The organism is Limosilactobacillus caviae (assembly GCF_014635905.1).
Lineage (GTDB): Bacteria > Bacillota > Bacilli > Lactobacillales > Lactobacillaceae > Limosilactobacillus > Limosilactobacillus caviae.
This window is the reverse complement of sequence record NZ_BMDS01000001.1, coordinates 115343-173013: the sequence shown is the minus strand read 5'-3', so window position 1 is coordinate 173013 and position 57671 is coordinate 115343. Positions and strand designations below refer to the sequence as shown.

Below are 57671 nucleotides of genomic sequence, written 5' to 3'. Positions count from 1 at the left end.
ATTTGCGGACTGGTCAGCTTAGTCAAGATGAATGGCAGAGTTTATTCATCGCGACTGGAGCGTTGAGTAATGCAAGTATTTATATTGATGATACCCCAGGAATTAAAGTGGCGGAAATCCGTGCACGTTGTCGGCGATTGGCCAAAGAAAAGGGTAATCTAGGACTAATCGTAATTGATTATCTACAGCTAATTGAAGGAAGCAATCCTGATAACCGGCAACAAGAAGTTTCAGAAATTTCTCGACAACTTAAGAAGTTAGCGAAGGAATTGGAAGTCCCTGTAATCGCACTTTCTCAGTTGTCACGGGGAGTTGAACAGCGGCAAGATAAACGACCAGTCCTTTCTGATATTCGTGAATCGGGATCAATTGAACAAGATGCGGATATTGTAAGTTTCCTTTATCGTGATGATTATTATGAGCATGATGAGGACTCAGAGGATAATAATAACCAGGGAAATAATCAAGATGATGATGGTTCTAATGCTAGTGAGGTTGAAGTCATCATTGAGAAGAATCGTAGTGGTCCGCGTGGGACGGTTAAATTACTATTTGCAAAGTCATATAATAAATTCACTTCGATTTCTTATATCCCTGAAGATAATAATTAAAAACTAAATTCTAAGAGGGCATTTCAGTTAAAAACTGAGGTAGCCCTTTTAGTGCGCTTAAGACATTAAAAATGTTTTTATAGAAAATAAACGGTATGATAGTAATTGAGGAGGCGTAAACAATGAACCGTCAAGGCGTAGAGTTAAAATGGCTGCTATTAGGAATGTTTCTTGGAAGTATTGGAAACAGTTTTGTGTGGCCATTAACAACAATTTATATTCACGAACAGTTACACGAGTCGTTAACTGTTTCAGGAATTGTGCTGCTCTTTTATTCGGGAGCAAATGTTGTCGGTAGTTACATTAGTGGGATGCTATTCGACCGAACTAATCCCCGTAAATTAATGATTGGCGGGACATTGCTGGCGACTGTGGTAATGGCCATTATGATCTTTTTTAATGGGTGGCCGATTTATGGAATTTTACTAACTGTAATTGGCTTCTTTAACGGTTGGATTATTACCATGGTTAATTCTTTCGCTACCCGGTCCGGTCGTGACGGCCGCTACGTTTTTAACATGCTGTACTTTGCTAATAACCTGGGGATGGTGATAGGTACGACGATTGTTGGCCCGCTTTACCAGTATGCAAAGGGTAATGTATCTCCCATGTTTTTAATTACAACGATTCTCTACACAATGTTTTCTTTGGTAGTTATCTTCTTCTTTAAGGATAACCACCAAACAGCAGAGAAAACTGATGATGGGGAGGCTGGAGCAGTTGACGTTAAAATTCCACAGGCTAATTTATGGATCAGTTGGATTTTCTTTGTTGCTCTTGTTGTGATTTGGACAATGTATGAGCAATGGGCAAGCAACTTGTCAGTATTTATGACTGATCAAGGAATCTCAATGACAAAATATAGCCTTTTATGGACATTAAACGGGATTTTAATTGTTGTCTTCCAGCTTGGAATTACTTGGCTCAATCGCTGGGTTAACCGACCATATGCTCAAGTATTTATCGGGATGTTTACAATCGGTTTTTCCTTCGTCCTCTTATTACATGCCCATTCGTATAGTTGGTTTGTTGCCGCAATGGTTATTTTGACTATTGGGGAAGCAACTGCTTTACCAACAATGCCTGCGATAGTTAATAGCCTTTCTCCAGTAGCAGTTAAGGGTAAGTATCAAGGGATTTTGAATGCATTCTCATCAATCGGTAAGGCAATTGGACCGCTTTTTGGTGGATTGATGATTGAAGCTACTTCATATCATATTTTGTTCATTATTTGTGCTGTTTCAATTTTTGTAATGGAAATAATAGTATTCCTAGTTGTTAAAATAAAACGTGCAAAAGTGGTTGAATATTAAAGAAGTGATCGAATGTTTTACAATAATTTTGATAATGTACATGGTGAAGATCGCTATGGAATGGTAGGAAAAATAGGAGACCCTTTTAGGGAAGAATGTGAACTAGCAATCTCATGCTATCGTTGCCATGAACAACCGTTAGTAATTGCTGAAAGAAATTGGATGGATACTAATAATGATGACTCACAGCGATATCAAATCGTTGTTGTCTGTGAGCATTGTGGTGCTGTTGATGAGTTTATAGTCAACGATGGCCGTGAACACAAGATTGGCAAATTAAAACATCGTAAATATCGGCCAATGGAAGTTGATATTATGAAGAAGGGAACTGTGGACTAGAATGTTCAAAGTTCTTTTTCTTAGGACTTTTTGAAAAAAGTTTCACAAACATAAAGTAATAATATCCACTACTCTAAGTAAGTGTGTAACAAATCCAATTATAATAACCACTTTCAAATGATTAAGTATTTTTATTTATTTGTGATAACATAAACATTGTAGAGATTGTCAAACATTTTAGGAGATGTTATGTTATGAAAATCAAAGCTGCTATTGTTGATGAAAAAGGTGCAAAGTTTGATATTCGTGACGATGTTGAATTGGCAGAGTTACAACCAGATGATCTTCAAATTCACATGGTTGCAACTGGTATTTGCCATTCCGATGAAGCCTTACGAAAAGGGGATGCCGAAATTGGTTATCCAATTATCCTCGGTCATGAAGGATCAGGAATTGTTGAAAAAGTTGGTTCGGAAGTAAAGAATTTCAAGCCCGGTGACCATGTTGTACTATCATTCTATGGCTGTGGGAATTGTATTAATTGTCTTAAAGGCAAGCCAACAAAATGTTTGAACTATGCCGCAAATAATTTATCCGGAGTTCGGCCAGATGGAAGTGCCCACTTTACAGAAAATGGTCATCAGGTTGACGATATGTTTGATCAATCATCATTTACTACTACTACAATTGTTCGAGAACGAAATGCGGTTAAGGTACCAGAAAGTCTTGATTTACGGAAGCTTGGTCCTCTAGGCTGTGGATATGTAACTGGCTCTGGTACAGTCTTTAATACCTTGAAACCGGAACCAGGTTCTACTATTGCTGTTGTTGGAACCGGAGCAGTTGGTTTAGCAGCAATGATGGCTGGTAAAATTTCAGGATGTACAACGGTAATTGCTATTGATCGTCATGATTCACGACTTAAGTTAGCTAAAGAGTTGGGTGCCACTGACACAATCAATACTGCCAATGAAGATATGGTTAAGAAGATTATGGAATTAACTGATGGCAAGGGTGTTGATTACGCGGTTGATACAACTGGTGCTACTGCTGTGATGGAAGATGCAATCCAAGCATTGGCACAAGGTGGTACATTAGCTCCGATTGCTGTTACTGCTAACCACATTGACGTTGATATATGGAATGACCTTTGTCCAAGTGATCGGACAATCGTGGGCGTTAACATGGGTGATTCAATTCCTCAAGTTGATATTCCACGACTCATTAAGTTCTATCAGTTGGGAATGTTTGACTTTGATAAGACAGAGAAGTTCTATGACTTTGATCAAATTAATGAAGCTAATGCGGACTCTGTATCAGGTAAGACAATTAAGCCTGTACTAATCATTGACAAAGATTATAAGCCTGATAAATATTAAAATGCTGGATTAATTCGATAAAAAGGAAGCAAAAATTATGAGTATGCCACATTATAAGATGTACATTAATGGTAAGTTTGTTGACACGAATTCTGGTAAAGAGATTACGGTTATTAATCCTAATAACGAGGAAACTTTAGGGACAGTACCAAGTGCGACCGTTGAAGAAACACGCGAGGCAATTGATGCAGCCTTTGAAGCTGAGAAATCTTGGCACCAGGTTCCAGCACCAACACGTGGCAGTTATCTTCATAAATTAGCTGATGAGATTCGTAAAGATCCAGAACCATGGATTAAGAACCTTCAAGAAGAACAAGGTAAGATCCGGTCCTTAGCAAAAACAGAAGTATTGTTCACTGCTGATTATTTTGATTATATGGCTGCTGCAGGACGGACATATAAAGGTGAAGTCATTCAGTCTGATAATCGTAATGAAACGATCTTGCTAAAGCGGATGCCGATTGGTGTTATTGCGGGGATTCTTCCTTGGAACTTCCCATTCTTCCTAATTGCGCGGAAGATGGCACCGGCTTTGGTAACAGGAAACACGGTTGTTCTAAAGCCGAGTTCTGATACCCCAATTGGCGCACTAGAGTTTGCAAAGCTATGTGATAAAGTCGGGCTTCCTGCTGGAGTCGTTAATTTTGTTACTGGTCCAGGTTCTGTTGTTGGTAATGAATTATCAAAGAATCCTAAGGTCGGAATGGCTAGTTTAACAGGTTCAGTTAATGCTGGTAAACGAATTATGGCGGCCGCTGCTGAACATATTGGTGAAGTATCACTTGAACTAGGCGGAAATGCTCCCGCAATTGTATGTGACGATGCTGATCTGGATGAAGCGGTCACTGATATTGTTAATTCACGTTATGATAATAATGGACAGCTTTGCAATAATGTTCAACGAGTTTATGTTCAAGAAGATGTTGCAGAAGAGTTTACTCAAAAACTTGTTGATGCTGTTAAGGCAATTACTTACGGTGATACGGTTGAAAATCCTGAAATCGGCATGGGTCCGCTAATTAATCGCAAAGCCCTTGAAGAAGTCGATCGTCAAGTAAAGCAGGCGATTAAAGAAGGCGGAAAAGTACTTGTCGGTGGTAAGCCTGCAGAAGGAAAAGGATTCTTCTACGAACCAACGATTATCAGTAACTGTAAGCAAAAAGATTCAGCTATTCAGGATGAAATCTTTGGACCTGTTCTGCCAATTATGACATTCAAGAACCTTAAAGAAGCAGTTGAGATGTGTAATGATAGTACGATGGGCCTAACATCCGGTATCTTTACGAAGAGTCTTGACCGTGCAGCCTATGCAATTAACGAAATTCAAGCCGGCGAGACATATGTTAACCGAAATTACTTTGAGGCTATGCAAGGTTATCATGCAGGAGTTAAGGAATCAGGTATTGGTGGATCTGATGGAATGCACGGAATTCTTGAATGTACTGATACAAAAGTTGTTTACATTCAGCGGCATCCAGAAAATATCTAATACCTAAGAGAAATAAAAAATACTAGAATTAGCTAAGCTTCTTAACGGCGCTAATTTGATATTTATAAAAGAGCTAGCAATTAGGGAAAACTGTTATTCTTCCCTGATCGTTAGCTCTTTAGAATTTTTTAGGATAATTATCGCTGATTACTTCTTTTTCTGCCAATTGAAAGTCAGTCTGTATAGGAAGTAACCGAGTAGGCAAGTAATGATATCACTAATTGCTTGTGCCCAGATAATCCCGGTATAGCCTGCTAAATGTCGTAATACTTCTAAAACTACCCAATAAATAACCCCTTGACGAGAGATGGACATTAAGAAAGCACCAAAAGCATTACCGATTGATTGAAAGACCGTAGTATAAACCAGTATCAAACCAACTAGCGGGGTTGTAATAATAGTTGCTAATAACATTTCGCTTGCAGCGTTAACGATTACTGGTTGGCGCATAAAGAGACTAATAATTGGCTTGGCAAAAATAATTAAAACGCCCCCAACGACAACTGAGTAAACAATTTGAACAAGAAAATCAAACCGTAGTATTTGATGAAGCCTTGACCATTCCTTTGCACCGTAAGTAAAACCAATCAATGGTTGGGCACCAAAGGCAAAACCAACAATTACTAAAATCAAAACTGAATATACTTTTTGAACGATTCCCATTGCGGCGACCATATCAGCACCGTAGAACGCCAGTGATGAATTAAGCAATGCCATCCCGAAAGTTAAGGCAAAATTGGTAATAGAACCAGGAATTCCAATTGCAATAACTTCTGTAATTGTGTGTAGATTAATTTTAGTTAAGCGCGGATTAAGTGAGACATATCGGGCATAACGAAAAATCATTACTAATAGTACGATGTCAGTAAAAGCATAGCCGATAACATTGGCAAGAGCGACCCCGGTTGTTCCCCATTTGAAAACAAATAAGAAAATAGGGTCCAGAATAATTGCGATCACGGTTCCGGTAATTGCAGCGATCATGGCGTGAGTAGCCAGGCCTTCTGTTCTAATTAAATTTTGTGGCACAATCGAAAATATTACAAAAACAGCCCCCACGCTTAATACTCGATAGAAGTTAGCTGCGTCTGCATAAGTTCCAGCTTTAGCACCTAACATCATCAGAATTGGACGCTCGAAAGCTAATAAAAATACCGTTAATAATATTCCGGTAATGATTGAGCAATATAAACAAAAACTAGTAACCCGTTTTGTTAAATGAACATTCTTTTCACCGAGCAATCGTGAAACTACCGAACTACCGCCTAAACCAAAAATATCGGCAATTGCAAGAAGAAAAGTAAATAACGGAGCACCAATGGTAACCCCAGCGACCATTTTGGGATCACCAGTTTTAGCTACAAATACCGTGTCAGCTAAGTTATAAATCATTGTTGTGATCATTCCGAGCACTACCGGTAATGCGAGCTTAAAGTAAGCTTGCTTAACAGGTGCTTTTAAAAATAAATTTTCCACGTAAAAACTCCTTTTAAACAAAAAAGGGCCATTCGTGAAGGAGGTTGGCTGGTATCTTCACAAGTGACCCTAAATATATAAATTTAACGTAACTATTTTATTGAAATTTGATGAAAAATGCAATGGGAAAAATAACTTTATATTTAATATCGTTCTGAAAGTAACTTTAACTAAAATATAGGAGTTATATATTCTAGTAGTTTACATTAACGAAATTGTAAGAGATTTGCTATGATGGTAGTTGAAAGTAAATTAAAAGCAATGAGGTGAATGCTGATGAAAACTAAAAAGTATCGTTATACCGGAAAAGATTTTGATATAAATAAAGCGCCAACTAAGGTAAAAGATTCTGCTGATGAATTAAAAAAGATTAAAAAGAGGATCAAGAAAAATGTAAAGTCGATTAAGGATGCGCAAAAAATGATGTATGCGCGACGTCACTATGGGGTATTAGTCGTATTTCAAGCGATGGATGCGGCTGGTAAGGATAGTATGATTTCTCATACTTTTGCTGGTGTGAACCCAGTGGGATTTAAGGTAGCTAACTTTAAGCAGCCGACTGGACGTGAATTGCGGCATGATTATCTCTGGCGAATTACTCGTGAATTGCCGATGCGGGGTGATATTGGAATCTTTAACCGTTCGTACTATGAAGATGTTCTGGTTTCGCGCGTTCACCCCGAAATAGTTGTAAATGCTAACTTGCCTGGAATTGATTCTATTGATGATGTAAATAATAAATTCTTTGATAGCCGTTATGAAGATATTCGCCAATATGAGGACTACTTAACTCGTAATGGCTACTTAATCGTAAAGTTCTTCCTTCATGTATCAAAAGAGGAACAAAAGAAACGATTTTTAGCTCGAATTGACACGCCTGAGAAAAATTGGAAGTTCTCTGCGGCTGATATTCGTGAACGCCAATATTGGGATGATTATCAAAAAGCGTATGAAAAGGCAATTAATGCAACAGCTACGAAGAAAAATCCATGGTATGTTATTCCATCTGATGATAAGTGGTACTCACGACTAATTGTATCCGATATTTTAACAAAGAAGATCAATAGTTTGCCGCTCGCATATCCAGAGGTTTCACCAGAACAAGAAATGGGCCTTAAGCAAGCACGTCAAGAATTGATGGATGAAAGTAAATAAATGAAGGGGATGCCATATGACATCCTTTTTTAATGCAAGGATTGTTGTTTTTAACGTTTATATTTAATCCTATAATGATAATAACCCCCGAAAATCGATTTTCGGGGGTTATTATGTTAGACTTTTAATATAATTATTCTAAAAAGAATGTTTTTAGCATTAAGGAAGGTGCGTAATCAATGAAATACCTGCCGTTGTCCAAATATAAGTATTTTATCAAAGATAAGACTAACGATTTAAACGCTGTTGAAAATGAATATCAAAGTCGGTTAAATGGATATACCAGTCAAAGAACAACCCTTTTTCCTTTACTTAATTATCGTGATGGTACTCAGACGAATAAGTATCCTATCTTTTATCTCCCCTTACCAGAAATACAAAACTTGGCAGATCAGCTTAGACGAAATTCTAAGGCAATAAAAAATATTTCTATCACACTTCCTCAAATCGCAATTAATCAATTTCTAAATTCTTTGTTACTTTCTGAGATCTTTTATACTAATGAGATTGAAGGGGTAAAAACGAGTCGTGTTGAAATTAGTACCGTTATTCAAGAAAATAATCAACAGATAGACGGTAGTGATCATGTATCGAAAAAACGGCTTGGTTCAACTATTAAAATGTATCAACGCACACAGTCAGGGAAAAAGGTTGAGATTTATGAACTTCAAGATTTTAGAAAAATATATGATTCTTTATTAAATGGAGAAATTGATAAAGGCCGGTTGCCAAATGGAACAATTTTTCGTGACAAACTTCCTAATAACGAAATCCTTTCTATTGGTGATGGTATCAAGACCGTTCATCAGCCACCAACTACTGAGATTGCAATCCAGACTGCATTAACAGCATTAATTGAATATATGAACAATGATGAGACTCCATCAATTTATAAGGCACTTGTCACTCACTTTTTCTTTGAAAATACCCATCCATTTCTTGACAGCAATGGCCGAATGGGACGATACCTTTTGTCGTCATATATTGCAAATAAGTTTGATCGTTTTACCGGCTTTTCGGTTGCTACTGCGATTCACAACAATGTTCAGCAATACTATAAAGTCTTTAAAGATGCCGATAAAGCCGATAATAGGGCAGACTTAACATTTTTTATTCAGAAACTTCTAGAGATATTGGTAAGTCAGCAAGAAAAGACTATTGATATTTTAAGCCAGTCTCGAGAAAAGCTAAATAATGCTAAACAAATTATTAAGCAGTGGGTAGAGGAACATCATCAATTGTTAAAGGCCACCGCTTTACCTGATAAATTGTATTGTGAAATTTTGTATCTTTTTGCGCAATCGGAATTTTTTACTAATCAGCAAAGCCTAGGGATTAAAGATAATGATATTATTAAAATTTTGAAGAAGAGTAGCCAACGTTATCCAATGACAAAAACCCGGTTAGCAATTAAAGAATTAGAAGAACTTGGAGCAATCAAAATAGTTTCCAAACGTCCTAAGCAGCATATAATTCAGATTTTGATTGAGCAGAAGTGATATGTCTTATCTTAATATTTAAAAAATTACAAAGAAGGACTAGTAGTAAAAAACCACAAGTCCTTCTTTAATTTGATTTAAACATATGTGGATAAAAGAAAAAGTAAATAGCTAATATTGTTGAGAATAATAGCAAGTTAAATTGTTTGCTGATAATACAATAAATTACAGTGATGATCATTACTGCTGTCCATAAATATCCCAAAATAGAATAATGTTGTTCTTTTTCCCGATGTTTTCCAAAAAAATGACTCCTTGAAAAATAAGTATTCCATAATAACAACAAGCAAGATTGGAATTAAGATGTGTGACCAGTAGTTAGTGGAATTGGAGAAGTAAAGGCCGATGAGCAACCAAAATAATCCTCGGATAATGTTGAATGCTTGAGCCGCTTTGTCACGATTTAAATAACTTGTTAGATCTTTATCTTCTCGTAACAGTGAGTCAACTGAAACGTGATATAAGTCGCTAAGAGCAAACAGCATTTTTAAATCGGGGTAGCTTTTATTATTTTCCCATTTAGAAAGTGTTTGTCGCGTAATGTGCAAGTTATCAGCAACTATTTGTTGAGTCAAGGCGAGTCGCTCACGCTGATTTTTAATTTGTTCACCAAAAGACATTTTAATTACTCCTCGTATTCTATAAATATATTTGAATTTTGGTATAAGAATATAGAATTGGTGATTGAAAGTCTAGCAATGATTTGTTGCAATGCTAGTGACTGTGGCTTTTAGACTATTTGCCAATAAATATTAAGTAAACAAAAAAGGCCACCGATAAATCGATGACCTTTTTACAAGATGGGCAGTCAGGGGATCGAACCCTGGACCCACGGATTAAGAGTCCGTTGCTCTGCCAGCTGAGCTAACTGCCCATGTCTTTGACAACATAAATAATAATATCAACTTAAATTGAATTTCGCAAGTACTTTTTGAAATTTATTTATTAATTTTCTAAATTGATATATACTTAGACGCCTAACTGTTATAATTGTTAGTAAAAATTAACCTTAGGAGTGATTTTATGGCATCGAAAAAAGATAAATTTGAGTACATGAATCGTCTGCTACGAACATATATGATTAATATGCATCATTTTTTTACCACTCTTACTCCACAGTTGACGCTTACTCCGCAGCAAGCGCGGACATTATTGTACATTAAGGACCATCCAGGGCTTATTCAACGCGAACTAGGCGACTACTTCCATATCCGAAATGCAAGTATTACAAATATGCTAAAAAATCTTGAACGTGATGGTTATATTGTTCGTCGAAATGATAATGAATCAGCTAGGATTAAACGGATTTTCTTAACTAAAGAAGGAATCGAAAAGACTAGCCAAATAAAGGATGTTTTTGATCAAGCATACCAGCAAATTGTTGAGCAACTCGATGAAGAAACGATTGATGCAGTAATTAAAAGTATGATGAATATCAATAATGAGCTAAAAAGATGATTTAAATTATTGACAGTTAGATATCTACGTGTTTTAATATAAGTCGTCTTAAATAGTTAGATAGTTAATTGTTAGGAGGCTTATACTTTGAAAAGAAATAAATTTAATTTTCGGGAATTCTTTAGCCTAATTAACCAATTACACCCACAATATTTGAAACTGGTAGTGGGGATTCTTTTAGGGTTGGTTTCTACTGGAGCAAATTTATTTGTTCCGCAACTAGCCCAGAAATTGATTAACGATTTTCGGCACATTAGTCCAACACTAGCTACGTTAACAGTTGTTATTTTTATTGCTGGACTAATTACTAGTGCGTTATCAGGAGTATTACTTGGTATTTTTGGCGAAAACGTTGTTGCTAAGTTACGTAAACAATTGTGGCAAAAACTGCTTAAAATGCCGGTAAAATACTTCGACAATGTGAAAACCGGGGAAATAAGCTCACGACTGGTAAATGATACTTCACAGGTTAAGGAGCTTCTTGCTTCAACATTTCCTAATGCAATGACCTCAATTTTACAGTTTCTTGGGGCATTAGTAATTATGTTAGCAATGGATTGGCGAATGACCTTATTAATGTTTGTTGCTGTACCATTGATAATGATAGTAATGATGCCAATAATGAACTACTCACGTAAAATTGGGCGTGTGCGTCAAGATGAGCTTGCTAAATTTGCTAGTGATTCAACTGATGTATTAAGTGAAGTTCGTCTAGTAAAGTCATCAAATGGTGAAGAACATGAGCTCGCTAAAGGAAGCCAGCGAATTGATAACTTGTATGGAATTGGGATGAAAGAAGCGTTGATTAACGCTGCGACCCAACCAATTACAAATATGCTGATGATGTTAATGTTCTTAATCGTGCTTGGTTATGGTGCAATTCGGGTAATGAATGGTCAAATAACGATGGGAGCATTAGTTTCGTTCTTAATGTACCTTTTCCAAATTTTTGGACCAATTATTACAGTTAGTCAGCTCTTTACTAATATGGCTAAGACAAGTGGTGCGACTGAACGGATTCAGCAGATGTTGGCAGAACCAGAAGAATTTGACGAAGATCAGGTTGAAAAAGATATTGAAACTGAACCGTTAAAATTTGAGAATGTTGACTTTTCTTATGAACCGGATAAGCCAATACTGAAGAATATTAATTTTGAGACTAAACCAAATGCGGTTGTCGCGTTTGCAGGACCTTCAGGTGGTGGTAAGACAACGATCTTCTCGTTGATCGAACGGTTCTATCAACCGACCGCCGGAAAGATTCTTATTGGCGATGAAAACGTTGAGAAATTAGACTTAGCCAAATGGCGGGAACAAATCGGTCTCGTTAGTCAGGATGCCGCTGTAATGCCAGGAACGATTCGCGATAACCTTACCTATGGACTACGGCGAACAGTAAGTGACACGGAATTATGGAAAGCATTGAAGATGGCATACGCAGATGGGTTCGTAAATAATATGGCCGATAAACTAGAAACAGAAATTGGTGAGCGCGGGATTAAACTATCTGGTGGTCAAAGGCAACGAATTGCAATTGCACGGGCCTTCCTTCGTGATCCAAAGATTCTGATGCTCGATGAAGCAACCGCAAGTTTGGATGCCGAATCTGAAGCAATGGTTCAAAAGGCTTTAGGTGACTTAATGCAAGGACGGACAACATTAGTAATTGCCCACCGTTTAAGTACAATTGTTGATGCAGATAAAATTTACTTTATTGAAAATGGAACTATTTCAGGTTCTGGAACGCATCAAGAGTTGCTGCAATCAACACCGCTTTATGCTCAATATGTTCATGATCAATTTAAATAAAGACAAACGACCAAAATCAGCTTATTAGCCGATCTTGGTCGTTTTTTGAACAGAATTAAGTTTTCCAACATATACAAAAAGCGACCGAGATAAAATCCCAGTCGCTGTAAACCTCTGATGGGCAGTCAGGGGATCGAACCCTGGACCCACGGATTAAGAGTCCGTTGCTCTGCCAGCTGAGCTAACTGCCCATATTCTTTAACAGAATACTCAATCATTTTAACCTGCTTAATATTAAATGTCAAATATTTTTGGAAAATATTTATGGAACTTTTCCCTGTGCTATAATAGAGGCACTGATATATAGCAGATTTAAAGTATTGAATCAATTAACCCAATGGAGGGAACTATTGATATGGCAAAAAAAATTTTAGTTGTTGATGATGAAAAACCGATCTCTGATATCATCAAATTTAATCTTGAAAAAGAAGGATATGAAGTTGTCGTAGCCTATGATGGTGAAGCTGCGTTAGAGCAAGTTGAAGCAGAAAATCCTGATTTGATTATCCTCGACCTAATGCTTCCTAAGATTGATGGGCTTGAAGTAGCAAAGCGTGTCCGAGCTAAACATACAATGCCGATTATTATGGTAACGGCTAAAGATTCAGAACTAGATAAAGTCCTTGGCCTTGAACTTGGTGCAGACGATTATGTCACTAAGCCATTTTCAAATCGTGAATTAGTAGCCCGTGTTAAGGCAAATTTACGGCGGCAGGCTACCCTTAAGGCACCTGCTGAAGAAGATAATAACACTGATATTCAAATTGGGGACCTGACAATTCATCCAGAAGCATATACGGTTACTAAACGGGGTGAGAACATTAATTTGACACACCGTGAATTTGAATTGCTGCACTATTTGGCACAACATATCGGTCAAGTTATTAATCGTGAACATTTACTTCAAACAGTGTGGGGATATGACTACTTTGGTGATGTGCGAACAGTCGATGTTACTGTTCGACGGCTTCGTGAAAAAATTGAAGATAATCCCAGTCACCCGCAATGGCTAATTACCCGGCGTGGTGTTGGTTACTACCTAGCAAATCCTGATCAGAATTAGAGGCTGAACCATTGTGAACAGCAAATTAAAATTTTATCAATCGATTCGGTTTAAAATCGCTCTCGTATTTGTGTTAATTTTGATGTTAACGCTTGAATGTGTGGGGGCGGTTTTTGTGCGTCAATTGGAACACCAAAACCTTAATACGTTTAAACAAACAATTGAATTGCCATCGTATGTCGATAATTCTTTAGCAGAACAACTGGCCCGTTCAGATACCAAAAAGGCGAATAAGCAGATTAATCAAATCCTTTCTGAAGTTAATAATAATAACATCTCTGAAATTCGGGTTGTTGACAGTAAGAGCGTTGTTCGCGGGACGAGTAACGCGGATAATCGGGGAGCAATTGGTCAAAAGACGACTGATCAAGCAATCAAAGCGACCCTCTTAAATAATCGTTCGCATACCGAAAACTTGTATGATAACTCTAATCATACACGCTATTACGTAAACGTTATCCCGCTGGTTGATAATAGTAATAATAACGTTGTTGGAGCTGTTTATCTTCGTGCTAGCTTAGAGAGTGTTTATTCTAATATTAATAACATTACCTTTGTTTATCTTTCTGCTGCCATGATTACGATTGTCCTTAGTTTGATCTTGGCAATAATAATTTCCCAGGAAATAACGCGGCCGATTGAAGAAATGCGTAAACAAACATTGCGGATTGCCCGTGGTGATTATTCTGGACAGGTAAAAGTTTTAGGAAATGATGAACTAGGACAGTTAGCCGGAGCAGTTAATAATCTATCAGTCCGAGTTGAAGAAGCTCAGGAGTCAACTGATTCAGAACGGCGGCGGTTAGATAGTATCCTATCGCATATGTCAGATGGGGTGCTGGCAACTGACCGCCGCGGAAACGTGACGATCGTTAATAACATGGCGTTACAATTACTTGGCGTTGAAAACGAAGACGATTTAATCGGTAAATCAATTATTGACGTTCTAGATATTCGGCATGATTATACTGTTCGGCAACTTGTAAATAGCGAGCAGCGGGAAATGATCATTGATATGTCCAATTCTGGAAATAATTTGATTTTGAACGCTTATTTCTCACCAATTCAACGTGAATCCGGATTTGTAAGCGGACTGGTTTGTGTGCTTCATGATGTTACTAGTCAGCAAAAAGAAGAACGTGAACGAAAGCAGTTTGTTTCAAATGTTTCTCATGAGTTGCGAACACCATTGACGAGTGTACGTAGTTATGTTGATGCCTTAAGTGATGGTGCTTGGCAGGATAAAGAAATAGCACCGAAATTTCTAAAGGTTGTTCAAGATGAGACTGATCGAATGATTCGGATGATCAATGACCTTTTGAGTTTGTCACGGATGGATGCCGGAACAACAAAGCTTAATCTGGAATACGTTAATATTAATGAGCTTTTTAACTATATTTTGGACCGCTTCGATATGATTATCAAAAAAGAAGAAGATCCAAAAAAGAAGAAGTATACCATCGAACGTTACTTTACTAAAAAGGATTTATGGGTTGAGATTGATACTGATAAATTCACTCAGGTAATTGATAATATCATGAATAACGCCATTAAGTATTCACCAGATGGCGGAGTAATTACTACGCGCTTATTGGAAACGCATAATCATGTTATTTTGAGCATCACTGACCAGGGATTGGGAATCCCCCGCAAAGATCTTGGGCGTATTTTTGACCGTTTCTTCCGGGTTGATAAGGCACGAAGCCGGAAACAAGGTGGAACTGGCCTTGGGTTAGCTATTTCTAAGGAAGTTATCAATATGCTTGGCGGACAAATTTGGGTTGATAGTGTAGAAGGCAAGGGATCGACATTCTATATCTCCTTGCCGTATGTACCTTACGAGGAGGAAGACTGGGATGATGAGGAAACTGAAAAGTAATTGGCAATCAATCGCTTTAACGGTTGTTGTGCTTCTTAGTTTATTCATTTCATGGATTGTTTGGACAAATCCGTTTCCTTATGAAGGGGCGCGACACGAGAGTTATAGTAATAATCAGTCGCAATATACCCCGCAATCAATGGGAGATGTTTACCTACCGACAAAAGCAATTGAGACAAATAAAAAAGGTAGCCAGAATCAGCTCCATAGCCCTAAAGCCAATTTAATTTTAAGTGTAAAACGAGAATTAGAGAGTTGGAAACTAGGACGGACAAATGTTGTTAAGCAGAATAACAGTGACGTTTATTTAAGTTATTTACGTCGTCGAAATTCATTAATGCTGACGTATCCTGATGAAGTTCCCAGTTCTGTATTTAATGAGACATTTTCGCAATCGATTGATACAGACCGGGTAAATCAGATTAATCATATTGTTATTCCTTTAAATGGGCAGCATGAGATTTATTTACTTGGGGATCATCATTATAGTGTGTATCGTGTACGGGTTGAAAAGGGGAACTTTAGCCATATTAGACGCTTATTAACGTCAATGGAGCAGATACCGGTCGACCATAAAATTATTAATGGAGTTGCCGTTATGATGTATCCGCACTCGTTTGAATTACCAGAGTTAGGATATCAGATTACTGCGCAAAACATTGATACGTTAAGCGCTAGTTTGATGAGTACTAATCAGCATACAACGATTACCGCTAATAAAAACGGAAATGAGACGACATATACTGATGGAACTAACCGCCGTTTAATCTATAATCGCCAAAACGGAACTCTTAAGTATGAGAATTATTTAAGCAAGGATGACCGTGAATCAACTAGTCAGATTTTCTCGCATTTCTATAATAAATTGACTGCAATTGGGATGCCGCTTGATAATTTACGGTATGATGAAGTAAGTGAACAAGGTCGGCGATTGAATTATCGAGCATATGTTAATAGTTTCCCGATTTTTAACAGCGATGGATATGGTGAGGTGACTTTAGAGTCAACTAGTAGCGGTAATGAACGATATTGGTTGAGCCTGTATAGCTTACAGGTTCCGCTGCCAATCGATCACCAGATGGTCAAGCTTCCGTCAAGCACTGAAGTTATTAACCAATTACACGCTACTAATCGAATGCGCGATATTAAAGACTTGCGTGTTGGATATATTTGGAAGAGCAACAGTGTTAACAATCATGTGGTTAAATTGGTGCCAACATACTTTATTAAATATCGTGGTCATTGGGTTGAGTACACGGAATTGGAAAAGTAGGAGGGGTAATGAATGAATTTTAAACGTATTCAATGGATATTTATTCTCGCCTTTCTGCTTTTTGATATTTTTGTTGGTAGTTCGTTAATTTTAGAAACTAGGTTTACAGTATCGAATGGTCAACAAAATCGGCAATCTACGGTTCTTAAAGAGATGCGTAATGATTCAATCAATTACGGGAATCTTTCTAACAAGCAGCAAACAGGATATTACATTGCTGGAAAACGCTCAACAGATGGCGGCGTTTTAGAACAAGAATCGGATAAGCTACACAACCAGAATTTTCGATTTACATCTGGAACACTAACGAGTGAATTTGATAAACCGATTAAAGTTTCCGCAGATAATACGGTTCAACGGATTAACCGACTACTAAAGAACAAAAGGATGATTAGCTTAGGTGATCATTATCGTTACAATAAAGAGCTATCTGATAAAAATACTATTGTCTACACCCAGGTTCTTGAAGATAAGCCGTTAATATCAAATGATGGGCAAATTCGCTTTCGGATAAATTCTGATCATGAGGTAACTGGTTATACCCAGACTTATCTACAAGATGTAGAAGTTTTACGTCAGCGGTCAAATACCATCAGTCAACGAAGGGCAATTACTTGGCTATATAAACATAACCAAATACCAAACAACTCCCGAATTCGGTGGGCTACATTAAGTTATTCTAAATTGCTTAATACGACTACGGATGACAAATCAGTATATGTTCCAACGTGGATTGTTGAAATTAAGACTAAAAACTCAGGGGCAATCCAGCAGCTACAAGTTAATGCGTTTAATAGTACGGTAATGAAAGAGACACCAGATAGTGTGAATACTAATTCGTTAAATAATAAGTAATTGAGGAGGAACTTTAAGTGACAGAAACGGATCCATTACGTTATAGTGTACTTGCGAGTGGGAGTACGGGAAATGTAACTTATTTGGAAACGCGTAACCATCGAATCTTAATTGATGCCGGGTTAAGCGGTAAGCGAATTGAGAACTTAATGAAAAAGATTGATCGGTCATTAAAAGACGTCGATGCAATTTTTGTAACGCATGAACACAGTGACCATACGCATGGTGTCGGGGTATTAGCTCGTCGTTATGGCATGGACGTCTATGCCAATGAGGGAACGTGGCAAGCGATGGCTGATAAGGTTGGTAAGATTCCGTTAGAACAAAAGCACGTTATCGCCCCTAATACGGTTAAAGATTTAGGTGACATGGATATTGAAAGTTTTGCCGTATCGCATGATGCAGCTCAACCGCAGTTTTACCAGGTCCACCATAATAACAAAACTTTTTGTATTCTTACAGACACTGGGTATGTATCTGACCGAGTTGAAGGAACAATTCGAAATGCGGATGCCTACGTAATGGAATGCAACCATGATACAGAAATGCTACGGATGGGTCCTTATTCATGGCCGCTAAAGCAACGGATTTTAGGGGATGAAGGGCACCTTTCAAATGAAGAAGGTGCAGATGCATTAATGAGCGTGATTGGTCGACGAACTAAAGAGATCTTTCTCGGTCATCGCAGTCAGCATAATAATATGCGTTCTTTAGCGCACTTAACGGTTGCAAGTTTAATGGAACAGCATGATTTTGGTGTTGACCATGACTTTAAATTACAAGATGCCGAGCCGGAGACTCCTAGTAAATTAATGACGTTATAGGAAAAATACCAAGATATCACGTTTTTTATTAACTTTATTCAAATATTTTTCATATTTAAATTGTAACTTGAAGATAGCAATTCTTTAATCGGAGGGTTGATTGATGAAGAAAATAAAACAGGCTTTTAAAGACCGCTTATGGCTGGGAGTAATCGTTGTTGGGTTACTTGCCGGCCTGATTGGTGGTGGAATTGCATTAGGAATTAACAACTTAGTACAACATCATGAGGAAGTAGCAAGTACTCGGGTTCCAACCGGTTCTAACAAGTCTGGCGGGACAAAGGTTAATAAAAACAAAGCGGACTTGAACGGTGAGGCTTCACAAGCGTATAAGTCAGTTCAAGGTGCTGTTGTTAGTGTTATTAATAAGCAAAAAGTTCAACAGTCAAATGGTACCTTAGGCATTTTTGGTTATGGCAATAGTAGTGCTAATGGCAGCAGTAGCAGCTCTTCAAATGACAATAAGCTAGAAACAGCTAGTGAAGGGTCTGGAGTTATTTATAAAAAGAGCGGTGACTCTGCTTATGTTGTAACAAATAACCACGTTGTAAAAGGTTCAAATGCCCTTCAAGTAATTCTAAGCAATGGTAAAAAAGTTAATGCTGATTTAGTTGGTGCTGACTCGGCAACAGACTTAGCTGTCCTAAAGATTAATGCTAAAAATGTTAAGACAATCGCATCCTTTGGTAACTCTAACTCAATTGTCCCGGGACAAGATGTTCTAGCAATCGGTTCACCAATGGGAAGTGAATATGCCAACACAGTAACTAAAGGGATTATTTCCGCAAAAGATCGGACGTTAAAGGCTGGAACTGATGGAACGTTAACATCGGTTATTCAAACTGATGCAGCTATTAACTCTGGTAATTCCGGTGGCCCATTAATTAACATGGCTGGTCAAGTTATCGGAATTAACTCAATGAAACTTTCCTCAGATACACAGGGATCCTCAGTTGAAGGGATCGGTTTTGCTATCCCAAGTAATGAAGTAGTAACAATTATCAACCAGTTAATTAAGGATGGAAAAATTACCCGTCCATCATTAGGAATTAGCATGGTAGATCTTAGTAATGTAACTTCAGACCAGCAGCAATCAGTCTTGAAACTACCAACTAGCGTAAGCAAAGGGGTAGTAATTATGGATGTAAATAGCGGATCAGTTGCAGATACTGCTGGATTAAAGAAGTATGATGTTATCACAAAACTTGGCGATACTCAGATTACAGATACGGGTTCATTGAAGGCTGCATTATATAAGTACAAGGTTGGTGAAACAGCAAAAGTGACATACTACCATGATGGTCAGGAGCACACGGCTACTTTACACTTAACAAAGAGTGCTGATACAACGTCAACCGATGATTCACAACAAGAGAATAATTAAAATATTAGAGGCTGGGAGAAAACTCTCAGCCTTTTTAGATTAAACTCCACTGATTAAAGAGCGGTATAATATAGATTATTAATATAAAGGATAGTGGGTAAAATGAATAATCCACGGTTTAAATACCCCGATACAAAGGCATATGAATTTGTAGTAAACCGCTTAAAAGAACGTGGTGTAGACTTAAATGAACTAGCTAAAATCGTATATGAAACCCAAAAAGACTTTGAACCAGATTTAACGTTAGAAACATGTCAAAAATTCTTGATCGATACAATGCATAAGCGTGAATTACTAAATAGTGCGATGGTCGCCCTTGAGCTTGATCGACTTACTGAAGAAGGAAAGGTAGACGAACCCTTAGCAAGCATTATAAAAAACGATGCGGGGGTGTTTGGAGTAGACGAGACCCTTGCCTTACAGATTGCTAATATCTATGGGACAATCGGCACAACAAACTTTGGCTACTTCGACAGGGTAAAGAATGGTATTATCGCAAAATTCGACCATGATAAGGTTCACGTAAATACATTTATTGATGATATTCTTGCTGCAATTGTGGCCGCAGTTTGTGGAAAAATTGCCCATCAATATGCTTGATTAAAAAGATCTCATTGACTTTTAAATTACTTGCCATTAAACTAAACTTAATTCGTTTATGAGGAGTAAAGCAAATGAGCTATCAAACTTTCCAATTGAATAGTAGTTGGCAAAGCCGGTAACTCAGGGATAGCTGTTGTACAGATATGACCTGGGTTAATTCACAGATTATATCTGTACCGGCTTCTTTATCATGTACAAACAGGGCCTGTACGGATTTCACGTACGGGCTTTTTCTATTTCACTGAAAAATAGTGGGAGTTCCGAACGTGGAGCTCCTTTTTATTTTGAAAGGTGGAGATAGTGATGAAACGAATTATGAGATACATTATTGTCGGAATTGTTATAGTTGGGGGCTATTTTGGACTTTTAAAACTTCATCAGCGAACCACAAAGCCGGTAGTAGGGATTTTAACGATGATACATCATCCAGCGTTAGATCAAATACAAAAGGGGGTTGTTGCGGGTTTAGCGGAAGAAGGATACCGAAACGGAAAGAATATAAAAATTGAATATCAGAATGCGAATGGCGATCAAGCAAATCTAAATACGATGGCAAACAAATTAGTAAATGACCATGCAAAAGTTATTGTTGGTATTACAACTCCAGCTTGCCAGGCCCTTGCTAATGCAACTAAGGATATTCCGATAGTGATGGGAGGAATTGGTGATCCGGTTGGTGCCGGGCTAGTAAAGAATGAAAAAAATCCAGGTGGCAATGTTACTGGCGTGCATGATGTTAATCCCAGTGAACAACAAGTTGCGTTAGTAAAGAAGTTTATACCGGATATTAAGACGCTTGGGGTAATTTATACATCAAGTGATACGTCTTCTGAAAGCCAGTATCAAACAATGGTTAAAGCCGCGCGTAAATTACACGTTAATTTAAAAACTTATACGATCGCAAATGCTAATGAACTGGATCAGACTTCGCAAACGATGTTGAGTAAGGTTGATGCTGTTATTGTTCCAAGTGACAATATAATTGCCGGATCGATGGGAGTATTAGTAAAAAATGCGAATGCAGTAAATAAGCCGGTCTTTCCTAGTGCCGATACAATGGTCAAAGATGGTGGAGTAGCGTCAATTAGCCTTAGTCAATATGGACAAGGTAAAGCAGCAGGAAAAATGGCCGCCCGCATCTTGAAAGGTGAAAAAGCAGGACAGCTGGCAGTTAATGATTATCATCATGGAGAACCTGTTCTTAATTTAAAGCAGGCTCATAAACTAGGAATAAAGGTTCCGGCAGATTTCCAGCAGGAAGCAGAACAACATGGAATTATTTTTAAGTAATTTGAAGTTAAAATCCCGAATAATCTAAAAACCATATAATTTAATATTCGTCAGATGACATTGCGTTGTATGTTTACCACAGATTGTGTTGTAAATCGTTAGAAATACGTTAAAATAATACTGTGAAATCACTTGTGGATAAGTCGGTGGATAACTAGCACTAAATTTAAATTAATTTTATAAATGTTGGTATATTAATAAATATTGTTGTTCACAAGTTATCCACAGGCTGACTGGTATAATGTGGATAAGTGGAATACTTTGATAATTGTAATTACTTATCCTTACAGACACAAGGGATTTGAGAATTGATGATGAACAACCGTTCCTGTAGATAACTGTGGATAACTTCTTTTTAAGAAAACGCTTTTTTAACAAAAAATTAACCGAACATTCGGAAAAAGTATTAAAGTCTGTAATTGCCTGTGGATAACTTTGTGGATAAACTGTGGAAGGTAGTGGATATCTTGAATATAAAAATTATTGGTGTGGGTAAATTGAAAGAAAAGTATTTTAAAGCGGGAATTGCTGAGTATGCTAAACGCTTAGGACGCTATTGTAAATTTGAAATTGTCGAGGTTCCTGATGAAAAAGCGCCTGAATCATTGAGTCAAGCTGAGATGGATGAAGTGATGGCAAAAGAGGGAGAACGAATCCTTGATAAAATTAAAGATCGTGAATATGTATATGCGCTTGCGATTAAGGGGAAGGAACGTACGTCTGAAGAATTTGCTAAAGAGATCAATAAATTAACGACTTATGGTCATAGCGATATTACTTTTGTTATTGGCGGTTCATTAGGATTGAGTCCAGCAGTCTTGAAACGAGCAGATACACAAATATCATTTGGACGGTTTACCTTACCGCACCAGTTAATGCGTTTAGTTTTAAGTGAACAAATTTATCGGGCTTTTACCATTATTAATGGCTTGCCATATCATAAGTAAAGAATTTATTGAGTTTTGTTTAGGTAATTATTTAAAGCCGGTGAAGATGGTATAGTAATTATAGTGACAGTTGATTGCAATGTAAGAACTGAAGGATTTGATTTAAAATAAGGATTAAACGTTATCAAATAATTCTTTTTGGGATACTAGCCATAGCAGGGATATTTGTCATGCAAGAAAGAGCAAGTGCGAATATAACGGCCGAAACACCGCTGACATTACCTGATGAGACAAGGATAGAGAACGATGAATTTGAACGCTACCAATTTAGAGCAAGACAGTTACGAACTTGGTGGCAGGTAAAACGACCAAAATATAAAATTGATTGGGCTTTTTATCATAAGAAACGAGGGGACTGGGATTAGCTCAGGTCCTCGTTTTTCTTTTACCTTTTCAAAAAAGCTATTAAAATGAAGATATTAAAAGGAGGCAAAGGTAATGAAAAAAGTTGGAATTATTGTTGGCAGTGTTCGTCCTAATCGGCGGAGTATGCAAGTAGCTGATTGGTTAAAAGTTCAACTAAAGAAAAGTACAAAGGTTCAATTTGACATTATTGACTTAAAAGAAATTGATTTACCGATGATGAATGAACCTAAAATTCCTTATTTGGGACTATATATTCACGAAAAGACACGAAAATGGAGCGAATTGGTTCAAAGCTACGATGGTTTTGTATTCGTTTTTCCGCAATACAATTGGGGCTATCCAGCAGTTTTGAAGAACGCCATTGATTATTTAGGTAAAGAATGGCGAGACAAACCGGTTAGTCTAGTAACATTTGGCGGACATGGCGGACCGCAAGCACAAATTGCAATGAAACTGGTTATAACTGGCTTGAAGATGACGCCGCTTCCCGTTAATTTACAAATTAGCTTAATGCCGGATGATTCAATTGCGACTGCCGATCGTAAACTAAACACATATAATTCACAGGTTGCACTCCTCGGTACTGCTTTTGAAAATAAATTGTTTTAGTTTGTGATTGGAGTAGCAAATTATTGTAGGACATTATTGCAAAAATGACTGATTTTGTGAATATTATGACAAACAGCGTGATTTTGTAGTGAATTAGGCAAAATTATTATTACAAATTGGGTGATAATGCATCAAAAATCAAAATGTTTCTATTGCAAAATTAAAACGCTTGCATGATAATGGTATCGTATTCAAATGCCATGAGGAGGGTATTTTAATGAATAGACAATTTGATTTCTTAATGCCAAGCGTTAACTTCTTTGGTCCTGGTGTTATTGCTAAAATTGGTGATCGTGCAAAGATGCTCAATATGCACAAGCCATTAATTGTTACTACTGAAGGTTTATCTAAGATTGATAACGGTCCTGTTAAGCAAACAACTGCTGCATTGGAAAAGGCCGGTGTTGATTACGTTGTATTTACTGGTGTTGAACCAAACCCTAAGATTCGTAATGTTCAAGCTGGTAAGAAGATGTACCAAGATGAAAACTGTGACTCAATCATTACTGTTGGTGGTGGTTCTGCTCATGATTGTGGTAAGGGTATTGGAATTGTTTTAACTAACGGTGACGACATTTCAAAGCTTGCCGGAATTGAAACTTTGGATAATCCGCTTCCACCATTAATGGCTGTTAACACAACAGCAGGTACTGGTTCAGAATTAACCCGTCACGCTGTTATCACAAATGAAAAGACACACTTGAAGTTCGTTGTTGTTTCATGGCGTAACATTCCATTGGTATCATTCAACGATCCAATGTTAATGCTTGATATTCCACAAGACATCACTGCTGCTACTGGTTGTGACGCTTTTGTTCAAGCTATCGAACCATATGTTTCAGTTGACCACAACCCAATTACTGATAGTCAATGTAAAGAAGCAATTCAATTAATCCAAACTGCTTTGCCAGAAGTAGTTGCTAATGGTCACAATGTTGAAGCACGGACAAAGATGGTTGAAGCTGAAATGCTTGCCGGAATGGCCTTTAATAACGCTAACCTCGGTTATGTTCATGCAATGGCTCACCAACTTGGCGGTCAATATGATGCTCCTCATGGTGTTTGCTGTGCTCTGCTTTTGACTACTGTTGAAGAATATAACTTAATTGCATGTCCAGAACGGTTTGCAGAATTAGCTAAGGTTATGGGCTACGATACTACTGGCCTTACGCTTTACGAAGCTGCTCAAAAGTCAATCGATGGTATGCGTGAAATGTGCAAGCTTGTTGGTATTCCTGCATCAATCAAGGAAATCGGTGCTAAGCCAGAAGACTTTGAAATGATGGCTAAGAATGCCCTCAAGGATGGTAATGCCTTCTCTAACCCACGTAAGGGTACTGTTGAAGATGTTGTAAAGCTTTACCAAAAGGCTTACGATGGCATTTACTAATAAGTAATTAATTTAAAATAAAAATCCATGTGGAAATTCTCGAAATCTTCGCATGGATTTTTTGTTTATTCATTAGTAGTTAGTTCAAAACGAATCTGTCCTAGTTGTAATTTTTCGGGCTGTTTAGCTCCATGGAAAATGAGCTTGAATAAGCGATTTTCAACACCAGCAGTAAAGACAAGTTGCTTATTACCAATATTAACTGTAAAGGTATCGCCTTCTCTTACTACTTCTGCTTGTAATAATGCCGACCATTGCTTAGCTGCTTCTTCGGGGTCGGTGACATTAAATATAGCTTGCTTAACAAACAGGTCACCAGCCGGATGGAACTTGATTAATCCTTGTTTCTTCAGGTCTTCACGACGCTTATCATCATCTTTGTTCCATTGAATAAAGAACGGAGCAGGAAGGTGATTGGCAAGTTCATCATTTACATAAAAGATTTTCCATTGAATTAGTTTCCCAGCAGGATTAATTCGTTTCCCATCGGTGATCTTCCCGACATCAAGACCGAGTTCCTTTAGTCGACGGTGAGTCTCCATAATATCGGTAGTCCGAATTGCGATCGTTGTTATTCGCTGAATACCATCGAAGTAATCTTCCACGGCATCATGAATAGCAGAATTATTTTGATATGGGAACGCCTTGGCTTTTTCTTTATTGGCAACGGTTAAAAGCTCGATATAGTTAAGTCCAAAATAATCTAGCGCGTTTTTGGTACCCCAATATTCATGGTTGCCACCAGGAGCGAATGAAAGTCCTTTAGAATTAAAATAATCAATTGCATCTTTAAGATTAGTCACGTCAATCATTGTGTGATCCCAATTTAATGTTTCTGTCATCTTAATCACCCTTATTTTGTTTGCCTAATTCCTTCGTACGGTTAACAGCAGCAAGAACAGCATTTTCAATTCCAGCTGAAAATGAGCTTTTATCTAATTCATGTTGAGCAGTAATTCCTACTCCCCCAGCAGAATTATTAATATCGAGTAGTTCTGCTGGGTGCTTTCCACTTTGTTCGACAAATGCAGCGGCGGCACGTAGGTTCTCAAGGGCAAGTTTGTTAGCTTGCTGACGAGGCATTCCGGCAAGCACGCCCGCGTTTGTAAAACTAATTAGAAAATTATAGATATAGTTTGGACCTGCAACACCATATCCAGTAAATACATCTAGCAAGGATTCATCAATATAATCGACTTTTCCGAAGCTGTTTAGAAATTCCTCGATAACTGTTTGGTTAGCACGATCGTTTTTAACAACACCGCTATAGCCCATTGCGACATCAGTTAAAGTATTAGGAATGATCCGCGTAATTGCAAAACGATCAGCCTGACTAGCGAGTTGTTTAACGGTCACTCCAGCAATAATTGAAAGGACGTCCTTGGCATAATCATGGTTGACTAGTTCTTTCATGATTTGCTGCCAATCGTCTTGTGGCCGTACACCAAGAATTACAAGATCAGCAGCAGTAATTGCTGTCCAGTCAGGTTGTTGACTTGCTTGAAAATGATAAGTATCAGTTAAATAATTGACTCGGTCAGCTGAAATATCAGTAACTCCTGTGGTTTCAGCTTTTATAATTCCCTTCTTTAAAGCGGCTCGTAGCATTGCTTCAACCATTTGACCGCCACCGAATGCATAAATTTTGATTGCCATTGAAAAACATCCTTTCTACATGTATCTAAATTAATCCTAGCCTATTTTTGTATAAGACGCTAACCAAAAGACTTTTGTAAAATTTTAAATTCACTAATTGGTATAGGTGAAATTTGTGAGCGAACAAGGAGTGCTTTAATAATTAGTGTTTACTAGACATATGCACTTTTTATAACGATATATTGTTATGTAATGAACTTAACTAGTATCAAATGTCGAAAAAATTAGAGTGAAATTAGTTGAATTGGTCTATTGATTAGTTATAAAATGTAAGCGCTTAGTTAAGGAGGAACAATTATGGCATATCAAACAATTAATCCATATACTAATGAAGTTGAGAAGACATTTGAAAATACTACAGATGAAGAATTAGAACAGACATTAGCGACAGCCCATCAACTATACTTAGATTGGTGGAAGCATAATGACCTTGAGGAACGTAAGCGGGTAATCTTAAAGCTTGGCCATATTTTACGTGAACGACGTGAAGAATATGCAACGATTATGACAAAAGACATGGGGAAATTAATCGGTGAAGCGGAAGGCGAAGTTGACCTATGTGCTTCATTTTGTGATTATTATGTAGCAAATGCTGATAAGTTTTTAGCACCAGATATTATTGCAACAACTAGTGGTCGGGCAAAGGTCATTAAGCAATCATTAGGGACTCTTGTTGCAGTTGAACCATGGAATTTCCCATTTTATCAGATTGCACGGGTATTCATTCCTAACTTTATCGTTGGTAATCCAATGATTTTAAAGGATGCTTCAAATTGTCCAGCTTCTGCTCAAGCCTTTGCGGATGCCGTTAAAGAAGCAGGTGCTCCTGAAGGCAGTTTAACCAATCTTTTCTTATCTTACGACCAAGTAAATAAAGCAATTGCGGATAAAAGGGTTGCAGGAGTTTGCTTAACGGGTTCTGAACGTGGTGGTGCTACTGTTGCTAAAGAAGCCGGCGCAAACTTAAAGAAGAATACGATGGAGTTAGGCGGAAATGACGCTTTTATCATTTTGGATGATGCAGATTGGGACCTCGTTGAAAAAGTTGCTCCAGCAGCGCGACTCTATAATGCAGGGCAAGTATGTACCTCATCAAAACGGTTTATCGTTCTTGAAAAAGACTATGACCGTTTTCTAGAAATAATGAAGGATGCTTTTTCAAAAGTTAAAATGGGTGATCCGCTTGACCCTTCCACTACCTTAGCTCCCTTGTCTTCAAAGAAAGCCAAGGATAAGCTTCAAGGACAAGTTGATTTAGCAGTGAAAAACGGTGCAAAGATATATTACGGTAATAAAACAGTCGATCTTGAAGGGCAGTTCTTTATGCCGACAATTTTGACTGACATTACACCAGATAATCCAATTTTTGATACTGAAATGTTTGGTCCGGTAGCGTCAGTTTATAAGGTTAAATCTGAAGAAGAGGCTATTGAACTAGCAAATAATTCAAGCTATGGTTTAGGAAATACCGTATTTAGTAAAGATTATGATCATGCTGAGCGAGTAGCAGCCAAAATTGAAACTGGGATGAGCTGGATCAATGCAGGTTGGGCCTCTCTTCCAGAGTTACCATTTGGTGGAGTGAAGAATTCTGGATATGGTCGAGAGCTTAGTAGTTATGGTATTGATGAATTTATGAATAAGCACTTAATTTATGAAGCACGACAATAGAAAATGGCGCCATTCTAATAAGGATGACGCTTTTTTATTTCCCAGGAAATGGAGAATAAATTCTTGAAGAGTAGATGGTAAGCAATATTGCGGTAAAAGGAATATTTGATATAATTAGAAAAATCTAATAATTGGTGGAGAGTGAAAGATTGAATAACAAGGGAAATAATATTTTGGGTTTATTATTTGTTATCATAGCGATTGGCAGTTGGTTAAGTAACGATAATGGTCTTGGCTGGATGTTTTTTGTAATTGGGATAACTTATTTTTTAGACAACATTAAAGAAAAATATTGGTACATTCAGGGAAGCTTCATAATACTAGTAGGAATTGTTTTACTGGCACTGCATGAAAGTTTGCTGGTCTGCCTAGCATTATGTGCTTTTGGTGTTATTAACTTACTTACTACTAAAAAGGCGGCTAGAAATAATCAATAAATCGATTCTTGCAATTATATTCTCTTACTTATATACTTACTTACATAAGTAACTAACTATAATATGATTACTATTTGGAGGAATTTACACATGACTGCGAAAAGAAACAGCCAGCGGAAACCACGATTGCGGAGACTATTTGCAACCCGTCGCCGCCGATGGATTACAATAGGCGGAGTTATTATCATTTTATTGCTTATTGTGATTGCAGTACGTCATAATAATGCACAAAAAGCGGCTGAGAAAACAGAATATAATGTCTTAAAGGTAACATCACAAACAGACTTTAATCTGACTGGAAAAATTGAACCGGTTCAGACACAGACATTAACGCTACCCTCAGGAAACTTACAAAGTTTAAATGTTAAAGATGGCGATCATGTAACACAAGGTGAAGCTATTTTAACTATGCATAATAGCAATACACAGGATAGTGTCGCTGAACTTCAAGCGGATCTTAGCAAGAGCCAGCGAACAATGAATGCGCAGCAACAAACAGTAAATAACCTTCGTCAGCAACTCAATGGAATGACCAGTGGAGATGAAGGGTATGCAGATCTTCAAAGCCAATTAAATGAGGCCCAAAATGCTTATGCTGATGCGCAAGCAAGCGTAGCATCAACTCAGCAGCGTCTTAATACTGCTTCAAGTAAAGTCAACCAAACCTTAACAGCACCTTTTGCTGGTTATGTCACGGTTGACCAGTCAAAACAAAATGAGCCGGTAGTTACGCTTTATTCAGATAGCCTCCAGTTTGTTGGTCAAGTTTCAGAATATGACTACAGTAAATTGCACCAAAGTATAAATATTAAGGTAACGGCATTGGCAACAAAACGAACCGCTGATACCCAGGTCAGCTACCTTGCAACAATTCCAACTAAAAATTCTGGAAATAATACCAAATATGAAGTAACTGCAAATGTGAATGCTAATAAGTTTATGGCAGGACAAACCGCTAAAGCTTCGGTTAAGCAAGACGGGGTCCAAATTCCTAAGTCTGCTGTTCGCCATGGCAAAGTTTTTGTTGTCGGAGCAAATGATCGGGTACGAGAGACCGAGGTTAGCGGTCATGCATTTAATAGTTCATATATTGTGACAGATGGTGTCGATGCAGGTGACCGAATTGTGACGAACCCTAATAGTAAGCTTAAAGATAACGCGAAGGTTGATTAATATGATCACATTAAAAAACATCAATAAGTACTACCGGCAGGGTGATCATCGGTTTCACGTTCTTCACGATATCAATATTAGTATCGAGCAAGGCGAGTTAGTGGCGATCATTGGTGAATCTGGATCAGGGAAGTCAACATTGATTAATATTATTGGGTTTCTTGATGATGATTTTGAGGGGACATACTTTTACCAAAATCACCCAATCCACGACTATACGCGAAAACAATTCTCGAGTTTGCGAAATCAAAATGTTGGCTTCGTTTTCCAAAACTTTAAACTCTTACGGGAGTCAACCGTTGCAGATAATGTCGCATTGCCGTTATTATACGCTGGTAAGCGCCGAAAAGAGATTGGCTCACGGGTATCTGAAGTTCTTAAACAAGTTGGTTTAGCAGGCTATGAGAACCAACTTCCTAAAAATATGTCTGGTGGACAGCAACAACGAGTATCTATTGCCCGGGCAATATCAACACATCCTAAATTTTTGATTGCGGATGAACCAACGGGAGCTTTGGATACAGAAACAAGTCAAGAAATCATGAATCTTTTTAAGCGTCTTAATCGTGAAGAAGGAACTACGATTATTATGGTGACTCATGATCCGCATGTAGCAGAACAGTGTGACCGAGTAATTAAAATTATTGATGGCCGTGTTGTTAGCGATAGTAAGGATGGTGAACGAAATGCAAATGATTGAGCTATTTAAGTCTGCTATCCAATCCTTAAAGGCAAATAAAAAGCGGAGTTTTCTCACGATTATTGGAATTATGATCGGAATTGCGGCGGTAATTGCTATTCTTGGAATCGGGGATGGAATTACTAAAACAATGTATGATAAGTTTGGCAACAATGCTAAGCAAGGTCAGCAAACGACTGAAATTGCCTACAATCCGGACAATGTTAATTCGACGATTAATGGTTTCACACAAGAGCAACTGACGGATATTAATACCCAATTCGGTGGCGAGATTAAGAAAGCCGAAATAGAACAAGAGTCTGATAATATTTCAACTCGTGCGGATATTGGTGATACGACTAAAACTGTAACGTTGAGTTTGCTGAAAAAGCCAACGCATAGTGTAAGCTTAATTGCGGGAAAGAATTTTACTAAAAATGAGCTTGAACTCGGTGAAGCCAATGCGTTAATGAGTGAAAAGGTTGCTAAACGGCAATACGGATCAGCGCAAAATGCTATTGGAACAACGGTAACAGCGAACAATGTAACTTACACGGTCACGGGAGTATATAAAACGCAGGAACAATTTACAGATGATGGAAATCAAAATTCCTATGGCGTTGACCTGTTACTACCAAAAAAGCTATATTATCAAAGCGATAGTGCAAAAGAGGGGAATACACTTAAGCTGACATTTAGTCAAGGAGCTAATGCAAGTGCAATTTCACGAAAAGTAGCTAAATACTTAAAGAATAATAGTCCAGCTGCGCCTCAAGGAAGTTATCAATACTTAGATATGGAAAAAGCGTTGAAACAATTCTCATCGCAAATGAGCATTATCACAACATTCATTAGCTTTATTGCGGCAATTTCACTATTTATTGCCGGCATCGGTGTTATGAATATGATGTACATCTCAGTTTCGGAACGGACACAGGAAATCGGAATCCGACTGGCGGTGGGAGCAACGCCATTTAATATTATGATGCAGTTCCTAGTCGAGGCCGTAATTCTAACGTTAACTGGTGGATTGCTAGGGTTCCTCTGCGGGGCCGGATTAGCTCACCTACTAGCACCGCTATTATCAAACGCGATAGGTGGCGGTGGTATTCATATCCATGCCCACGTCTCACTTAACGCTTTCTTATTGGCATTTGGAACATCGGCTGCTGTCGGTTTAATTTTCGGAATTTTACCAGCGCGGCAAGCAGCTAATAAGAACTTAATTGATATCCTAAAATAAGGGAACATGACAGAAGCGCCACGCCCCGTGAGCAAAAATAGGCCTCTAGAGTTCGGCTTTACCGAGCTTTAGAGGCCATTTGCGTTTTATATCAATAATAGGATTTATGTTACAATCCTTATTTCTTCAATGATTGAGCAGTCTCGTTAACAAGGGTCTGTTGGTCGTTAGTAGCATAGAATTCGTTGATTAGTGAGCTGATTTCGTATGTGTTTTTATTCGTTGTTCGATCACTATCATTGAGCGTCCATACTGTTACGGTTTTCTTTCCTTGATTTACACGGAAAAGAAGGGTGCTATCAGCAGTTCCTTCACCAAGGATAAAACGAGAATGATTTTTGTTCATGGTTAATTGCAATCCCTGGTTACTACCAAGCCGGTCAGCGCCATATACTTTTGCATAAACTAGTGCAGCAATCTTGTAGTAAGAGAGAGTTTCCTTGCCTTGGGAAGAAGGAACAGTGATTTTCTTGTTAGCATTTTTGGCGACTTGTTGATTTTCCTTAGCGGTTGGACGGGCACTAGTGATTGCAGGATCAGCTGTCTTTGTCTTAGTGGCAGAGCTAGATTGCGTTGATTGGCTATTTGTGGAAGCAGAATTAGCATTAGCTTGGTTTGCTGTACTGCTACTATTTGAACTTGCCTGTGAACTAGGCTGACCATCTGGGTTAAAGCCGAGTGAGCTCAGAGAGACAGTAGAAGTTGTGTATTGTTGTTTAGCAGCCGAAGTATTAGCACCAGAAACTGGTCGCCAAACGGTCATTGTTTTACCATCACTATTGATTTTGTAGTAAATGGTATTGTTATAACTTCCACGACCAATTCCCATTCGTCCGTTACTGTCTTTGAAAACGTTCAAGCTTGGACTCTGATAAGCAGTACCATAGTAACGGTTGTAAAGTTGTAATCCTAAGTCATCGACTACTTGTCCATCTTGAAGTAATTGGTGAGCATTAGAGTTAGCGTTGCTTGATTGACTATTTTGCGTTGGTGTTGCTGATGGGTTATTTTTGATCGATGAGATTGCATGGTTAATCGTGGCTTTTTGTGTCGAAGTCTGATTTTCGGACTTTTGGAGACTAGAAATTGGCACGGTCTTCTTAGTATAGCCTTGCTTATAAGTTGGCGTATTAGGATCGCCCTTTATCTGCCATATTGTAACTGTACCATCATTGTTAATTTTGAAGAAAGCAGTACTATCAGCGGTTCCTTGGCCAATTCCATAACGTCCATTACTATCTTTGAAGACGCTAATACTATGAGCATCATTAACATAATTTTGTCCGTATGCGTTGGAATAAATAAGTGAACCAATTTCATTAACGTCGTTTGTATTATTGTTACTACGTTGAGCGGCATTGGCATTAGCTTCGGCAAATGATAATCCGGTAACTACGGCTAATGCAGCGCTAAATAGTTTAACCCTTTTCATGTTAAACCCCTCCAAAAATTTAATCATCGTCATTATACGCTCATTTTTTATGATGAAAACGCTTCTTTACTATTTCTTTACTTTTTAGTAAAATATTCAGCGAAATACGACGAATTCTGCAAAAAACGCTACGAATATTGCAAATTGACCTATAAAAGCAAATATTTAGGTATACTACAGGGATAAAAGTAATTATTGAGGAGCATTTGAGCTATGAAAAACAGGGGTAAATTAATCATCGTTTCATTATTGGTTGTAATTATCGTAGTATGCGGAGGCTACATGCTATTACGCCCATCGTCATCTAAGGATGTAGTAGCAGATAAACCAACAAAAACTGAGACGCTAAGTACAAGCAGCTCTAAGAAACATCATAAGGAAGCAAAGAAAGACAGTTCAACTGATGAGGCAGATAGTAATAGTGCGACTGCTGGGGATGATAATGGAGAATCCGCTAATTCATCAGCACCAGTAAACAACGCAGACACTACCCAGTCGGCACAAAATAACAATAATAATGCAGGTACTACTCAATCAGTGGCTGCTAATAGTAACCAAAGTCAAAACACTGTTTCAACTTACCGTAAAAGTAATGGTGCAACAACGGTAAAGCAAATTCACCGTCAAGCAGCATCACAAAGGAGTACTCATTCAGTACGGCCACAACAACCTGTGATGGTTCAAGATGGGATGAACTTTAGCTACCGCGCCGCCCAAAAAGCGGGAGTAGTTGACAGCAATACATCTGCAGAAGAGTTCTATAAGAATGCCAAGGAAGGCAATAACTATGTAACATATAATGGCAAAACCGTTTATTACAAAGCAAATGGTAATGGACAGTATCAGGTTACGAATGTAAAATAAAGATGAAGAAAATTGTGTTTTAATTTCCCCAAAATCCCTACGACTATTTTTGTTAGTGTGTAGGGCATTTCTATGTTTAAATTATTAAGTTGGAGTACTTTTATGCGTAATTTATCTATTAAACGGCTAATAATAATCATACTATGCTTGTTAGTGCTGGTAGTAGGTTGCATGACAATCCATCAGCATCGTCACTTTAATAAAAATGTTAGTATCGATAATGTGGCGGTTGGCGGTTTAACTGCTGAGCAAGCCTTGAAAAAATTACAAAATAATCCACGATCACCAAAAATATATGTAAATAGTGATTTAGTATATGCAGAAAAGCAACCAGTTGCGAAATTTAGTAAAGCTGATGAACAAAAAGTAAAAAATGCATTACGCAGTCAATATACATTTTTTCCATCGGCTAAATCAAAGAATATTTTAGTGAAGCCTCAAGACTTTAATCAAAATGTGATTCCACAGATTGATCAGGCAGTTAGTCGAAGGGTGAATGAACTAAATAATGGTCGAAAAGCTCCAATCGATGCTTATGCAGTGTATGAGAATGGCAGTGTACAGGTCAGACCAGCAGTCGGTGGAACCCAGTATAGTGTAGATGGATTGCATGAGAAGCTTGAAAAAGAAATTGTTAGTGGGACAGTTAGATTAAAACCAATTTATAAAGCTCCGCTTTCGGCAAATAGTAAAACTGTTCAAAATGAGAAAGTCAAACTTGAACAGTTATCAAAACGAACTGTGACATATCAAGTGCAAGATAAAAAATATCGACTAAATTGTACTGACATAGTTACTAGAGCAACATATCAAAATGGCAAATATCATTTTGATACAGCTGCAGCTAATTCTAAAGTTGATGAAATCAATAATAAGCAGTCAACCCTTGGTAAATCCTTTGAGTTTAAAACTCATGATGGGTCGGTAATTAAGACAACAGATGCAGGCTCATATGGATGGAAGATTAGTAAAAAGCAAGCTGGTGAAACTCTTGCTAATGCACTGGTTGACAATAAACAGACGGTAAATGCAAAGAGTGACATATACGGTAAAGGCTATAACCAGCATGGAACAGGATATAATACCACGTCTAATAACGGGATTGGTGATACCTATGCTGAAGTTTCGATAGCTGATCAACATGCATGGTTTTATAAAGATGGTAAATGTGTTCTTAGTACTGACATTGTTAGTGGGACAAATAATAAGGATAATGAAACGCCTAAGGGTGTTTGGTATATCATGTATCAACAGACACCGTCTGTTCTCCGAGGGTTAAATGATGATGGCTCAAAATATGCCAGCAAGGTACAGTACTGGTCACCGTTTACCGATAGTGGGTGTGGTTTCCACGATGCAAGCTGGCGACATGACTGGTCGAAACATGCATATATGGCTAAAGGTGGTGGATCACATGGATGCATCAACATGCATCCAGATGTTGCTGGAGAAGCATTCCATGATTTACAGAAAAACGAACCTGTAATTATCTACTAAAGGAGAATTTATTCATGCGTCCAAGTGCTGAACGCGCAATAATGATTGCGGTAATTTGTTTTGTAATAACAATTATTATTTCTTTTGCTTTATCTCAGGGGTTTGTAAAATAGGGGTATTTTAATGAACTTAGAAACGAAGAAAAATCTAATAATTATTAATCTGTTTTATATTGGATTAGTTTTACTGTATTGTATTTTGCACGCTGGACCGTTGAATTTATTAGTGTTTATTGTCATGTTGATTTTGGCTAATATTGCTGAAATCCTAATTAAATAGGTAATTGTTATTTATTTGGAGGAGAATTATGTTTAAAAAATCATATAAAGTTTTATCGAATTCAGAATTAATTAAAATTATGGGTGGAAAGAGTAGCCGTAGGGTTAGAAGTGGATGGGGATGGTTCCTAACAAGATCTGGTAGAAAACGGTAAATGATACATTTAACTTTTTTTCAATCAGTTATAGCTGACTTCTTAAATATTGCTGAGATAATTATTATATATAGATTCTTAACTAACAGTTTTACTATTAAGATTATGGTAGTTGACTTTTTAGTTAGTTTATTTATTACATCTATTCCGACACTAATTGCGTCATTATATATTCTATTCGTAGTTATATATTTATGGCTATTTGATAGAATAGGGGCACATACTTACATAGTTTTGAATAATATATTTGCTATGTTTGTTGGAGTTATAATGTCATCACTATTTGACTTGGTAGATCATTATACTTATGCTTTATTTTTGCAAGGAAAGTCAAATATATTTATTTTAGGATGGTTAATTCCATTTAATGATTTGCTAGTTACAATTATATTTGGAATAATTGTTATAAAATTAATTAGGCCAAGATTAACATGGTTTATAGTTAACTTCCCGCGTCCAGTTCGCTTATGGAAGATAACATCTATCTATTTTCTCCTATATATTTGGTTAACTGTGGTTGCTGAGAAAGATGGGATAGCTAATGAATATGCTCCATTGATGCTAATAATGTACCTCATAATCATTTTTGTTGGTGGAATAGGGTTTGTTAGTTTTATTCGTAGTAATGCGAAAGCCCAACGACAACAGCAATTAATAAACAGCTATCGAAACCAGATAGAGACTGCCCAAAAAGTTAACGCTCAATACGAAGATTTTCGTCGCGAACGGCATGATATGAAGAATATGCTTCTTAGTGTTCAAGGTTATATTCGTGACCACAATGATGAAAAAGCAAATCAGTTGTTATCGGCATTCTTACAAACTAATATTGATGGTAAGAATTATGAGGGAATTGACAAATCATTGAGTAGGTTAAATATTTCAGGATTGCGCAATCTGATTAAAGAAAAAGCCTATAGAATAGTTGAACAAGAAATTCCGCTTGCAATTGAAGTTAATGCGAAAATAGACAGTTTACCTGGTTCTGAAGTAAAGACGGCACGGATTATTGGTATTTTGTTAGATAATGCGATTGAGGCTACTTCTAACCAAAAGAGACCATATATTCAAATTGCTTTGCTAAGACATGATGAAGAAAATTATGAATTAGTGGTTGCTAATTCTTTAGAAAAGACACTTGACCTTAATAAGGCTATGAAATTTGAACATTCAGAAAAGGAGAACCATCAAGGAATCGGTTTATCAAATATTACGCAACTTGTGGATAATGATGATCGTTATTCATTTTCTGCAGAAGTTAAAGAGAAGGTAATTATTATGACTTGTTTTATTCAAGGAAAGTGAGAATAAAATGTTAAAAGTAATTATTTTAGAGAATAATGATTATCAATCTGATTATGTTGAGAAGTTGGTAACCCAGCGACGAATGATTAATGAAACACCACATAGCTATGATATGAAAGTGTGGTTACAAACTGCTGATCCGCAAGAAGTAATTAGAAAAGTAGATAATGAAGATTATCTTGCAATCTTGGATGTTGAATTAGATGATGATATTAGTGGTATAGATGTTGCGGAACACATCCGTAAAAAGGCAGCATTTGCTGAAATAGTTTTTGTAACGGCTTATAAAAAATATTTACTGCACACTGTTTCAAGACGAATTGAACCACTTGATTATATTTCAAAGGGAAAGGATATTACCTCGATTACTGACCGTTTACGGGAAGATATCGATGAAGCATATTTGCGATACCAGAGCTATATAAATGGTGGTCAAAAAAAGCAAGATAAATTTACTTATGAACCGATGCGTGGTGTAAAAAGGCAGGTTAATTTTGACGATCTATACTATATTGAATCAGTCAAAAATGAAAACCGTCGTTTACGAATTGTGGGTAAAAATATTCGTATCGAATATCATGGTGAATTAAGAAAAATAACTGACGATCGTTTATTAAGGGTAAATCAAAGTACGTTAATAAATCCCTTAGCAGTTCAGGAATTTAGTAAGAAAGAACGGCTTGTTTATTTTGGTAGCGATCGGGAATTAACAGTTACAGTGAGTTACCGTAAAGTAAAAATGCTAAGTGATTTTCTTGAAAACGCGTAAATAATAGAGGTCTAAGGATCGGTAAAACCGAAACTTGGACCTTTATTTATGTTTTATAGAATTTATTGATAGCGATTACGAATTATGCAGAAAAGTATACGAATAATGCAAAATGAATCAAAATTAAATTTTATAGTTATAATATTATTATGGAGATAATTACCGTGGGAGGCAATTAAAATGAAAGTCAATAAACAGTTTTACAAGAGCTTTAACTTCTACTTTTACTCACTTTTTATTATATTGTGGTTTAAACCAGTATTAGAAGCAGAAAATCTTTTTGAATTAACCGTTTGCTCGGTATTTCTTATTGGGTCGATTATTGCTGTTTTATGGACTGTGTTTAAGCGACCAGGAAAAGAGTTAGAGCTTAATCGAGTATTCTACAAAAATATTGACTTCTACATTTATATAATTGTCACTTTCTTTTGGATTATTGCGATTCCTAAAGCAAGCAACATTTACGAAGAGATTATTTGTATTTTATGTACTGCAATCGGGATTTTCGCCGCTTTACGAATTCTGTTCAAAAAATAAATAGCATTTGAAGAAGGCAGTCATCAAGAACTATTGAGAAAGCACCAAGATTATTATGACTTATGGAATGCATAAAAGCTCCGTTGACCACCAAAGTGGTGCGGAGCTTTTATTAATCAACTTTTACAAAACCGTCTTGAATAATTTTTGTACCATAAATTAAAGTATTCTCAACAGGACACTTAGCAGCAACATCAGCAAGAAATTTCTTGATGTCTTCATCGGATTCACTGCTTCTTAGGTGCGGTTGGTAGTGAATTTCAGTAAACTTGCGGACATTCTTGCCGTCAGTAACATCTTCACGATCAAGGTTACCTTCAATTGTTACCCAAAAGGCTTGTAAGTCAAAGTTGCGTTTATTGGCTAGTGCGTGGGCGGTAATTGCTTGGCAGGCCCCAAATGAAGTTAAGAGAATTTCTACTGGATTCATCCCTGTATTAGTGCTTCCCGGTTCATCAAAAGTAATCTCAAAACCGCGTGTACCAGCTGATACCTGCATCCCCGTTGTCGTTTTAGTAGCAGTTACTTTATACTTTGTCATCGATAGGCCCTCCTCATGTTGTTACTCATAGTTTACTTTTTCACCTATTATAGTTCAAATTAATTGCTTAGTACGAACACCCGCCAAATACACTGAAATGGCGCAATGATTGCATGATATTTCAGAGATGACGGGTGTTATTTTTTATAATTTGATTTCGTGTGAGGACTGTTTTCCGTTGAGAATAGCAAGAGTATCGTCAAGTGAAAAGTCAACCATGTTTTGTACAGCGAGGTTAGTAAAGAAGGCGATATGAGGAGTAAGGATTACATTGTTCATGGCATGTAATTCTTTAACGAGTGGCTGATCATCAAGTCCTTTTTCACGGCGGTCAGCAGCAGCAACAGTTTCCTCGCCTTCAAAAGTATCAAGGGCAGCAGCGGCAATCGTTCCGTTCTTTAATGCATCAACGAGGTCTGCGGTATTAACAACCGGGCCACGACTAGCATTCACTAGTCCAGCGGTTGGTTTCATTAGGGCAAAATCTTTAGTAGTAAGTAGTCCTTTTGAGGTCGGGTTTAAGTCAACATGCAGACTTACGACATCTGCACGTTTTAGCAGTTCATCTTTAGAAACGAATTGTACAATCCCATCTAAATCAGTTCGTGGGTTTGTGTCATACCCAAGTACGGTTGCGCCGAGTGCTTTTAATAATTTTGCAAGGGTTCCACCGATTCGTCCGACACCAATAATGCCAATTGTAGCGGTATGAATTTCAACTGATTGTTCGTCGCTAAACCAACGATAATCATTCTGTGCGACTTGATGGTCGAACCGGTAAGATTTCCGTAGTAACCGAAAAATCTGCATCAACGCAAATTCAGCGACACTCCGCGGTGAGTAGGCTGGAACATTAGTCACTGTTAAACCATTGGCATTGGCTTTCTTGATATTGATCATGTCAAAACCGGCAGTCCGTGTGGCGATTTGTTTGAGACCATTTGCACGGAGTTTAGCGTAGATATCTTCGGGGAGTCTGCTACGTTGTTGGATTACTAATCCATCGACATCGGTAGTGAGGTCAACAGCCTCATCGATCAATTTCGGTGTTGTAATGATTTCAATATTATTTTTCTGTGCGTAATCCTTAATGGCAGCTTGCTCATCATCCCGCACACTTGTCATTAAAATTTTAGTCATTTTAGTCCTCCTTATTAATGAACTCAGCGATATTAGTCATTGCCTGCTTTAATGTGTCCATGCTAGTAGCGTAACTAATACGAACATAACCTTGCCCGCCAGCACCAAAGAAAGAACCGGGAATTACAGCAACTTTTCCCTGATTGGCGAGGTCGGTAGCAAATTTTAGATCATTATTGCCAAATTGAGCGGGAATCTTAGCGAAAATGTAAAAGGCTCCATTTGGCGTAGTAATATCAAAACCAAGTTGCTTTAACGCATCAACGACAAAATCTCGGCGCTGCTTGTATGCTTCTTTCATTTTAAGAGTGGCCTCTTTCCCTGCATCAGTACCAAAAGCGGCAACAGCGGCGGCCATGGCAGGATCAGATGCGGCTGTAACCATCATAGCGTGGATTGCACTAACTGGCTTCATTAATTCTTTTGGCCCCGCGATGAAGCCGATTCGGTAGCCTGTCATGGCGTGTGACTTTGAAGCGCCATTTAAGATAAGAGTTTGACCGGGAATAAAGCTGGCGATTGAAGTGTGAGGACCGTCGTATACCAGTTCAGAGTAAATTTCATCAGCAATAACCACTAAATTAGTTGCTTTAATTGCTTCTGCCAGAGCCTGTACTTGCGCCTTGGTATAAGTTACACCAGTTGGGTTTGAAGGGTAGTTTAGGATCAGCCCCTTAGCATTTGGATGTTTATCAAGAACATTTTGGAGCTTAGCAGGTGTAAGAATAAAGTTATCAGCACTAGTATCAATTTCGACAGGGGTCCCGCCTAAAATCTTAGTAACTACCATGTAGAGCGGAAATGTTGGTGTTGCGACCAGAATGTCATCTCCTGGATTAATGATTGCAGAAAGAGAAGCGTAGATACCTTCCGTTGCACCAACAGTCACAGCAATTTCATTTTCAGGATCATAATTAAGCTGATAACGATCCTGCATGAAATAAGCAATCGCTTGCCGAAGATCTAAAGTCCCATTGCCAGGAGCGTAATGCGAATCGTTGTCATTAATACTATTAATGGCGGCTTGCTTCATTGCGTCTGGAACATTAAAGTCGGGTTCGCCAAGGGTTAATTTAATGATTCCGGGAATTGAACTGGCTTGATAGTCAAATTCACGAATTCCGCCGGGAGTAAGTTTAGCAAAATTATTGTTAAGACGATTAAGAATTCCTTTTTTAGTAGCTGGCATTGCCAATTCCTCCTATATAATATGTAAGTTTACAAAATAAAGGAGCCTTGAATGCTATAGAATATAACATCCAAGGCTCCTTGATCAGATTGGAATGAGTATAAAAGGGGCTCTCAGATGTTTGGGGCTCATCCGAGAACGCCACAATGATAAAATCACTGCTGGTTAGCGGATGGTAATTTCGCTAAACCAGAAGGCATACGCTTGATGTAAGTGAAGTGTCGCAGTGATCATCATTATGTCCTCCTTTGATTAACTGATTACTAATAATTCTAATCGTTTTTTAATATTTGTCAATGATAAATTGAGAAATTTTATTAATATAAAAGCGTCCATTGACTACAAATGTAAATATAATAAGGATACTAAAAATTAATAGTTATTAATTCAATCTTAATCAATCGTTATATTTATATTATACAAATTTTTTTATTATTTTTCGGTTATTTTTATTGTTTTACTCCACAAATGTGATATAATATTAATCGTAAAGGAAGTGGGTAGCAATGCGGATCGACATCAAACATTATTTGGAAGTTAACCACTTGACGATTTATCAAGTTTCCAAACGTTCCGGTTACGGATACACGACTTTACACAAATCGTTTAACAAACCACAGTCTAGTTCGACCTCGCTAAACCTACGTGATCTCGATGCCTTGGCGCAAGCTCAGGATAAGAGTATGTGGGAGGTCCTTAAAGAACTAGAAGAGCATTATCTCGAATAAGATTGTGGCGTTGCTGTAGCCACAGGAGATCAGATGCGTTAACTTCTGACTCTCGGAATATTTAGACTACGAAACTTAGAAAATAAAATAATTATATTTAATTGAGGAGGGATTGCATATGGCTCAAAACCCAATGAATCCATTTGACAACGACATGAATGACATCTTCAACCAATTAATGGGTGGCATGAATGGTTTCAATTCTGATAATCGGCGTTACCTAATTAATGGTCGTGAAGTAACACCAGAAGAATTTGCTGAATATCGTAGAACTGGTCAATTGCCTGGCGGTGCAAATCCTCAACAAGGTCAACCAGGCCCTCAACCTAATGAAGGTAAGGACAGTATCTTACACAAATTAGGCCGTAATTTAACAGAAGAAGCTCGGCAACATGAACTTGATCCAGTTATCGGGCGGAACAAAGAAATTCAAGAAACTGCTGAAATTTTAAGCCGTCGTACTAAGAACAACCCTGTATTAGTCGGGGATGCTGGTGTTGGTAAGACAGCTGTTGTTGAAGGACTAGCACAAGCAATTGTTTCTGGCGATGTACCAGCTGCTATTAAGGATAAGGAAATTATTAGTATTGATATTTCTGGCCTTGAAGCAGGTACTCAATATCGTGGTAGTTTTGAAGAAAACATGCAAAAATTAGTTGATGAAGTCAAGAAGGCAGGGAACATTATCCTCTTCTTCGATGAAATTCACCAAATTATTGGTGCTGGTTCAACTGGTGACGCTAGCGGTTCTAAGGGTATGTCTGACATTATTAAGCCAGCATTATCTCGTGGTGAACTAACAGTTATCGGTGCTACTACACAAGACGAATACCGTAATACAATTATGAAGGATGCAGCATTGGCACGGCGGTTCAATTCTGTTACTGTTAATGCTCCAAGCAAGGCTGATACGGTTGCTATCCTTAAAGGCATTCGTGACTTATACGAACGTCACCACAATGTAAAATTACCAGATGACGTTCTTCAAGCAGCTGTTGATTACTCTGTTCAATACATGCCACAACGCGCATTACCTGACAAGGCAATTGATTTAATTGATATGACTGCTGCTCACCTTGCAGCAAAGCACCCTGCACGGGACGCTAAGGCAATTGAAAAGGACATCGAAGCAGAAGAAAAGAAGCAAAAGGCTGCTGCTAAGAAAGAAGACTACAAGACAGCTCAAGAAGCCAAGGAAAAGATTGCTGATTTGAAGAAGCAATTGAGTGAAAACTCTGAATCTGACAAGGTTACTGCTACTCCAGAAGACGTTGCTAAGGCAGTTGAACAAATGACTGGTATTCCAGTTTCTAAGATTGGTGCTAGTGACGTTGAACGTTTGAAGGACATGGACAAGCGGCTTGAAGGCAAAGTTATCGGTCAAGATAAAGCCGTGGAAGCAGTTGCTCGTGCCATTCGCCGTAATCGTGCTGGATTTGACGAAGGCGACTCACCAATTGGCAGCTTCCTCTTTGTTGGACCTACTGGTGTTGGTAAGACCGAACTTGCTAAACAATTAGCACTTGATATGTTTGGTAGCAAGGACGACATTATTCGGTTGGATATGTCCGAATACTCTGACCGGACAGCCGTATCTAAGATGATTGGTGCTACTGCCGGGTACGTTGGTTATGAAGACAATGGTAATACCTTAACTGAAAAAGTTCGTCGTCACCCTTACTCAATCATCCTCTTAGATGAAATTGAAAAGGCAAACCCACAAGTTATTACGCTCTTGCTTCAAGTTCTTGATGATGGTCGCTTAACTGATGGCCAAGGTAACACAATTGATTTCAAGAACACTGTTATCATTGCAACATCAAACGCTGGATACTCTAACGATGCTCCAGTTAAGATGGGGAATAATGAGGATGAAGAAGACTTAATCAAGAAATTGACTAATTACTTCCGTCCAGAATTCTTGAACCGGTTCAACGCAATTGTTGAATTTCACAGCTTAACTAAGGAAGACTTGAAGAAGATTGTTGACTTGATGCTTGCAGAAGTTAACCGGACATTGGCTAAGAAGGGCATGGATGTTAAGGTAACTGACGCTGCAAAGCAATACCTTATTGATGAAGGTTACGATGAAGCTATGGGTGCTCGTCCGCTTCGTCGGGTTATTGAACGTGAAATTCGTGATAAGGTAACTGACTACTACCTTGATCACCTTGACGTAAAGCACCTGGTAGCCGAAATGAAGGATGGCAAGTTAGTTATCGTTGATGCTAAGGATGCAGAAAAAGACGATAGTAAAGAATACACTTCTCCATCTGAAGAAAAAGATGAAAAGAAGGAAGAAGACAAGAAGTCTGACGAAGATAAGAAAGATGAAAAGTAATTTTCCTTCTTAATAGTAACTAGAAAAGCACAAATTAACTCAAAGGGGTTAGTTTGTGCTTTTTTGTCGTTTAAAGTTTGTTTTCTTCTATAGTATAGCGATGAATGGTATTCCAATCTAAATTGAACCCAAGACCGGGAGAAACGGGGACTTTTAATCTCCCATTGTTTAAGCTAATTAGGGGGTTGATAATATCATGAGCAAAGTAACGCTGGGAGGCGGAAATATCATTTGGAAGGGTATAGCCGGGGAGTGAGGCGGCAGCAATATCAGCAGCTCGAGCAACTCCAGAGCCGAGCATTCCCCCGCACCAACAATCTATATGATAGTTTTGCGCAAATGCCTGAATCTCTTTTGCATTGGTCAAGCCGCCAACCTTACTAACTTTAATGTTAATTATTTGTCCACTGCCGAGTTGGTACATTGCTTGCGCATCAGCGAGACTATTAATACTTTCATCTAAGCAAATAGGGGTAGTTAGCTGTTGTTGTAAGCGTGCGTGATGGAGCAGGTCATCGCTTTCTAATGGTTGCTCGATCATTAGTAACCCTAGTTCATCAAGTTGTTTTAGGCGGTCAGCGTCCTTTAATTGATAGGCAGAATTAGCATCGGCCATTAACATGAGCTGTGGAAATGCATTTCGGACTGCTTTGAGATATTGATAGTCGGCTTCTGGCTTGATTTTAACCTTGACTCGCTGGTAACCGGCTTTAACTGCTTGCTGAACCTTTTGCACTAATATTGCAGGTGAGGGTTGGATTCCGATACTAATGCCTGCTAATACTTCTTTTTTATTGCCACCGATTACTTTTGCGAGTGATTGGTGTTTTCTTTTGGCATACAGGTCCCACATTGCAGTATCAATAGCAGCTTTAGCCATATTATTTCTTTTAATTGTACGGAAGGCCTTGGTTAATTGTACAGGTGTAGTGATTTCTTGATTGAGTAATGTCGGAATAAGAACATCTTTTAGCAAGAGGTAGGCACTATCCCTGAATTCCTCAGTATAAAAAGGGACACTAAATGCGGAACATTCGCCGTAACCAGTGAAACCGTCCTCGTCTTGAAGAGCAACCAGGATGAAGTCCTTTGTTTTTATTTGACCAAAACTGGTCCTAAAAATTGATTGGAGGGGTAAATTAATCTTATAGAGACTTGCAGACGTGACTCTCATTTAAAGTCAACTCCTTAATATAGTCTTTTGCTTTTAGTTTGGGGTAAATAGGCAGAATTGTAAATGATAATATGCATAAAACGAACGAAAATAAGCGCTGATTTTTAACCGTAAAATGCTCAAAAATCATCAAAAATAGGCGAAAATGAAGCAAAAATCAGCTTAAATCTAGCGTTGACTTATCAGCACATTTATTCATTTGGTGGAAGACAATTCAATTGATAGGTTCTTATGAATTGTAAGTTGGGTAAATGCCGATATATCAAGACTTTGTGAGGTTACCACTTGTTAAATAATGAGCTAAAATTATAAAAAGTTCAGTAGGAATAACTGTTGCTTTAACCGTCAAATGTCTTTATATAAGACAAAAACAAAGAAGTGTAAAATCAAAATTTGGTGATTTTTAGGTACTTTTAGCAGTAAATAAAAGGTGATTTAGTAACCTATAATTATCACTGGAACGGTTTTAAAGTTTTTAAACTTTTTTTTGATTCTAAATGTTATTTAGGAAACAAGAATTTGGTTTTCCAATAACTTTATTTCACTAATCGTGTAATTAGTTTACAAACATTGAAATGACGGGATTTTTGCTATAAACAAAAATTTGTTCATGCGATTAATGAACAGCAATTTAGCTTATAAGTATGGATACTTAACAGGTGAATAGTCAAAATGCAAAAACGATCGTTTGAAAAATTCGAGCGCTTGTAATCCCTGAAAACCTTGATATAGTAGGAACTGTTAAGTCGTTAAGCAATAAACCTTGCATGAATAATTTATTTTCTTTTGAATATTTTTTCATAAACGGGGGTTTATTAAAATGAGAAATTCGAATACAAATAATTGGCGTTCAACAGCTTTGGTTGCGGGGGCAATCTTAACTGCAGGTGTCGTTACCACCACTACAACGACGAATGCACACGCCGATGATAGTCAAAATAATGCACAAGTAAGTACTAACCAAGTTACTTACGATCAAGTTAAGGCAACAGCTGAACAGCAACTCGCACAATTGCAATCAGCTAATGATAGTAAAGAAGCTCAACAAGCCACGGCTAACGAGCAATCAAATGCTGCGGATCTCGCACAGACCAATGCACAAATTGATCAATTAAAAGCTAGTCATGCTGCCTTAGAACAACAACAAGCTGGTGCTATTGCACAGGCACAAGCTTCAACTGCCGCTTCCATTGAAGCACAAACTTCAGCTGCTAATGCTGAATATCAACAACAAATCAGCGCACAACAACAAAACGAAGCCACTCAACGTGCAGCAAATGACCAACGGTACGCACAAGCTGTTAGTCAAGCTGCTGCAAATCAACAAGTTGTTTCTGATATTGAAGCACAATACCAGAAATCAGTAAATGAAGCAGCCAGCGCTCAAACAAGCCAAAACCAAGCTGCTACAGATGATTACAACACAGCTGTTGCTAAGGAAAACAATGCTTACCAAGGTAAGGTTTCCGCTCAACAAGCTACCAACGCAGAAAACATCAAGAATGCGGAAGCTTCTCTTGCTACCGCAACTGCTAATGCTAGCAAGTCTTATGATGTAGCAACAACTAATAATGTAGTTGTTAATGGTCGTGTTACTAAGCCACAACTCAATGTTGAAGTACCTGATTACGTAAAGAACTATGGAATTCACCTAGAAGTTCGTGGATATAATGATGGTATTCCTGTATCTGCCTATACTCATCCTGAATTTGCTAACACTTATTATGGCGAATACCCAGATAGTTCAATTATTACAAATCAGGCTGCCGAATCAACTCCACATGATATTTCAGAAATGCCATTAGACTTCCAACCAGGTCTATTAAGCTATGATGCTAATAATGATCACTCTGAAAAAGTTTCTGCAAATGGATTAACAGCTAACCAAATTCAAGTATTACGGGCATTAGCTCTTTCATGGGAAAATGGTTTCCGTAACAATGTTTTCCAAAACTATCGTGAATTTTATAACGCAGTAAACAAGAATAATGGCTTTGCAAATGTTGCTCCACTTGACTTAGTAAGTACTGATCTTACTGACAAGATTGCTGATCAAGTAGCTGCTAACCGGGCAAAGTACAATGTTGATAATAACAGTCATACTATTCAACAAAGCGGTATGCCTAAAGATGCTACATATAGCAGTATTATCAATAACGTAACTGGCAACTTATACAATAGTTTAGCAAGCGAATTTAGTGGCAAGATAGTTTACAGTGACACTAATGAAAACTTAACTACTATGCAAGCTGGTACACCTACACTTCTTAATTATGCTATTAATCTCTTCAATTCAATGCAAGGTATGTACTATGGTGAATTAGTAAATCCAACCCATATTGGTGGACACGCAAACAACCTTCTTCGTGCTGGTGTTCGTGCCGTTGGAATTGGCTTCCAAAAGCTAACTGACGAAATGGCCATCAAGGATGGTTCAGGGGTTTCTGATCGTAGTAATCCTTCATATGCTGTAACGTTTGATCACACTGGATTTAACATTAATCATGAGGTTAACGCCACTAAGGAAGTTCTGAACCGCAATATTTGGGGTACTTCAACTGTTGACGCACAATTGAATGCTATCAAGTCAGCTCAACACCACGTTGACAAAGTAGCAGGTACAAAGACAGTTACACCAAGTGCTGAAGATATTCAAAAAGCTACTGCTAATGAACAACAGAACTTAGCTAATGTTAAGGCTCAAGCACAAAAGGCTCTGGATGGTTTAGCTGGTACACACCAAGCTAACTTAGCTAAGCTTGAACAACAATACAATGGTGCTAAGGCACAAGTAAAGGCTAATTACGATGCTGCTGTTGCTAAGGCTGCTAGCGTTCGTGATGATGCTCTTAAGGCTAATGGCGCTGTTGATCTTCAAGCTTACAAGGCTCAATTAGATAATGCTTACCAAAGCTTAGTAAAGGCTGATCAAGTAGCTGCTCAAAAGTTTGCTGCTGATCGCGATGCTAAGATTGCTAATGCAAAGACAACTGAAAATGAAAAACTTGCTGCCAAGGTTGCAGAATTAGTACCAAGTATCGAACCACAAATTCAACAATTACAAGCACAACACCAAGCAGTTGTTGCTCATGGTAATGAAGTACTTAATGCATTGAAAGCTGAAAACAAGGCTGCTTACGATAAGCTTGAAGAAGAATTTAATGTTCGATTAGCTACAATTCAACAAAATGAAGCAGCTAAGAAGGCTAGTGAAGTTCGTTTAGGCGATAATAAAGTTATTCTTCCTTCAACACCAGTAGCTAATAACAGTAAGGTTGCTACTGTTGCATTCCCAGCAGCCACTAACCGTACTCAAGCACAAAACGCTGGTCGTGTTCAAACTGTTTCAGCTCCATCAATTGTACGGACAGCTACTCAAACACCAGTAGCTCCTGCTCCGGTTGTTGCAACAGTTACTGGAAACGCTGTTAATGGTAATGCAGTTCAAGCACCAGTTGTATCACAAACAGCTGCAGTTACTGCAACTACTAATAATGGAACTTTTGCAACAAATAATGGTGCTCAAATGCCAGTTGCTGTTACCGCTAATAAAGCCACTAAGACGGATAACAGTAAGAAGTCAGCTACAAAGGCTGATGTAACTGTTGCTAAGAAGAGTGAATCATCACAAAAAGTAAATCAATCTTCTATGTCAATTGTTGCTTTAGCCGCCACTGCATTACTCGGTACCCTTGGTATCACTTACAGCTCAAAGAAGCGCCACAACTAATCCAAAACGGTAAAATAAATAAAAAAGAGATTGGAACTTTCACCAATCTCTTTTTTGAGTTTAAAGGTTATCAATAAGTGGTTGCATAAAGTTGTTATTGATTCGCGTGAACTTATGGTGAGATCCAATATTTAATTCATAGGCTAATCGTTCTGGATCATTTTTCTCATTAACCATAATAATTCCTCGCTTTTGGAAATTAAAACTTTTAATGATGTGCTGCATTGCTTTATTGCTTTTATGAGTATCAATCCGAAAGTTTTTAATTCCTTGCATTAGACCAACTGTAAGAAGATTTGAAAAGAGGAGCCTGCTCAAACCCTGTCCACGGTATGCATCACTTATAGCAACACGATGAATTGTGGCATAAGGTTCGTTAGGCTGACTCCACTGACCATGGGTAATTACTTGATAGGTTGGCTCAGGTGTTAGTTGTAAGGTGGCTGTTGCGGTAATATTATCTCCGTTAACTAAGACCCAGTTAGTTTGCATTGCAACATCTTTAGCAAAAACTTCGCGATTTGGGTATCCGTCTTGCCACTGAGGACTGTTATTTTGCTTTAAAAATGCTTTTGCGCTATCAATTATTTGCATGACTGCATCTAAGTCTTGAACTTGTGTACGTCGTAAATATAATTCTGCCAATTTAGTGACCTCCTCTGCTTAAATAATGTTTCTATTGTACAGCAATTAGTGATCAGGTTAGAAAATTAATTAAGATTATATTTCAGAAAATAAGAGTTTGCGTTAGAATGAAAAGCAATGATATGAATGGGGGATAAGCAATGGCAATAACATGGACAATTATTATGTGGAGTTTGCTACTGGTTATTCTCGTAAATGAAATTGCTGCAATATATACCGTCTTTCGTGAAAAGCGTGATATTGCGGCGACGTGGGCGTGGTTATTAGTGCTAACGCTGATACCCGGCTTTGGTTTTATTTTATATGCGTTTTTTGGACGTAAACTACCTCATAAACAATTGGAGCGAATTAAATCACAAACGCAATTGAAACTACGACAGGCTTTGGAAGAACAAAAACAGCAATTTATCAATATGCCGAAACCCAAAGATCAAACCGTTCAAATCTATCGGCGAACAATTATGCTTTTTCAAAGTATCGATGCTTCATTTTTGACTCGCCATAATAACGTCAGCATTTTTACTGAAGGGAATGCTTTGTTTAAGAAATTGTTTGATGATATTGCAGCTGCGAAAAAGAGCATTCATGTTGAATTCTATACAATATACAATGATGAGATTGGTAACGAGCTACGGACATTGTTAGAACAGAAAGCAGCTGAAGGCGTTGAAGTGCGGGTCCTTTATGATTCGTGGGGGTCAATGGGCGTTTGGCCTAGCTTTTATGATCATCTTCGTGAAGTGGGCGGTTATGCGGCACCATTTTTGATGTCTCGCAGTAACTTTTTTGATTTTCGGATAAACTATCGTGACCACCGTAAAATTGTTGTTATCGATGGAGAAATTGGCTATATTGGCGGTTTTAACATTGGTGACCAGTATCTAGGACGGGTTCCTAAATTTGGCCCGTGGCGTGATACTCATTTACGGATTATTGGTGGCGGGGTATATGGCCTCCAGCGACGGTTTATTGGTGATTGGAACGCCTCAATGAAAAAGGATGAAGACAAGATCTTTCACTACCATCCTTACTTTCGGCCAATTAAGGTTCACGGAAATGTTGCGTTGCAAACAGTTGCTAGTGGTCCTGAAGCGCCGTTAGAAAAAATTAAAATGGGGTATTTGCGACTGATTAACGCGGCCCAGGATCACATTTGGATTCAAACACCTTACCTCATTCCTGACGATAGTATTCTTGATGCATTGCGGGTGGCAGCTCATTCTGGAATCGATGTACGGATAATGATTCCGTCAATGCCTGACCATGCTTTTGTTTATCGGGCAACCCAGTATTATGCTCGTGACCTTGCTAACCATGGTGTTACTATCTATTACTATCAGCAGGGGTTCTTACATGCTAAGACAATGATGATTGATGGTCGAATGGCCTCAGTTGGCTCAGCAAACCTTGATTTTCGTAGTTTTAAATTAAACTTTGAAGTTAACGCCTTTATCTACAGTCAGGATACTGTTGATGAGTTAGAAATGATATTTGTTAATGACATTCGAAATAGTCGCGTAATTACACCTGAAATGTTTGCTAATCAACCGCGCTGGTTAAGGATTAAACAAACTATTTCAAGGTTGCTTTCGCCAATTTTATAAAGGGGAGTAGAAGGAAAATCCTTACTACTCTTTTTTTTAATATAGAGAATATACGTTCGCTTTTATGATAAAATAATAGAAGCAATTTAAGCGATAGAAAGGACTAGGATTATGGGAACACTGGGATTTGTTTTAGGAACGGCAGCGATGGACCATCAACAAGTGCTGATTGACCAATTAGTTGATCAGATAAAGACTGCACCGGCGGAAGATACCTTTTATTATTTAGTACCGAATCATATTAAGTTTGAAACGGAAATTAATGTTTTAGCTGGTCTACGAAATCGGCAAGGCCTAACAGGTAGTGACCGTTTTGCTTCTTCACGAGTTCAAGTTCTTTCATTTAGTCGATTGGCTTGGTATTTATTACGAGATACACCTGCGTTTCAAAAACAACGGCTCTCGAAGATTGGAATGGCAATGCTGACTTCGCAAGTTGTCCAAGAACGCGCGAATGATTTGCACTTATATGCAAGTGAAGTCAAGCAGCCGGGTTTTATTCAAAAGATGACAGCACAGCTTGAAGAGTTAAAAAATGCCAATATTACCGCTGATGATCTAAGCGATATTATTTCCCGGGTGAAGTTAGCAAACGACCCAGCGGCAAATCAGGCCTGGCTTGCTAAAATGCATGATGTGGAGATCATTTACCATGCGTATGAAGAGCAGTTGCGGGATCGTTTTATCGGTAATAGTGAACTATATCGGCAATTAGTCGCTTATTTACAAAAATCACCCAACACCGCAAAAATGCACTTTTTTATTGATCGATTTGCTCAATTTACCGCGAATGAACAACAAGTAGTGGAAGCATTAATCACGAATGCGGCATCAACAACAATTTCCTTAACGCTTGATCGTGGTTATCCAGACCAAAATCATCCTAATTCAAGTGAACTGCCGGCAAAAAATAACCTTTTTTACACATCAGCTATGCAATTTCACCGCCTTTGGAAATTTGCCCAAGCCCACGCTAAAGAAGTAAAGGTACTTCAAAATGTAGCTTTTGCAACCACGCCTCGTGTAAATGCCGATTTACAAAATGTTGATACTTACTTTAGGCGGTATGCAAATGAACCCATTAGTCCTGATGAAAGACAACAGCTTGTTCATGGGCAAAATGTTCAATTTATGTTAACGACTAATCGGATGACCGAATTAAATAATGTTGCGACTCAAATCCATCAATTAGTGACTAGTGGAAAATATCGTTACCGTGATTTCCTAATTCTTAGTCGCCATCTTGCTGGGTACCAAACAATGATTGAACCGGTTTTTGCTGCCCATAAAATCCCAATATTCAATGATCATGAACGATTAATGGATAATCATCCGCTCGTAACGGTGTTGACAACGTTGCTTGAACTTCCACAACGGGGTTATCGAACAGCAGATATTATCCAACTATTAAAAACATGGTTATTAGTTCCACGGGCTAGTACTGGTGACCTAATGAGTGTCAGTGAGTTTCAAGCTGCTGTTTTTGCGACTGAAAATTGGTGCCTAAAGCAGGCTATTGAAGGAAAAAGCGCATGGACAACTAATGATCCGGAAAAGATCAAACAATTATGGCAGGCACCGGGAACTAACCCTGATGACCCCAAGTATGCTCAATCGCGGTTAAAACGGCTAAATGATCAGTTATCGTTAGTAAAAGATTTTGTTTCTCAGCAAATTATTCCGCTATTTAATCGCTTTAAGCAAGCCCAAACAGGACAAGATGTTGCGACAATCTTATACCAATTTTTGAGTGAGATGGGCGTTACTGAACGCTTATATGCTTGGCAAAAGTACCAAAGTAATCGAGATTTAAATCTTGCGCGCCAACCACAACAGGTCTGGGAAACCTTTTGTCAAATTTTGCAGGAGTACGTTGAGATTCTGGGAAAGCGGGAAATCCGTGATAATAACAATGAAATATTAGCTAACTTTAGTGAATTGTTACAGTCTGGATTTGCAGCCGCCCAGTACTCACAAATTCCAGCGACTCTTGACCAAGTGGTAATTTCCGAAACTGGAATTGTGCAGAGCCAAAATCGAAAAGTAGTGTTTATGATCGGGTCAACAGATGATGTTATGCCCGAGATGCAAGAAAGTGACAGTTTACTAACAGATCAAGATAAAGATATTTTGAGTGCTTACTTAGATGAAGATTTTCAATATTTGCCGGGGACTGCAATTGACCAATTAATTGATGAACCATTTGTGCACTATACTGGTTTTATGAACGCAAAGGAACGGCTAATCTTTTCAGCACCGCATACGGACAGCGATGATAAAGAGTTAGGGGTATCTCCGTATATGCGTGATATGGCACGTTACTTTGGTCAGCCGTGTCATGAATATCCGCTTGTTATCAGTAAGGAAGGTCAAGAAAACGCTCCTGCCTTTGTTAGTGCTCCATTAGCGACGATTAATCGTTTGGTTGAAGTTAGCCGCCAAGTTCGTGACGAACAAGGCGTCGGAGTTGATCATCAGCCGGTTATGCCAGCAGGATGGCAGAAAGTTGCAGAAACATTAGTTGGGTTAGCTAAAGAATGGCAGGCAAATTTGGATGCGCGGATTCAAGCTGAAGGGATTGCTTTAGGACGCCGACTAGCGCTAGTAGCTGCAGGTTTTCATTATCAAAATAAGGTTGATTCCCTGGGAAATAAATTGGCTCAGGCGCTTTATTTACGAACTTCTCCCGAAAGTAAGGAAGGGCAAGTATTATATGCTTCGATTTCACAATTACAAGATTTTTACATCAATCAATATGAATACTTCCTTAAATATGGTTTACGACTTCAAAAACGAGATGAACTAACATTATCGACTGACCGAATAGGTACATTTTTCCACAAAGCAATGGAGAGTTTTGTAACAACAATTCGAGAACACGGATTGTCGTTTGCAGAATTGGCAAAAAAAACTAATCAAAATCAACGCGATCAGCTAATTGACCATGCGCTAGTTGCAGCTCAGGAAAACCAACCGACATTACTACGGTTAATAACTTCTTCAGCCCAAGCACAGTTTCAGTACCAACAGTTAACGTCAATTGTTAAGACAATGTTAATTACTCTTTGTCGACAAGCTGAATATACAGGGTCACAGCCGTATAAGACTGAGGTTCAATTTGGTCGAATCGGCAATCATCAACCGGCTAATCTTGGATCGCTCAACTATCCATTGAAGGATAACTATCAGATTTATCTGCGGGGCCGGATTGACCGAATAGATAACCTTAAGCAAGGGGATCGTGATTTTCTAACTGTTGTTGATTACAAATCAAGTAATCATCTTTTTGACCTTACATCTGCTTATTATGGAATTTCCCTTCAGTTGTTAACGTATCTCAATGGATTACAAGCTAATTTAAGTGAGTTAGGAACTGTTAATCCACGGCTTGCTGGTGCGCTATATCTACGCTTGAATAATCCAACAATTAAGGCGGCAGAATTAAAGAAGAATTCACTTGAGGATTTGAAATTAAAAGAACACCAATATAAAGGAATCCTATTAAATGATCCGCAATTGTTGCGTGAACTGGACAAGAGCCTAGATAAACAAGCATTTCTCTATCCGCTGAAAGAGTATAAAAATGGCAAAATCAAGGCTAACAAAGAGGCATTACTTGTTACGCCTCAACAATTAGACTGGTTACAAGAAATGAATAAGAACCTGGTGATTAATGCCGGAAACCAGATCTTAAGCGGCGAGTTAAGGTTGAATCCATATCGATTGTTGACCGGGAGTAGTCGGCGAACAGGCTTAGACTTTAGTGATTACTTAGATGTATTTCAATTTGATAATATGCTGGACCAACAAAATTATCGGGACTTAAACCCTAATTTAGCAAAAGAAGCGTTTGATAACATAATGCAAGAAGATGAGGAGGATAAGGATTAATGGCTGGATTTAAACCAACGCCTGCGCAAGCTAAAGCAATTAATGATCGAGGCGAAAATATTCTTGTATCTGCTTCAGCGGGATCAGGGAAAACGGCAGTATTAGTAAATCGGACAATTGAATTGATTAAAGAGGGGCAAAGTATTGATCGGATGCTTTTAGTAACCTTTACAGATGCTGCAGCAAAAAATATGCGCGATAAGATCAGGGCAGCCTTACAAAAAATTGTTCAAGATCCATCTAACTCAAAAGATTTAAGAGATCGGATGAGTAGTCAGATTAACCGGCTTGCGGCTGCTGATATCAGTACAATTCATGCATTCTGTCTAAAGCTAATAAAGCGCTATTACTATTTAATTGATCTTGACCCGCAATTTCGGCTTTTAACCGATGATACGGAACGGCTTTTACTTCAAGAAGACGTATGGCATGAAGTCAGTGAAGGCTTGTATAAAAGTGCTGAGGATAGGACTGCCGACCGGGCATCATTTAGCGAGTTAGTGCTTAATTTTTCCAGTGATCGTGATGATCAGGGATTAGATGATCTTGTTTTACGATTGTATGAGATTGCAAATGCGCAGCCGGATCCTGAAAACTGGCTGCGGAAATTACCCGATAATTATGATTTGGGTGAGGGACCGCTCCTTCAATCTGCGTTTTATCAGAAGCAGTTAAAGCCGCTTGTTACGGAGAAGCTTAGACAGTTTATCCAAGACTATCGTGAACTAGCGACGCGGGCGGCTGATAATGAACTTATTAAGGCGGAAGAAATCCTTAAAAGTGATGGGGGCTTGATAAACCAGCTCTTATCAGCTTTAAGTGGCATCGATGTTAGTGAGATTTGTCAGATAATGGCGCAACAAAAATTTGGTAGTTTTCGTGGACGCCCCGCTAAGGATGATCCACGTTTAGATATATTTAAAAATATCCAAAAACAACGAAATCAGCTAAAAAGTCAGTGGGAGCAAACTATTAGCGGATATTTGGGAAAGGACGATAAATCTAGCCTAAAAGCAGAAATTGTTGCTGACTTAACGGCTTTTCGGGATGCATTTGCTGAACTGGTAGTAAGGGCAACAGACTCGCAGCTTGATGATAAGACCGTTGATTCATTACAAAAAGATCAACAAATGATCCAAGAGATTTTAGCCTTATTTGAACCACCAACATGGAATAGTATTCGTGACTTGTTTGTAAATGCTAAATTTGCGCGAATGGGCGGCAAACCTAAGGATGATGAGGTAGCTGAAGAAGTGTACAAGTCATTAGGAAATGCACGAACAGGTATCAAAAAGCAGTTTGACCAGTTAACAAGTCGCTTCTTTGCCTATGATGAAGAACAATTCAGACAGCTTTCGCAACAGGCACAAGCGTTATTACGCGAGTTAAGCGTCGTTACGATAGAATTTCGGCAACGTTATCAACAAACCAAGCTGAATCGCCATGTCTTAGAATTTAGTGATTTAGAACACTATGCATATGACATTTTAACTCCACCAGACGATCAGCCTAATTGGCAAGCGTTGGTGCACGACTTACGAAAGCATTATCAGGAAATAATGATTGATGAATATCAGGATACTAACCGATTACAGGAAAGTATCCTGATGAAGCTAACGTCTGCTGATCGGAAGAATTTATTTATGGTAGGGGACGTTAAGCAGTCGATTTACCGATTCCGGGAAGCAGACCCAACATTATTTCTCGGGAAATATCAGAATTATCGTGATGGCGGAAATGGGGAAGCAATAGTATTAGGCGAAAATTTCCGTTCGATGACTAATGTAACTAGTTTTACTAATATCCTCTTTGAACAGTTAATGGATAAAGAGGTTGGCGAAATCGACTATGATGAAGATGCGCATTTAAAATATGCCGCAACTTACTATGAAGAAAACGATAAGAACACGGTTCAACCAACTGAAGTATTACTATATGATGCAAACGCGGCTGATTCGGAAAAAGATGGTCTTGACCACGAAGATGATAAATTAGCGGGTGAGTTCCGCATGATTGGATTGCGGATTAAGCAAATGGTGGA

47 protein-coding genes and 2 tRNA genes (2 of these 49 running past the window's edge) are annotated in these 57671 nt (G+C 38.1%); 37 read left to right on the top strand and 12 right to left on the bottom strand.

Annotated features, from left to right (window positions below; all coding sequences use genetic code 11):
- The 5 genes from dnaB to aldA all read left to right on the top strand — a co-directional run.
- Nucleotides 1-611, top strand: the 3' portion of a protein-coding gene (dnaB, locus tag IEU90_RS00510; RefSeq protein WP_153709423.1) for a replicative DNA helicase. It extends 781 nt beyond the left edge of the window; the window shows 611 of its 1392 coding nt (coding positions 782-1392); the start codon falls outside the window, past its left edge; the stop codon is at nucleotides 609-611.
- 122 nt (nucleotides 612-733) lie between these two features.
- Nucleotides 734-1924, top strand: coding sequence for an MDR family MFS transporter (locus IEU90_RS00505; RefSeq protein ID WP_153709424.1), 1191 nt, complete (start codon nucleotides 734-736; stop codon nucleotides 1922-1924).
- Between the two features lie 12 nt (nucleotides 1925-1936).
- Entirely contained in the window at nucleotides 1937-2263 is a 327-nt protein-coding gene (locus tag IEU90_RS00500; RefSeq protein WP_153709425.1) for a hypothetical protein, read from the top strand.
- A gap of 194 nt (nucleotides 2264-2457) precedes the next feature.
- Nucleotides 2458-3582 carry an NAD(P)-dependent alcohol dehydrogenase gene (locus IEU90_RS00495; protein ID WP_153709426.1) on the top strand — a complete coding sequence of 375 codons (1125 nt, stop codon included), beginning with the start codon at nucleotides 2458-2460 and terminating at the stop codon, nucleotides 3580-3582.
- 37 nt (nucleotides 3583-3619) lie between these two features.
- On the top strand, nucleotides 3620-5071 hold the full coding sequence (gene aldA, locus IEU90_RS00490; protein WP_153709427.1) for an aldehyde dehydrogenase: 1452 nt from the start codon (nucleotides 3620-3622) through the stop codon (nucleotides 5069-5071).
- A gap of 147 nt (nucleotides 5072-5218) precedes the next feature.
- Here the strand turns inward: aldA and IEU90_RS00485 are convergent, their stop codons facing one another.
- Nucleotides 5219-6547, bottom strand: a complete 1329-nt coding sequence (locus IEU90_RS00485) for an MATE family efflux transporter (protein ID WP_188357576.1) — start codon at nucleotides 6545-6547, stop codon at nucleotides 5219-5221.
- Nucleotides 6548-6817: 270 nt separating this feature from the next.
- Between IEU90_RS00485 and IEU90_RS00480 the strand changes: the two genes are divergently transcribed.
- Nucleotides 6818-7702 carry a PPK2 family polyphosphate kinase gene (locus IEU90_RS00480; protein ID WP_188357575.1) on the top strand — a complete coding sequence of 295 codons (885 nt, stop codon included), beginning with the start codon at nucleotides 6818-6820 and terminating at the stop codon, nucleotides 7700-7702.
- 179 nt (nucleotides 7703-7881) lie between these two features.
- Nucleotides 7882-9201: a Fic family protein gene (locus IEU90_RS00475; RefSeq protein WP_188357574.1), complete on the top strand. Its 1320-nt coding sequence runs from the start codon at nucleotides 7882-7884 to the stop codon at nucleotides 9199-9201.
- Between the two features lie 137 nt (nucleotides 9202-9338).
- On the opposite strand, the gene IEU90_RS00470 is transcribed toward IEU90_RS00475, so the two are convergent.
- Nucleotides 9339-9821, bottom strand: coding sequence for a helix-turn-helix domain-containing protein (locus tag IEU90_RS00470; protein ID WP_229723500.1), 483 nt, complete (start codon nucleotides 9819-9821; stop codon nucleotides 9339-9341).
- A gap of 181 nt (nucleotides 9822-10002) precedes the next feature.
- Nucleotides 10003-10075: transfer RNA gene (locus IEU90_RS00465), tRNA-Lys, on the bottom strand.
- 149 nt (nucleotides 10076-10224) lie between these two features.
- Here IEU90_RS00465 and IEU90_RS00460 point away from each other — a divergent pair.
- Nucleotides 10225-10659 (top strand): MarR family winged helix-turn-helix transcriptional regulator, encoded by a 435-nt coding sequence (locus IEU90_RS00460; RefSeq protein WP_153709429.1) that lies wholly within the window; start codon nucleotides 10225-10227, stop codon nucleotides 10657-10659.
- A gap of 87 nt (nucleotides 10660-10746) precedes the next feature.
- Nucleotides 10747-12468, top strand: coding sequence for an ABC transporter ATP-binding protein (locus tag IEU90_RS00455; protein ID WP_188357573.1), 1722 nt, complete (start codon nucleotides 10747-10749; stop codon nucleotides 12466-12468).
- A 118-nt stretch (nucleotides 12469-12586) separates the two neighbouring features.
- Here IEU90_RS00455 and IEU90_RS00450 read toward each other — a convergent pair.
- Nucleotides 12587-12659: transfer RNA gene (locus IEU90_RS00450), tRNA-Lys, on the bottom strand.
- A 164-nt stretch (nucleotides 12660-12823) separates the two neighbouring features.
- On the opposite strand from IEU90_RS00450, the gene yycF reads away from it, so the two are divergent.
- The 12 genes from yycF to IEU90_RS00390 all read left to right on the top strand — a co-directional run bounded on the left by yycF (nucleotide 12824) and on the right by IEU90_RS00390 (nucleotide 24951).
- Complete coding sequence (yycF, locus tag IEU90_RS00445) at nucleotides 12824-13531, top strand: response regulator YycF (RefSeq protein WP_153709431.1); 708 nt, start codon at nucleotides 12824-12826, stop codon at nucleotides 13529-13531.
- Between the two features lie 13 nt (nucleotides 13532-13544).
- On the top strand, nucleotides 13545-15410 hold the full coding sequence (walK, locus tag IEU90_RS00440) for a cell wall metabolism sensor histidine kinase WalK (RefSeq protein ID WP_182598421.1): 1866 nt from the start codon (nucleotides 13545-13547) through the stop codon (nucleotides 15408-15410).
- The gene (locus IEU90_RS00435; protein WP_153709432.1) at nucleotides 15388-16683 is read left to right on the top strand and encodes a YycH family regulatory protein; all 1296 of its coding nucleotides are present in this window, start codon (nucleotides 15388-15390) and stop codon (nucleotides 16681-16683) included. The genes walK and IEU90_RS00435 overlap by 23 nt, the downstream gene beginning before the upstream one ends.
- 12 nt (nucleotides 16684-16695) lie before the next feature.
- A complete protein-coding gene (locus IEU90_RS00430) occupies nucleotides 16696-17538 on the top strand; it encodes a two-component system regulatory protein YycI (RefSeq protein ID WP_153709433.1) in 843 nt (280 codons plus the stop codon).
- A gap of 17 nt (nucleotides 17539-17555) precedes the next feature.
- Nucleotides 17556-18362 (top strand): MBL fold metallo-hydrolase, encoded by an 807-nt coding sequence (locus IEU90_RS00425; protein WP_188357572.1) that lies wholly within the window; start codon nucleotides 17556-17558, stop codon nucleotides 18360-18362.
- Between the two features lie 103 nt (nucleotides 18363-18465).
- Nucleotides 18466-19746 carry a S1C family serine protease gene (locus IEU90_RS00420; protein ID WP_153709434.1) on the top strand — a complete coding sequence of 427 codons (1281 nt, stop codon included), beginning with the start codon at nucleotides 18466-18468 and terminating at the stop codon, nucleotides 19744-19746.
- A gap of 102 nt (nucleotides 19747-19848) precedes the next feature.
- A complete protein-coding gene (locus tag IEU90_RS00415) occupies nucleotides 19849-20346 on the top strand; it encodes a phosphatidylglycerophosphatase A family protein (protein ID WP_153709435.1) in 498 nt (165 codons plus the stop codon).
- Between the two features lie 306 nt (nucleotides 20347-20652).
- Nucleotides 20653-21639 (top strand): tryptophan ABC transporter substrate-binding protein, encoded by a 987-nt coding sequence (gene trpX / locus IEU90_RS00410; RefSeq protein ID WP_153709436.1) that lies wholly within the window; start codon nucleotides 20653-20655, stop codon nucleotides 21637-21639.
- 467 nt (nucleotides 21640-22106) lie between these two features.
- On the top strand, nucleotides 22107-22586 hold the full coding sequence (gene rlmH, locus IEU90_RS00405) for a 23S rRNA (pseudouridine(1915)-N(3))-methyltransferase RlmH (protein ID WP_153709437.1): 480 nt from the start codon (nucleotides 22107-22109) through the stop codon (nucleotides 22584-22586).
- A 152-nt stretch (nucleotides 22587-22738) separates the two neighbouring features.
- Nucleotides 22739-22951, top strand: a complete 213-nt coding sequence (locus IEU90_RS00400; protein WP_188357676.1) for a hypothetical protein — start codon at nucleotides 22739-22741, stop codon at nucleotides 22949-22951.
- Nucleotides 22952-23024: 73 nt separating this feature from the next.
- Nucleotides 23025-23561, top strand: coding sequence for an NADPH-dependent FMN reductase (locus tag IEU90_RS00395; RefSeq protein WP_153709439.1), 537 nt, complete (start codon nucleotides 23025-23027; stop codon nucleotides 23559-23561).
- 217 nt (nucleotides 23562-23778) lie between these two features.
- Nucleotides 23779-24951 (top strand): iron-containing alcohol dehydrogenase, encoded by a 1173-nt coding sequence (locus IEU90_RS00390; protein WP_153709440.1) that lies wholly within the window; start codon nucleotides 23779-23781, stop codon nucleotides 24949-24951.
- Nucleotides 24952-25016: 65 nt separating this feature from the next.
- On the opposite strand, the gene IEU90_RS00385 is transcribed toward IEU90_RS00390, so the two are convergent.
- Nucleotides 25017-25793: a VOC family protein gene (locus IEU90_RS00385; protein WP_153709441.1), complete on the bottom strand. Its 777-nt coding sequence runs from the start codon at nucleotides 25791-25793 to the stop codon at nucleotides 25017-25019.
- Between the two features lies 1 nt (nucleotide 25794).
- Nucleotides 25795-26607 carry a pyrroline-5-carboxylate reductase family protein gene (locus tag IEU90_RS00380; protein ID WP_153709442.1) on the bottom strand — a complete coding sequence of 271 codons (813 nt, stop codon included), beginning with the start codon at nucleotides 26605-26607 and terminating at the stop codon, nucleotides 25795-25797.
- 297 nt (nucleotides 26608-26904) lie between these two features.
- Here IEU90_RS00380 and IEU90_RS00375 point away from each other — a divergent pair, with 297 nt between their 5' ends.
- From IEU90_RS00375 to IEU90_RS00355, 5 genes are all read left to right on the top strand, one after another.
- Complete coding sequence (locus IEU90_RS00375; protein ID WP_153709443.1) at nucleotides 26905-28278, top strand: NAD-dependent succinate-semialdehyde dehydrogenase; 1374 nt, start codon at nucleotides 26905-26907, stop codon at nucleotides 28276-28278.
- A 149-nt stretch (nucleotides 28279-28427) separates the two neighbouring features.
- Complete coding sequence (locus IEU90_RS00370; RefSeq protein ID WP_153709444.1) at nucleotides 28428-28715, top strand: hypothetical protein; 288 nt, start codon at nucleotides 28428-28430, stop codon at nucleotides 28713-28715.
- A 90-nt stretch (nucleotides 28716-28805) separates the two neighbouring features.
- Nucleotides 28806-29888, top strand: a complete 1083-nt coding sequence (locus tag IEU90_RS00365; protein ID WP_153709445.1) for an efflux RND transporter periplasmic adaptor subunit — start codon at nucleotides 28806-28808, stop codon at nucleotides 29886-29888.
- Between the two features lies 1 nt (nucleotide 29889).
- Nucleotides 29890-30588, top strand: coding sequence for an ABC transporter ATP-binding protein (locus tag IEU90_RS00360; protein ID WP_182598406.1), 699 nt, complete (start codon nucleotides 29890-29892; stop codon nucleotides 30586-30588).
- Entirely contained in the window at nucleotides 30575-31810 is a 1236-nt protein-coding gene (locus IEU90_RS00355; protein ID WP_188357571.1) for an ABC transporter permease, read from the top strand. The genes IEU90_RS00360 and IEU90_RS00355 overlap by 14 nt, the downstream gene beginning before the upstream one ends.
- Nucleotides 31811-31928: 118 nt before the next feature.
- Here the strand turns inward: IEU90_RS00355 and IEU90_RS00350 are convergent, their stop codons facing one another.
- Nucleotides 31929-33242, bottom strand: a complete 1314-nt coding sequence (locus tag IEU90_RS00350) for an Lreu_0056 family protein (protein ID WP_188357570.1) — start codon at nucleotides 33240-33242, stop codon at nucleotides 31929-31931.
- A 213-nt stretch (nucleotides 33243-33455) separates the two neighbouring features.
- On the opposite strand from IEU90_RS00350, the gene IEU90_RS00345 reads away from it, so the two are divergent.
- The 5 genes from IEU90_RS00345 to IEU90_RS00325 all read left to right on the top strand — a co-directional run bounded on the left by IEU90_RS00345 (nucleotide 33456) and on the right by IEU90_RS00325 (nucleotide 38647).
- Nucleotides 33456-34106: a hypothetical protein gene (locus IEU90_RS00345; RefSeq protein ID WP_153709449.1), complete on the top strand. Its 651-nt coding sequence runs from the start codon at nucleotides 33456-33458 to the stop codon at nucleotides 34104-34106.
- A gap of 102 nt (nucleotides 34107-34208) precedes the next feature.
- Nucleotides 34209-35603: a L,D-transpeptidase family protein gene (locus IEU90_RS00340; RefSeq protein ID WP_153709450.1), complete on the top strand. Its 1395-nt coding sequence runs from the start codon at nucleotides 34209-34211 to the stop codon at nucleotides 35601-35603.
- 703 nt (nucleotides 35604-36306) lie between these two features.
- A complete protein-coding gene (locus tag IEU90_RS00335) occupies nucleotides 36307-37341 on the top strand; it encodes a GHKL domain-containing protein (RefSeq protein ID WP_225431248.1) in 1035 nt (344 codons plus the stop codon).
- A 7-nt stretch (nucleotides 37342-37348) separates the two neighbouring features.
- Nucleotides 37349-38110 carry a LytR/AlgR family response regulator transcription factor gene (locus IEU90_RS00330; RefSeq protein WP_153709452.1) on the top strand — a complete coding sequence of 254 codons (762 nt, stop codon included), beginning with the start codon at nucleotides 37349-37351 and terminating at the stop codon, nucleotides 38108-38110.
- A 180-nt stretch (nucleotides 38111-38290) separates the two neighbouring features.
- Nucleotides 38291-38647: a hypothetical protein gene (locus IEU90_RS00325; protein WP_153709453.1), complete on the top strand. Its 357-nt coding sequence runs from the start codon at nucleotides 38291-38293 to the stop codon at nucleotides 38645-38647.
- A gap of 112 nt (nucleotides 38648-38759) precedes the next feature.
- Here the strand turns inward: IEU90_RS00325 and IEU90_RS00320 are convergent, their stop codons facing one another.
- The 3 genes from IEU90_RS00320 to IEU90_RS00310 form a co-directional block, all read right to left on the bottom strand.
- Nucleotides 38760-39188, bottom strand: a complete 429-nt coding sequence (locus IEU90_RS00320) for an OsmC family protein (protein WP_153709454.1) — start codon at nucleotides 39186-39188, stop codon at nucleotides 38760-38762.
- 144 nt (nucleotides 39189-39332) lie between these two features.
- Nucleotides 39333-40328, bottom strand: coding sequence for a D-2-hydroxyacid dehydrogenase (locus tag IEU90_RS00315; protein ID WP_188357569.1), 996 nt, complete (start codon nucleotides 40326-40328; stop codon nucleotides 39333-39335).
- A gap of 1 nt (nucleotide 40329) precedes the next feature.
- Nucleotides 40330-41517: an aminotransferase class I/II-fold pyridoxal phosphate-dependent enzyme gene (locus tag IEU90_RS00310; protein ID WP_188357568.1), complete on the bottom strand. Its 1188-nt coding sequence runs from the start codon at nucleotides 41515-41517 to the stop codon at nucleotides 40330-40332.
- 506 nt (nucleotides 41518-42023) lie between these two features.
- On the opposite strand from IEU90_RS00310, the gene IEU90_RS00305 reads away from it, so the two are divergent.
- Together IEU90_RS00305 and IEU90_RS00300 are read left to right on the top strand one after the other, a co-directional pair.
- Complete coding sequence (locus tag IEU90_RS00305) at nucleotides 42024-42245, top strand: transcriptional regulator (RefSeq protein WP_153709457.1); 222 nt, start codon at nucleotides 42024-42026, stop codon at nucleotides 42243-42245.
- A gap of 118 nt (nucleotides 42246-42363) precedes the next feature.
- Entirely contained in the window at nucleotides 42364-44586 is a 2223-nt protein-coding gene (locus IEU90_RS00300; protein ID WP_153709458.1) for an ATP-dependent Clp protease ATP-binding subunit, read from the top strand.
- 70 nt (nucleotides 44587-44656) lie between these two features.
- Here the strand turns inward: IEU90_RS00300 and menC are convergent, their stop codons facing one another.
- Nucleotides 44657-45760, bottom strand: coding sequence for an o-succinylbenzoate synthase (gene menC, locus IEU90_RS00295; RefSeq protein WP_188357567.1), 1104 nt, complete (start codon nucleotides 45758-45760; stop codon nucleotides 44657-44659).
- An 820-nt stretch (nucleotides 45761-46580) separates the two neighbouring features.
- Between menC and IEU90_RS00290 the strand changes: the two genes are divergently transcribed.
- Nucleotides 46581-49490, top strand: a complete 2910-nt coding sequence (locus IEU90_RS00290) for an HlyD family secretion protein (protein WP_188357566.1) — start codon at nucleotides 46581-46583, stop codon at nucleotides 49488-49490.
- A 60-nt stretch (nucleotides 49491-49550) separates the two neighbouring features.
- On the opposite strand, the gene IEU90_RS00285 is transcribed toward IEU90_RS00290, so the two are convergent.
- Nucleotides 49551-50135 (bottom strand): GNAT family N-acetyltransferase, encoded by a 585-nt coding sequence (locus tag IEU90_RS00285; protein ID WP_153709461.1) that lies wholly within the window; start codon nucleotides 50133-50135, stop codon nucleotides 49551-49553.
- Between the two features lie 140 nt (nucleotides 50136-50275).
- Between IEU90_RS00285 and cls the strand changes: the two genes are divergently transcribed.
- The 3 genes from cls to addA form a co-directional block, all read left to right on the top strand.
- The gene (gene cls, locus IEU90_RS00280; protein ID WP_153709462.1) at nucleotides 50276-51739 is read left to right on the top strand and encodes a cardiolipin synthase; all 1464 of its coding nucleotides are present in this window, start codon (nucleotides 50276-50278) and stop codon (nucleotides 51737-51739) included.
- Between the two features lie 111 nt (nucleotides 51740-51850).
- Entirely contained in the window at nucleotides 51851-55630 is a 3780-nt protein-coding gene (locus tag IEU90_RS00275; protein WP_188357565.1) for a PD-(D/E)XK nuclease family protein, read from the top strand.
- Nucleotides 55630-57671, top strand: the beginning of a protein-coding gene (addA, locus tag IEU90_RS00270; RefSeq protein WP_188357564.1) for a helicase-exonuclease AddAB subunit AddA. Its footprint extends 2131 nt past the window's final position; the window shows 2042 of its 4173 coding nt (coding positions 1-2042); its start codon is at nucleotides 55630-55632; its stop codon lies off the right edge, out of view. Before IEU90_RS00275 ends, addA begins: the two co-directional genes overlap by 1 nt.

Excerpts from the sequence above, each read along its gene's own strand:
- IEU90_RS00275 (WP_188357565.1), top strand. The coding sequence starts at position 51,851 with ATGGGAACACTGGGATTTGTTTTAGGAACGGCAGCGATGGACCATCAA.
- aldA (WP_153709427.1), top strand. The coding sequence starts at position 3,620 with ATGAGTATGCCACATTATAAGATGTACATTAATGGTAAGTTTGTTGAC.
- IEU90_RS00340 (WP_153709450.1), top strand. The coding sequence starts at position 34,209 with ATGCGTAATTTATCTATTAAACGGCTAATAATAATCATACTATGCTTG.
- IEU90_RS00435 (WP_153709432.1), top strand. The coding sequence starts at position 15,388 with ATGATGAGGAAACTGAAAAGTAATTGGCAATCAATCGCTTTAACGGTT.
- IEU90_RS00365 (WP_153709445.1), top strand. The coding sequence starts at position 28,806 with ATGACTGCGAAAAGAAACAGCCAGCGGAAACCACGATTGCGGAGACTA.
- IEU90_RS00385 (WP_153709441.1), bottom strand. The coding sequence starts at position 25,793 with ATGACAGAAACATTAAATTGGGATCACACAATGATTGACGTGACTAAT.
- IEU90_RS00360 (WP_182598406.1), top strand. The coding sequence starts at position 29,890 with ATGATCACATTAAAAAACATCAATAAGTACTACCGGCAGGGTGATCAT.
- IEU90_RS00430 (WP_153709433.1), top strand. The coding sequence starts at position 16,696 with ATGAATTTTAAACGTATTCAATGGATATTTATTCTCGCCTTTCTGCTT.
- IEU90_RS00415 (WP_153709435.1), top strand. The coding sequence starts at position 19,849 with ATGAATAATCCACGGTTTAAATACCCCGATACAAAGGCATATGAATTT.
- IEU90_RS00475 (WP_188357574.1), top strand. The coding sequence starts at position 7,882 with ATGAAATACCTGCCGTTGTCCAAATATAAGTATTTTATCAAAGATAAG.
- IEU90_RS00480 (WP_188357575.1), top strand. The coding sequence starts at position 6,818 with ATGCTGATGAAAACTAAAAAGTATCGTTATACCGGAAAAGATTTTGAT.
- IEU90_RS00375 (WP_153709443.1), top strand. The coding sequence starts at position 26,905 with ATGGCATATCAAACAATTAATCCATATACTAATGAAGTTGAGAAGACA.
- IEU90_RS00355 (WP_188357571.1), top strand. The coding sequence starts at position 30,575 with ATGCAAATGATTGAGCTATTTAAGTCTGCTATCCAATCCTTAAAGGCA.
- IEU90_RS00315 (WP_188357569.1), bottom strand. The coding sequence starts at position 40,328 with ATGACTAAAATTTTAATGACAAGTGTGCGGGATGATGAGCAAGCTGCC.
- cls (WP_153709462.1), top strand. The coding sequence starts at position 50,276 with ATGGCAATAACATGGACAATTATTATGTGGAGTTTGCTACTGGTTATT.
- IEU90_RS00390 (WP_153709440.1), top strand. The coding sequence starts at position 23,779 with ATGAATAGACAATTTGATTTCTTAATGCCAAGCGTTAACTTCTTTGGT.
- IEU90_RS00460 (WP_153709429.1), top strand. The coding sequence starts at position 10,225 with ATGGCATCGAAAAAAGATAAATTTGAGTACATGAATCGTCTGCTACGA.
- IEU90_RS00380 (WP_153709442.1), bottom strand. The coding sequence starts at position 26,607 with ATGGCAATCAAAATTTATGCATTCGGTGGCGGTCAAATGGTTGAAGCA.
- IEU90_RS00420 (WP_153709434.1), top strand. The coding sequence starts at position 18,466 with ATGAAGAAAATAAAACAGGCTTTTAAAGACCGCTTATGGCTGGGAGTA.
- IEU90_RS00505 (WP_153709424.1), top strand. The coding sequence starts at position 734 with ATGAACCGTCAAGGCGTAGAGTTAAAATGGCTGCTATTAGGAATGTTT.
- IEU90_RS00330 (WP_153709452.1), top strand. The coding sequence starts at position 37,349 with ATGTTAAAAGTAATTATTTTAGAGAATAATGATTATCAATCTGATTAT.
- trpX (WP_153709436.1), top strand. The coding sequence starts at position 20,653 with ATGAAACGAATTATGAGATACATTATTGTCGGAATTGTTATAGTTGGG.
- menC (WP_188357567.1), bottom strand. The coding sequence starts at position 45,760 with ATGAGAGTCACGTCTGCAAGTCTCTATAAGATTAATTTACCCCTCCAA.
- IEU90_RS00325 (WP_153709453.1), top strand. The coding sequence starts at position 38,291 with ATGAAAGTCAATAAACAGTTTTACAAGAGCTTTAACTTCTACTTTTAC.
- IEU90_RS00300 (WP_153709458.1), top strand. The coding sequence starts at position 42,364 with ATGGCTCAAAACCCAATGAATCCATTTGACAACGACATGAATGACATC.
- IEU90_RS00290 (WP_188357566.1), top strand. The coding sequence starts at position 46,581 with ATGAGAAATTCGAATACAAATAATTGGCGTTCAACAGCTTTGGTTGCG.
- IEU90_RS00500 (WP_153709425.1), top strand. The coding sequence starts at position 1,937 with ATGTTTTACAATAATTTTGATAATGTACATGGTGAAGATCGCTATGGA.
- IEU90_RS00320 (WP_153709454.1), bottom strand. The coding sequence starts at position 39,188 with ATGACAAAGTATAAAGTAACTGCTACTAAAACGACAACGGGGATGCAG.
- IEU90_RS00310 (WP_188357568.1), bottom strand. The coding sequence starts at position 41,517 with ATGCCAGCTACTAAAAAAGGAATTCTTAATCGTCTTAACAATAATTTT.
- IEU90_RS00350 (WP_188357570.1), bottom strand. The coding sequence starts at position 33,242 with ATGAAAAGGGTTAAACTATTTAGCGCTGCATTAGCCGTAGTTACCGGA.
- yycF (WP_153709431.1), top strand. The coding sequence starts at position 12,824 with ATGGCAAAAAAAATTTTAGTTGTTGATGATGAAAAACCGATCTCTGAT.
- IEU90_RS00345 (WP_153709449.1), top strand. The coding sequence starts at position 33,456 with ATGAAAAACAGGGGTAAATTAATCATCGTTTCATTATTGGTTGTAATT.
- IEU90_RS00395 (WP_153709439.1), top strand. The coding sequence starts at position 23,025 with ATGAAAAAAGTTGGAATTATTGTTGGCAGTGTTCGTCCTAATCGGCGG.
- IEU90_RS00335 (WP_225431248.1), top strand. The coding sequence starts at position 36,307 with ATGTCATCACTATTTGACTTGGTAGATCATTATACTTATGCTTTATTT.
- IEU90_RS00495 (WP_153709426.1), top strand. The coding sequence starts at position 2,458 with ATGAAAATCAAAGCTGCTATTGTTGATGAAAAAGGTGCAAAGTTTGAT.
- IEU90_RS00305 (WP_153709457.1), top strand. The coding sequence starts at position 42,024 with ATGCGGATCGACATCAAACATTATTTGGAAGTTAACCACTTGACGATT.
- IEU90_RS00470 (WP_229723500.1), bottom strand. The coding sequence starts at position 9,821 with ATGTCTTTTGGTGAACAAATTAAAAATCAGCGTGAGCGACTCGCCTTG.